A 47856-nucleotide genomic window follows, 5' to 3' on the forward strand; every position below is an offset into this window, starting at 1 on the left:
TCGCCAGCGCGATCTCGACGGCGGCGGGGAGGATCTCTGCGCGCGGATGGAGGTCGCGGGTCGCCTCGAGCGCGGCGCGGATCGCGCCCGCGGCGCCCCGGCGGTCGCCGCACGCGAGGCGGAGCAGCGCGCGACCGGGCTGCGGGTCCCGCCCGTGATCGCTCGCCCGGCGGTAGGACTCCTCGGCGCCGGTCTCGTCGCCGCGCAGCCGCCGGATCTCGCCGTCGAGGTACCAGGCCTCCCCGGCGGCGCCGCGGTTGCCCGCGCGCAGGCTGCGCTCGACCGCGCGTCCCGCCTCGTCGAGAGCGTCGTCCCAGCCGCCGCGCGTGCGCAGCAGCTCCGCGCGATGCAGCAGGCAGCGCCCGGTGAAGGCGACCATGTCGGGCTGCGCCTCGCACCAGGTCGTGAGCGCCGCGGTCCACTCCTGCGCGCGCCGGAGGTCGTGGGCCTCCTGGCAGGCGAGGATGACGCCGCAGTAGACGATCCCGGTGACGATCGGCGACAGCTCGCCCGCGGTCGCCGAGACCATCGCCTCGTCGAGGAGGACGAGACCCTCACGGACCTCGCCGAGCCGCACGAGCACGTGCCCGCGCTCGTGGGCGGCGAGAGCGGCGAGGTCCGGATCGCCGAGGCGGCGGCCGATCTCCGCCGCCTCGGCCGCGATGTCGGCCGCCTCGCGCCACTCGCCCGCCGCCTCGTGCCCGAAGATGCGCGGCAGCAGGAGGTAGCCGCCCTCGACGGTCTCCTCGGCGAGCTCGTCGAGGGCCCTGCTCGCGCGAGCGAACCAGCCGCTCGCGCCGCTCGTCCTGCCGCTGCGAGCGAGGTCGACGCCCGCCCAGAACGCGCATCGGGCGGCGCGGCGCACGTCACCGACGCCGAGGTGCGCGCGGTACGCGCGCGCGAGCGCGTCGAGTCGCGCCTCGTCGTCGCCGAGCATGTACGCGGTCGTCGCGAGCCTCTCGAGGTCCTCGCCCGACAGCGCGGCTTCCGCATCCGCGCTCGCGAGCGCCGCGCGAGCGTCCGCCCACTCGCGCCGGTCGACGAGCTCGCGACCGCGAGCGAGATCGGCCTGCGCATCGGCCACCTGCCGATTATCGCCTTCTTGGCCGACGTCGCGCTCAACTTCATGGTCCGCGGAGCCGATCAGGAGGGTGACCGTCGTCCCATCGAGGAGAGTTCGACATGGCCCTCTGCTCCCGCTGTCGCGAGGCGTTCGTGCAGTGCAAGTGCAGCACCGCCGTGCCGGCGCCGTCCGCCCGCGCGCCGCGCAAGCCCTGACCCCCTCGTGGGTGGCCCGCTGCGGCGGGCTGCCCACGACCGGTTCTCCCGTGCGCGCCTCCAGCGCGCAATACTCCCTCCTCATGACGGGGAGGTCATGATGGCGACGCTCGCACGACGTCAGCGCCGGCAGCCGCGCGCGCGGCCGCTGGGCTCCGAGTGGACCGGGCTCATCGAGCGAAGCCGGGGCCTGCTCGACGAAGCGGCGACGCTCATCGACGACGAGGCGATCGCCGCGGACGCGGAGACCGTCGACTTCGACGCGATCGTCGCCTCGCTCGAGGCGGCGGTCGAGGCGCTCTTCGAGCACATCGCCGAGATGCCCGACGAGAGCCCGCGCGACGACGTCCGCGCGGCGTGCGACATCGTCGCGCGGATCTACGCCGCCCAGCGGGACCTGCGGGACCACGGCACCCGCCGGCGGCTCGACGGGCTCGCGCGCGTCCAGGAGGCCCTCACCCGCCTTCACGCCGCCCCGACGATGGAGCGGCTCCTCGAGATGGTCCCGGCCGAGCTCTGCCGCGCCTGCGGCTTCGACCGCAGCGTCGTCTTCGGCGTCGAGGGCTCGGAGCTCGTGCCGATCGGCGTCCACGTCGAGGGCGACCCCGGCTCCGCGGCCGAGCTGCTCGAGGTGACGAACGCCAAGCGCGTGCCCCTGCGCTCGATGGTCATCGAGACCGAGATGCTCCGCCGCCGGGCGCCCGCGATCGTCCACGACGCGCCGAACGACGAGCGCACCTTCAAGCCGCTCGTCGAGGCCTACGGGGTGAGGTCCTACGTCGCCGCACCGGTCATCTTCGAGGGCCGGGTCATCGGCTTCGCCCACGGCGACTGCATCTTCACGCAGCGCCCCATGGACACGATCGACCGCGACCTCCTGTGGGCGTTCTCGGAGGGGTTCGCGTGGGCGGTCGAGCGCGCGACGCTCACCGAGCGCATCGCCGCGCAGCGCGACCACGTGCGGGGCATGCTCCACTCGACCGAGGCGGTGCTCGACGAGATCTCCGACGGAGGGGTCGCGATCATCAGCGGCGGGGAGCGCTCGGGGACGGCCGCCGTCCAGACGGCGGCGCGGATGGTCGCGCCCGATCCCGAGCTCGACGCGCTCCTCACGCGACGCGAGCGCGAGGTGCTCGCCCTGCTCGGCACCGGGGCGACGAACGCGCAGATCGCGACGCAGCTCGTCATCGCCGAGGGGACCGTGAAGTCCCACGTCAAGCACGTCCTGCGCAAGCTCCGCGTGTCGAACCGCGCCGAGGCGGTCTCCCGCTACCTCACGCTCATGAACGGCGAGGGCGAGTCGGGTCCCTGACCCGCCCCGCGGTCCGCGCGTCCTCAGGCGGCAGCGGGGACGAGAGCGTTGATCCCCGTCGCCGCGCGGCCGATGATGAGCTTCTGGATCTGCGACGTGCCCTCGTAGAGCGTCGTCACCCGTGCGTCGCGGTAGTAGCGCTCGACGGGGTGGTCGTCGACGTAGCCGGAGCCGCCGTGGACCTGGATCGCGGCGTCCGCGCACCACACCGACGCCTCGGTCGCGAAGAGCTTCGCGATCGACGTCTCGGTCGTGCTCGGCTCCCCGGCGTCCTTGAGGTAGCCGGCGCGCCAGACGAGCATCCGCGCGGCCTCGGTCTTCACGACCATGTCGGCGATGAGAGCCTGGACGAGCTGGAACGAGGCGATCGGCCGGCCGAACTGCTCGCGCTCCTGGGCGTAGGCGACCGACGCGTCGACGCAGCCCTGGCACACGCCCACCGATCCCGCGGCGACCGAGTAGCGGCCGGAGTCGAGCGTCGTCATGGCGATCTTGAACCCCTCCCCGATCTCCCCGAGGACGCGGCCGTCCGGCACGAAGACCTCGTCGAGCGAGAGCGCCGCGGTGTCCGAGGCGTGCAGGCCCATCTTCCCCTCGATCTTCTGCGTGCTGAACCCTGGGTCCTCGGCGTCGACGAGGAAGGCCCCGAGCCCGCGGCCGCCGAGGCTCGGGTCGGTCTGCGCGAACACGAGGGCGAGCCGCGCGTGCGAGCCCATGGAGATGAACATCTTCTGGCCGCTGATCGACCACCCGCCGTCGACGCGGGTCGCCCGCGTCCGCTGGTTCGCCGCGTCGGACCCGGTGTCGGGCTCGGTGAGGCCGAAGCACCCCAGCCACTCGCCCGAGCACAGCTTGGGGAGCGTCTCGTGCTTCTGCTCCTCGGTGCCCCACCGCAGGATCGCGCTGCAGACGAGCGAGGTCTGGACCGAGATCGCGGTCCGCATCGACGAGCACCCGATGCTCACCTCCTCGAGGATGAGCCCGTAGGAGAGGTAGTCGAGGCCGGGGCCGCCGTACTCCTTCGGCACGATGGCCCCGAGGTAGCCCTGCTCCGCCATCTGCTGGACGAGCTCGAGATCGAAGTGGTGGTTGCGGCTGTTCTCGCGGGCCCGCGGCACGATCTCGTTCGTCGTGAAGTCACGGACCGACTGCCGGATGAGCTGCTGCTCGTCGGTGAGGGCGAGGTGCATGGGCGCGGCCTTTCTCGTCGAGGTCGGCGCGCACCGTAGACGCCCGGTCGCCCCGGGTGCAGCGAATCACCCCCGTCGGGGCACGAACTCGCTCCGGCAGAGTGATGGCGTGCCCGTGCGTGGCGCATAGGCTCGCAGCGGGATGCGAGAGAACTGCCGGATCGGGGCGGGCTCGGGCTTCTGGGGCGACATGGTCGACCCCGCCGCCGAGCTCGCCGACAAGGGGAACATCGACTATCTCTGCTTCGACCTCCTGGCGGAGCTCACGATGTCGATCCTCCAGCGCACGAAGCTGCGCAAGCCGGAGGCGGGGCACATCCCTGACCTCACGCCGATCCTCGAGGAGGTCCTGCCGCCCGCGCGGCGGAGCGGCGTGAAGATCATCACGAACGGCGGCGGCGCGAACCCGCCGGCGGGTGGGCTCGCCGCGGCGGAGGTCGCCCGCGCGCAGGGTCACGACGACCTCCGGGTCGGCGTCATCGAGGGGGACGACCTCACCGACCGCATCGAGGAGATCCGCGCCGCCGGCTGGAGCTTCGCGAACCTCGACACGGGCGAGGAGGACGTCGGCCGCATCGCCGACCGCATCGTCGCCGCGCACGCGTACACGGGGTCCGACGGGATCGTCGAGGCGCTCGGCGACGGCGCGGACGTCGTCGTCGGCGGCCGGCTCGCGGACTCCGCCCTCTACTGCGGCGCGCTCATGCACCACTTCGGGTGGAGCTTCGACGGCGGCGACTGGGAGCGCATCGGCGCGGCCCTCACGATCGGGCACGTGCTCGAGTGCGCCGGGCTGTGCTCGGGCGGCATGTCGTCGCAGTGGCGACTGGCGAAGGACGTCTGGAAGCTCGGCTTCCCGCTGGCCGACGTCAGCGCCGACGGCACGGCGGTCATCGAGAAGGTCGAGGGGTCCGGCGGGATCATCAACCAGTGGACCGTCAAGGAGCACCTCCTCTACGAGGTCCACGACCCCGGCGAGTACCTCCTCCCCGACGCGGTCGTCGACCTCTACGGCGTCGAGGTGGAGGAGGTCGGGAAGGACCGCGTCCGCCTCACCGGCATGACGGGCCGGCCGCGGCCGGACACCCTCAAGGTCCAGATCGGCTACGAGGACGGCTTCATCGCCGAGAGCCGCGCGCTCATCTCGTGGCCCGACACGCTGGAGAAGGCCGACTGGTGCGAGGAGCTCGTGCGCAAGCGGCTCGAGTACATCGGGGTGACCCCGGTCGAGCAGCGCTACGACCGCCTCGGCGTCGACGCCCTCGCCGGCCCCGTCGGCCCGCGCCCGCAGCAGGACCCCAACGAGATCGACTTCCGGATGGTCGTGAAGACGCGCACGCGCGCCGAGGCGGAAGCGGCCCGCCGGGCGCTCCTGCTTCCGGCGACCGCGGGGCCGGTCGGGACGGCCTTCAGCGCGCCGGCGCCCGTGCGCAAGGTGATCGCGCTGTGGCCGACGCTCGTGCCGCGCGACGCCATCACCGAGAAGGTCACCGTGTCGACCGCGAAGGAGCTCGCGCATGCACTTGCATGACCTGTCCTACGTCCGGTCGGGCGACAAGGGCGACGTGTCGAACGTCGTCGTCCTCGCCCGCGATGCCGACGCCTACGAGGTCATCGAGCGCCACCTCGTCCCCGAGGCGATCCAGCAGCACATGGAGGGCCTCGTCGAGGGGCCGGTCGCCGTGTACCCGCTGCCGAAGATCCACGCCTTCCAGGTCGTCCTCCACGGGGCCCTCGGCGGTGGCGCGACCCGCACGCTGCGCTTCGACGGGACGGGCAAGTCGATGTGCACGATCCTCTCGCGCATGGAGCTGCCGGAGGCCGGGGCGTGAGCGATGCCGAGGCGGTCCGCTACGAGGTCACCGGTGCGGTCGCCTGGCTGACCATCGACCGCGCGGAGGCGCACAACGCCCTGAGCGAGCCGGTGCGCGACGGTCTGCGCGCCGGGTTCGAGCGCTGCGCCGGCGACGACGACGCGAAGGTGCTCGTCCTCACCGGTGCGGGCGAGAAGGCGTTCTGCGCGGGCGGCGATCTCAAGGAGATGTCCGCGACGGGCCTCAAGGTCCCGCCGCCCGACTACATGCCCTACCTCGGGCGCAACGTCCATCTCGACAAGCCCGTCATCGCGGCGGTCAACGGCATCGCGTACGGCGGCGGGTTCCTCCTCGCGCAGATGTGCGACCTCTGCCTCGCCGCCGACCACGCGCGCTTCGGGATCACCGAGGCGCGGTGGGGGAGGGGCGCGCCGTGGGCGGCCCCGCTCCCGTGGCTCATCCCGCCGCGCATCGCGATGGAGCTCCTCGTCACCGCCGAGCCGGTCTCCGCCCAGCGCGCCTACGAGGTGGGCCTCGTCAACCGCGTCGTCCCGGCCGCCGACCTCGCCGCCGAGACCCAGGCGCTCGCCGAGAAGATCGCGGCGAACGCGCCGCTGAGCGTGCGCGCCGGCAAGGCCCTCGTCTACGGGTCGGCCGAGCACGGGTGGCGCGAAGGCCTCGAGATGGGAGATCGTCTCTACGAGCCGGTCTATCTCAGCGAGGATGCGCAGGAGGGGCCGCGCGCGTTCCAGGAGGGGCGACCGCCCCGGTGGCAGGCGCGCTAGGCCCGGCGGGCGACGAACGACTGACGGAGGAGACGACGGTGTCCACGGAGGCAGGGATGGAGACGGAGCAGGGGACGGCGGACGGCCTCGAGGCCGAGCTCGCGCGGCGCGCGGAGGTCGCGCGTGCCGGCGGCTCGGAGCGCGCCAGAGAGGCGGTCGCCGCCCAGGGCAAGCTGCCGGTGCGCCGCCGGCTCGAGCTGCTCCTCGACGAGGGCTCGTTCGTCGAGGACGGCCTGCTCGCCCGCACGATGGACGACGGCCTCGCCGCCGACGCGGTCGTCACCGGCATGGGCCGCATCGACGGCAGGCCGGTGTGCGTCATCGCGAACGACCCGACCGTGAAGGCCGGGGCGTGGGGCCGAGAGACGATCCGCAAGTACCACCGGGTGCAGGAGGAGGCGCTGCGCTCGCGCTGCCCGCTCTTCTTCCTCGTCGACTCCGCGGGCGCGCGGCTCGACGAGCAGTTCGACCTCTTCGTCGACCGCGGCCACGCGGGCAAGATCTTCCACACCCAGTGCCAGACCTCGGGACACGTCCCGCAGATCTGCATCCTCTTCGGCCCCTCGCCCGCCGGCGCGGCCTACATCCCCGCGTTCTGCGACGCGACGATCCTCGTCGACGGCAACGCGAGCGCGTTCCTCGGCTCGCCGCGGATGGTGAAGATGGCGACGGGCGAGGAGGTGACCGCCGAGGAGATGGGCGGTGCGCGCATGCACTGCCAGGTGAGCGGTCTCGGCGACCACCTCGCGAAGGACGACGAGGAGGCGATCGCGCTCGCCCGCCGCTGCCTCTCGTACCTGCCGCAGCACTGGGAGGACGAGCCTCCGATCGCGCCGCCGCGCCCGCCGGCGGCCGGCCGCTCGATCTCGGAGATCGTCCCCGAGGAGGAGAAGAAGCCGTTCGACATGCGCGAGCTGCTCGCGTCGCTCTTCGACGAGGACACCGTCTTCGAGCACAAGCCCCGGTTCGCGAAGGAGCTCATCACGGCCTTCGCGCGGCTCGACGGCAAGCCGGTCGGCGTCGTCGCGAGCCAGCCGAAGTTCCGCGGCGCGATCCTCACGTCCGACAGCTCGGACAAGGGCGCGCAGTTCGTGCAGCTCTGCGACGCCTACGGGATCCCGCTGCTCTTCCTCGCCGACACGCCCGGCTTCATGGTCGGCAAGGAGGTCGAGAAGGGCGGGATCATCCGCCACGGCGCGAAGTACCTCTCCGCGATCGCCGGGTGCACCGTCCCGCGGATCTGCGTCGTCGTGCGCAAGGCCTACGGGGCGGCGTACCTCGCGATGTCGGGGGCGACGTTCGACCCCGACGCGATCATCGCCCTGCCGACGGCGCGGATGGCGATCATGGGCCCGGAGCCCGCGGTGAACGCGATCTACGCGAACAAGATCGAGGCGATCGAGGACGAGGCGGAGCGCGAGGCGTTCGTGCAGGCCAAGCGCGCCGAGTACGAGTCCAACCTCGACGTCTTCCGGATCGCGTCGGCGAACTACGTCGACTCGGTGATCCCCGGGGACGAGCTGCGCCGAGAGCTCATCGTGCGCTTCGGGCACTACGCCGCGAAGAGCCGGCAGGACCGGCTCGCGCGCCGTCACGCGGTCATCCGCGGCTGACGCCGCGCGCGGCGTACGACGATCCGGCGACGCTCCGCGTCGCCGGATCTCCACACGTGCGCGCCGTCCGCGACGTGTGGCGTTCCGGCGACGCTCCGCGTCGCCGGAACGCCACACGCCCGCGACGCGCGGGGCCGGGTCAGGCGACCTGGCCCGCCCGCGATCCGACCATGTCGATGAGCGAGAAGAGGTTCTCCTCGACGCGCTCGTGGCTGATCGTGTGCGTCGGCGAGTAGATGATCGCGTGGTCGAGGACGCCGTCGTAGCGCTCGAGGCCCTTGCGGACGTCCTCCGCCGTCCCCGTCACGGCGAGCGTGTCGACCATCTCGTCGGTGATCGCCCGGCGCATGCCGTCCATGTCGCGGTTGCGGAACGCCTCCTGGACGGCGCGGGCCTCCTTCTCGAAGCCGTCGACGGCGAACGCGGTCTCGTAGCTCTTCACCGAGGCGTAGAAGGAGATCTGCCGCGCCGCCTCGTCGCGGGCCTTGTCGGCGTCGTCGTGGATGACGCTGATGACCATGCTCGAGATGGCGATGTCCTTCGGGTCGCGGCCGGTCTTGGCCGCGCCCTTCTCGACGTTCGGCCGCACGACCTCGTCGAGGTACTTCGGGGAGAGGATCGGGTGGCCGATGATGCCGTCGGCGACGCGGCCGGCGGTCTCGACCATGCGCGGGTTGACGCCCGCGGTCCAGACCGGCAGGCGCGGGCTCACCGGCGGCGGGGTGCCGTCGATCGGGCGGAACTTCAGCCGGTAGAAGCGCCCCTCGTGGTCGACCGGCGTCTCGTGCACGTTCCAGAGGCGGCGGACGAGGTCGACGAGCTCCTCCATGCGCACCGCCGGCGCCTCGGGGTCGAGCCCGTGCCAGTCGGAGATCATCCTCTTCGTCCCGTTGCCGAGGCCGAGGATGAACCGCCCGCCGGTGAGCTCGTCGAGGTCGCGCGCCTCGGCGGTGAGGGTGAGGGGCGTGCGCCCGACGCCGTAGGCGATCGCCGAGCCGAGCTTCGCCCGCTCGGTCGCGCCGGCCATCGCGGCGAGCGCGATCGTGGCCGTGCGGTTGAAGAGCTCGCTCGTCCAGATCGTGTCGAAGCCCGCGCGATCCGCGGCCGCGGCGATCCGCACCGTCCCCGCGATGTCGGGTGCGAACGCCGAGATGCCGAGCGTCGCGCGCTCTGCTGCAGCCATGGGTCTCCTCCGTCGTGTAGGTGGCCACTCAGAGGTTATTCGCGCTTTACTTCATGCGCAAGGAACCCGTAATATCGGGCCTGATGAACGCCGAGAGCGCAGTTAGCGAGGCATTGCAGAGCGGAGGCGTCACTCCGCTTCGCGAGACGGACGAGGAACTCGCGATCCGGGCCGCCGTCGGTGGCATCGCGCGCGCCTACGGACGCGAGCGGTTCCTCGAGGCGACGCGCCGCGGCGAGTCCGCGGACGAGCTCTGGGACGAGCTCGCGGCCGCCGGCTACCTCGGGATCAACATCCCGCAGTCCCATGGGGGCGGTGGCCTCGGGCTCCGTCACCTCTGCATGGTGAGCGAGGAGCTCTCGGCGGCCGGCTGCCCGCTCCTGCTGCTGCTCGTCTCGCCGGCGATCGCCGGGACGATCCTCTCGCGGCACGGCTCCGAGGCGCAGCGCGACCGCTGGCTGCCCGGCATCGGCGACGGGACCTCGAAGCTCGCGTTCGCGATCACCGAGCCCGATGCCGGCTCCAACAGCCACGAGATCGCGACCGTCGCCCGTCGCGACGGCGAGGACTGGGTCCTCCGCGGGACGAAGACCTACATCTCGGGCGTCGACGAGGCGGACGCCATCCTCCTCGTCGCCCGGACCGGCGTCGACGAGGCGAGCGGCCGCGGCCGCCTCTCGCTCTTCCTCGTCGACGCGGACGCTCCCGGGCTGGACCGCCAGGTCATCCCCACCGCGATCACGGCGCCCGAGCGCCAGTTCACCCTCTTCCTCGACGACGTCCGCGTCCCGGCCGAGCGCCTCGTGGGGCCGGAGGGGGACGGCCTGAGGATCGGCTTCGACGGCCTCAACCCCGAGCGGCTCATCGCCGCCTCGATCTGCACGGGGATCGGGCGTCTCGCGCTCGAGGAGGCGGCTCGCTACGCGAACGAGCGCGCGGTCTGGTCGACGCCGATCGGCGCCCACCAGGGCATCGCGCACCCGCTCGCCGAGGCGAAGATCCAGCTCGAGCTCGCTCGCCTCATGCTCGAGCGCGGCGCGGCCCTCCACGACGCGGGCCTCCCCGCGGGCGAGGCGTCGAACATGGCGAAGTTCGCGGCGGCGGAGGCGGGGATCCGCTGCGTCGACCAGGCGATCCAGACGCACGGCGGCAACGGCCTCGCCACCGAGTACGGCCTCACCGACCTCTGGTGGACGGTCCGCCTCATGCGGATCGCGCCGGTCTCGCGGGAGATGCTCCTCAACTACGTCGCGGAGCACAGCCTCGGGCTGCCGCGCTCCTACTCGACGTCGTGAGCGGGGGCGGTCTCGCCGATCGGCGGCTCGACGGGCACCTCGTCGAGCGCCGCGATCGCCGAGCGGAGCATCGAGATGAGGAGATCGCGCAGGCCCGGGGTCTCGCGGGCCTCCTGCGGCCACTGAGCGACCGACAGGGTCATCCCGATGCAGGCGTGCGCGGCGCTGTGGATCTCGCCCTCCGTCCGCTGCGGGTGGCACGCGCCGAGCGCCGATCGCCAGCGGTCGACGTGCTCGCGATGCCGTCGCCGCACCTGGCGCCGCCACGGATCGGAGAGGGAGCGCCCCTCGCGTGCGTAGACGCTCACGAGCCGGCGATCCGCGAGAGCGAAGTCGACCTGGGCGCGGACGAGCGCGTCGAGGACCGCGCGCGGGTCGGACCGGTCCGGATCCTCGACCGCGACGAGGAGGAGGAGATGATCCATCGCCTGGTCGAAGAGCGTGACGAGGATCTCCTCCTTGTTCGCGAAGTGGCGGTAGATCGCAGGTCCCGTGATGCCGACGCGCTCGCCGATGTCGTCGAGCCGGACGTTGTGGAAGCCTCGCTCGAGGAAGAGGTCCGCTGCGGCCTCGAGGATCGCCTGGTCGCGACGCATACCCGAAGACTACGAGCACACCCGACGACACCCACGCCCCGAGGAGAAGGCCGATGACAGCAGACACGGAGAGCGACGCGGTCCGCGTCGAGACGCCGGCGGACGGCATCGCCCTCGTCCGGCTCGACCGCCCGAAGGTGAACGCGCTCGACATCCCGCTCCTCGAGGCGCTCGAGGCGGCGATCGAGGGGGCGGCCGCCGACGGGCGCGCGATCGTGCTCACGGGGGAGGGGTCCTGCTTCTCCGCCGGCATCGACACGCGCCTCGTCGGCGAGTACGGGCCGGACGAGCGGCGCGCGATGGTCGACGGCCTCAACCGCGTCGTCCACGCGCTCTACTCGGCGCCGGTGCCGACGATCGCCGCGGTGAACGGCCACGCGCTCGCCGGCGGCCTCATCCTCGCGCTCGCCTGCGACCTGCGGCTCGTCGCCGACGGCGAGTCCCGCCTCGGGCTGCCCGAGGTGCAGGCCGGGGTCCCGTACCCGGCGGTGCCGCTCGCGGTCGTCCAGGCGGAGCTGCGCCCGGGCGTCGCCCGGCGGCTCGGTCTCACGGGCCGCCCGCTGTCGCCGCGCGAAGCGGTCGACGCGGAGGTCGCCGACGAGGTCGTCGCCGCGGACGCGCTCGTCGAGACGGCGGTCGAACGGGCGGCCGCGCTCGCGGCGCTCCCGGTCTACGCGAAGGTGAAGTCCCAGCTCAAGGGCGCGGTCGCCGCGCGCACGGCGGCGATCGTCGCCGAAGAATCCGACCCGATGCGAGAGGAGTGGATCTGATGATCCGAATCGAAGCCCACATCACCGGCACCGTCTGGAAGATCCTCGTCAAGGAGGGTGACGCCGTCGCGGAGGGCGACGAGGTCGCGATCCTCGAGTCCATGAAGATGGAGATGCCGCTCGAGATCGAGGACGGCGGCACCGTGTCGAAGGTGTGCTGCGAGGAGGGTCAGGCCGTCGAGGCGGGGCAGATCCTCTTCGAGCTCGGCTGACGCCGCGCCCGCGAGGCGCAGGATCGCGCTCCCCGGCGGGCGCTTCCTGCGTCTCGCGCCGCCGCCCGCCCCTCAGCCGCGCGAGCGCGCGATCGCGCACATCGCGGCGACGGCACCCGACGTGATCATCGCGAGGATCGCGGTCGGGCGCGGGATCGAGCGCGTGCGGAACGCGTGGAGGAAGATGAGCTGGTCGGGGGCCTGGAGGGCGAGCGTCGTGTCGCGTGCGACCTGGCTGCCGCGGAGCGCGGCGCCCCCGATGAGGATGTTGCGGGCGGCGAAGAGGCGCCATCCGAACGCGCTCGTCCCGGTCATCTCCTCCGGATCCATGCCGTAGAGCCGGACGAGCTGCTTCGGCGCGATGAGCGCGCCGACCCCGATGAGGAACGCGATCGCCGCCGCGCCCCGGTAGAGGGTCTCGCCGTCCGGCCCGCCGCTCGAAGTCCCCATGCGCCGACCCTATACCGCGTCGGCGGGCACCGGCGAGGGGAGCCCCTCGGATCCGGGCGCGTGCGCGCGGACGGTCCCCGCGACGACGGCGAGGCGGACGCGGTCCGCCGAGCGGTGCGCGCCGAGCGCCGAGAGGACGGCGTGCGAGCCGTCGCCGAGCCGCACCTCGAGGCCGACCTCGGGCGCGGCGCCCGGCGTGCGTGCGTCGGGGAGATGGACCGCGACGACGCGACCGAGCGGGACGCCGTCGGCGTCCTCGGCGTGGAAGCCGATCCAGCTGGGGATCTCGCCGATGGTGGTCATGCGGTGGAGTACGACGCGCGGTGCGGGGTCCCTGCCCGGCAGGCCGGAGACCGGACGACGGTACGCTCGAGGTCGGATGCCCCGCCGTCCCGGACCGCCGTTCCTCCTCGCCCTCGCCTGCCTCGCGGGCTTCGCCCTCACGGGCGTCCTGGCGCTTCTCGCCCCGTCGTTCGGCGCGCGCGACGGCCAGGCCCTGCAGGGCTTCGTCGAGCTGCAGCGCCCCGATCTCACGCCGCTCGTCGCGGACGTCGCCCATCTCGCCGACCCCGCACCCTACGCGCTCGCAGGGCTCCTCCTCATCATCGTCGCGATCGTGCGCGGGCGGCTGCGGCTCGCCGCCGCGATCCCCGTCGTGCTCGTCGCCGCGGGCACGACGACGACGCTCCTCAAGCCGCTGCTCGCGACCCCGCGACCGGACGGGTGGCTCGGCGCCGCGGCGATCGGCGACGCCTCGTGGCCGAGCGGTCACGCCAGCGCGGCGATGACGATCGGCCTCCTCGCCGTCCTCGCGTTCCCCGCCCGCGCGCGTCCGGCCGCCGCCGCGGTCGGCGGCGGCTACGCGATCGCCGTCGGCTACGCGATCCTCGTCCTCGGCTGGCACTGGCCGTCGGACGTCGTCGGCGGCTACCTCAACGCCGCCGTCTGGGTGCTCCTGGCCGCCGCCGCGCTCGCGGCGCTCGAGCGACGCCGGCCGGAGCGGACGCCGCGCTGGGGCGCGTGGATCGCCGACCGGCCGGCGCGGCCGGTCGAGCGCCTCGCCCCGATGGCCGTCGGGACGGGCGCGGCGGCCGCCGTCGCGGTCGTCGCGCTGTCGCGGCGCGACGAGGTCGCCGAGCATCTCCTCACCCGGCCGACCTGGACGGCGGGCGCCATCGGGATCGCGGCGCTGGCCGCCCTCCTCGCCGTCGCGCTCGCGCGCCTCCTCGCGCGCGCATCGTCGCGCACGGCGGGACCGCCCCCGCCGCCCGGGCTTCAGCGGTAGCGGCCGGGCTCCCAGAGCGGCTCCTCGGATCCGTTCTCGGCCCGGGCGAGGATGAAGAGGAGGTCGCTGAGGCGGTTGAGGTACTTCACGACCTCGGGGTTGCCGTCCTCGACGAGGATCGCGCGCCGCTCCGCGCGGCGGCAGACGGTCCGGCAGACCTGGAGGTGCGCGGCCGGCGGCGTCCCGCCGGGGAGCACGAAGCTCTTGAGCGGCTTGAGCGTCGCGTTCACCTTGTCGCAGATCTCCTCGAGCCAGGCGGTCTGCGCAGCGTCGACGCGGAGCCGCTCCTTGTCGCCCTCGTGCGGGACCGAGAGGTCGGCGCCGAGGTCGAAGAGGTCGTTCTGGATGCGGCCGAGCCAGCCGTCGACCTCGGCCGAGAACGTCACGCTCGCGCGCGCGAGCCCGAGGTGCGAGTTGAGCTCGTCGATCTCGCCGTAGGCCTCGATCCGCGGGTGGTTCTTCGGGACGCGGCTCATGTCCCCGAGGTGCGTCTCGCCGGAGTCGCCGAGCTTCGTGTAGATGCGGGTGAGGTTGACGGTCATGTGACCTACCTTCCCAGATGCGGCGCTGCCATCCCGGGCGCCGCAGCGCTACACTGCGCGCGTCATCACGGTCGGTGGCGTAGGGAAGCCGGTGCGAATCCGGCGCGGACCCGCCACTGTGACCGGGGAGGCCCGTCCGCAGGCGCATGGAGCGCCGGCCACTGGTCCGCACAGGGACTGGGAAGGCGCGGAGGGGTGGGCCCGGGAGCCAGGAGACCTGCCTCCGACCGCTCAAGCCCATACGCCCTCGTGGAAAGGGGTGGCCCTCTTGCCTCGCAGCACCCGTCGTCTCCTCATCGGAGGTCTCGCCGCGGCCGCAGCTCTCGCCGTGCCGTCCGCCGCATCCGCCGCAGCGCCGGCGACCGTCACCGTCGAAGCCGTCGGGAACGGCGGCGCGCTCCTGCCGCAGGTCCCCGTCACCACGACGACCCGCCCCGTCTACAAGGACGCCGACCCGTCGCACGCCTGCACCGGCACCTCGGGCGCGGGCGCCCTGGAGGTCGCGACCGGCGGCCAGTGGGCCGGCACCTGGTTCGACGGCCTCGGCTTCGGCGTCGACGCGATCAAGGGCGAGACGCACACGTTCGACACCGGGCGCTACTGGGCCTTCTACCTCAACGGCAAGGCCGCGAGCACCGGCCTGTGCGGCGTCGAGGTCGCGAACGGCGACCGGGTGCAGCTCTACCCGGCCTGCGCGGGCGCGACCTCCGGCTGCTTCGCCGGCGAGCCGATGCAGCTCACCGCGCCCCGCACCGTCGCGCCGAACACGCCGTTCACGGTCGCGGTCACCGAGTCCTCGACGACGTTCGGCGGGCCGCCCGACTTCGCGAGCACGACGGCCGTCGAGCCGGCGAGCGGCGCCTCGGTCAACGGCACGCCGACGAACGCGCAAGGCCGGGCGACGCTCTCGCTCTCGAACGGCGGGCCGTTCCTGCTCGTCGCGTCGAAGGGCGACCGACCCCCCGCGACGCAGCTCATCTGCGTGACGACGGGCTCCGACGGCCTCTGCGGCACGAGCGTCCCCCAGGCGGCGGCGCCGTGCGTCACCGACGGCGACGACGGCCGCTGCGGAACCCCCGACAAGACGGCCGGTCGCGGCGACATCACCTCCGTGAAGGAGAAGCAGCGGTTCGACCGCGGCGAGGGCCCGCGGGTCTTCGAGGGCGAGGTCGACGAGGAGTTCGGCGGCATCGCGAAGATCGAGCTGAGGATCACGCGCACGCGCGAGAAGAAGAGCGGCGGGAAGAGCTGCACGACCTTCGACGCCGACCGTGAGCGCTTCGTGAAGATGTCCCGCTGCGGCGCCTCCCGCGGCGAGTGGTTCGAGATCGGCGACCGGACGCCGTGGAGCTACCAGATGCCCGAGCGCGCCGGCTTCGGCCGCTACGTCCTCGACGTCCGCGTCACCGACGCCGCGGGCAACGTCGACGACACGCTGCAGCGGACGCGGAACCGCGTCGTGTTCGAGGTGGAGCGCTAGACGATGCCCGCCCCCGCTCCGATGCGCCGCGCCGCCGCGGCCTGTCTCGCGCTCCTCGCGAGCGCGACCCTCGTGGCCTGCGGGCTCGGGGCGGGGACGCCGGCCACCGACACCCGCCTCACCGTCACGCAGGACTTCGGGCAGCGTCTCATCGAGCGCATCGACGAGACCGAGGCGCCCGGGACCGACACGGCGATGAGGCTCCTGCAGCGCAACGCCGACGTCGAGACCCGGTACGGCGGCGGCTTCGTCCAGTCGATCGACGGCATCTCCGGGGGCGAGGAGGACGGCCGCCCCGTCGACTGGTTCTACTTCGTCAACGGCGTCGCCGCGGAGGAGGGCGCCGCCTCCTACGAGCTGCGCGAGGGCGACCGCGTCTGGTGGGACCACCACGACTGGGGCGTGACGTCCACGATTCCCGCCGTCGTCGGCGCGTTCCCCGACCCCTTCGTCCGCGGGTTCGAGGGCCGGCGGCTTCCCGTGCGCGTCGAGTGCCCGGTCACGGAGAGCCCCGAGTGCGGCGCCGTGCGCGACCGGCTCGTCGAGGTCGGCATCGCCCCCGGCAGCGGGGGCCTGCGGACGTCGCTCGCCCGCGAGACCCTGCGCGTCCTCGTCGGGCCCTGGGAGGCCGTGCGGGCCGACGGAGTCGCGCGCCGTCTCGAGAGCGGCCCGGAGGAGAGCGGCGTCTTCGCGCGGATCGCCGCCGACGGCCGCACGATCGAGGCGCTCGATCCGCGAGGACGGGTGACGCGCACGCTCGGCCCCGGCACCGGCCTCATCGCGGCGACCCGGATCGAGGACGAGGCGCCCGTCTGGGTCGTCACCGGGACGGACGCCGCCGGCCTGCGTGCGGCGACGAGCGCGCTCAGCGAGGCGCGTCTCGACCGGGCGTTCGCGCTCGCCGTCACGCCCGGCGGCGACGTGCCGCTCCCCGAGGTCGAAGCCGCCGACGACGCCGAGGGGACGGCGACGACGCCATGACCTACCGCCGGATCGCGAGCCCTCTGCACGCGACCCGCGCCTCGGTCGCTGCGCCGTTCTGCCTCGTCCTCGCGCTCGCGGGCCTCGTCGAGAACCCGATCGTCCTCGCGGGCGTCGCCGCGGCGGTCGTGCTCGTCGCCGCGGGCGCCGGCGTGCTCGACGCCGTGCGCCGGGCCGCGCTCCTCGCGGTGCCGCTCGCGCTCCTCTTCGCGCTCGTCAACGCCATCGTCGTCCGCGAGGGGCTCACCGTCGTCGCGCGGCTCGGCGAGCTGCCGCCCCTCGGCCGGATCGACGTCACCCTCGAGGCGCTCGTCTACGGCCTCGTCCTCGGCGCCCGCGTCGCCGTCGTGATCCTCGCCTGCGCGGTGCTCGCCGCGGCCGTCGACCCCGACGAGCTGCTGCGGATCTTCCGTCGCGTCTCGCTGCGCAGCGGGCTCACGGCCGCGCTCGCGACCCGGACCGTCCCCGTCCTCGCCCGCGACGCGCGCCGGCTCGACCTCGCCCGCCGCTGCCGGCCGGACGGGGGAGGGACCGGGACGCGCGCCCGTGTCGCGGTGCTGCGCGCCGTCACCTCGGGGGCGCTCGACCGCGCGATCGACGTCGCGGCGACGCTCGAGGTGCGGGGCTACGGCACCCCGGCGGCGCGGCGGGCCGGGGCCGGGCCCCCGCGGCCCTGGTCGCGCCACGACCTCGCCTACGCGGTCTGCGGGGCGGCGATCGCGGCGCTCCTCGTCGGCGGACGCCTCGCGGGCGTCGGCGACTTCACCGCGTACCCCGAGCTCGACGCTCCGGCCGGGGCTCCCGAGATCGCGCTCGCGATGACGGTCGCCCTCGTCGCCGCCCTGCCGGGACTCGACCGCCGGGGGATCGAGCGATGAGCGCCGTGCTCCGTGCCGAGGGCGTCAGCTACCGCTATCCCGACGCCGAGCGGCCCGCGCTCGACGACGTCACGCTCACCGTCGGGCCGGGGGAGTTCGTCGTCCTCGCCGGCGACTCCGCGAGCGGCAAGTCGACCCTGCTGCGCGCCGCGGGCGGGCTCGTGCCGCACTTCCACGGCGGCGAGTTCGGCGGTCGCCTCGTCGTCGGCGGCCTCGACACCCGTGAGCACGGCGCCGCCGACGTCTCCGCGGTCGCGGGCAGCCTCTTCCAGGACCCGGAGTCCCAGAGCCTCCTCGGCACCGTCCGCGCCGAGCTCGCCTTCCCGCTCGAGAACCGCGGGCACGCGCCCGAGGCCGTCGCCCGGGGCGTGGAGGAGGCCGCGCTCGCCCTCGGCATCGAGTCGCTCCTCGACCGCTCGACCCACGAGCTCTCCGGCGGAGAGCTCCAGCGGGTCGCGCTCGGGGCCGCGCTCGCAGGTCGGCCCCGCGTGGTGCTCCTCGACGAGCCGACCTCCCAGCTCGACCCCGTCGCCGGCGACGAGCTCGTCTGGCTGCTGCGGCGGCTCAACGAGGAGTGGGGGACCGCGATCGTCCTCGCCGAGCACCGGCTCGAGCGCTGCCTCGCCCACGCCGACCGCCTCGTCGTCCTCGACGGCGGGCGGATCGTCTGCGACGCCTCGCCGCCCGAGGCGCTCGCGTGGGCGGCCGAGAACCACCCCGCGCTCCTCACGCCGGGCGCGCGCATGTTCGAGCGGCTCGGGCTGCGTCCGCTGCCCGCGAGCGTCAAGGCCGCCCGGGCGACGCTGCGCGGGCACGGCCTCCTCCCCGACGACGCCGAGGCGCCGGTCGCGCCCGCCGGCCCGCCGTCGAGCGCCGCCCGGCGCTCCCCGCTCGGGCGGCTGCGCGACCGCGTCCTCGCGGGGGCGGAGCGCGGGGCGCCGGCGCTCGAGATCTCCGGGCTCTGGCACGAGCTCGACGGCGGGCGCGCGATCCTCCGCGCCGTCGACCTCGCCGTCGCGCCCGGGGAGCGGGTCGTCCTCATGGGACGCAACGGCGCGGGGAAGTCGACGCTCCTGCGTCACGCCGCCGGGCTCCAGCAGCCGAGCCGCGGGCGGGTCCGCGCCGCGGGCCGCGTCGCTCTCCTCCTCCAGCACCCCGGCGACTACGTCCTCCACGAGCGCGTCGGCGACGAAGCCGCGCCCGAGGCGCTGTCGGCGGTCGGGCTCGGCGGGCTCGAGGACCGTCACCCGCGCGACCTCTCCGGCGGCCAGCGCCAGCGGCTCGCGCTCGCGATCGTCCTCGGCGACGGCCCGCCGCCTCCCGTCGTCCTGCTCGACGAGCCGACGCGCGGCATGGACCGCGCGGCGAAGGGCGCCCTCGCCGAGCGGCTCGCCGGCATCGCCCGCACGGGGAGCGCGGTCGTCGTCGCGACCCACGACGCCGAGTTCGCCGCCGCGTTCGCCGAGCGCGTCGTCCTCCTCGCGGACGGCCGGCCGATCGCCGACGCCGACGTCCGCGACGTCCTCGCGGGCGGCTGGTACTTCGCGACCGAGACCGCCCGCGTGCTCGGCGGCGCCGGCCGCGCGCTGCGGCCCGAGGAAGGCGCGGAGCTGCTCCGCGGCCGCATGACCCCCGTCGAGGTGCGCCCATGAGCGCGCCGACCCTCACGTCCCGCCCCGCCCCGACCCAGGAGGCACCCGCATGACCTGGACCCTCGCCTCGTTCTCGATCCTCGCGCTCGCGCTCCTCGCCGGGTTCACGTGGTACGAGCGCTCGCACCCGTCCTCGAAGGTGCTCGCCCTCGTCGCGACGGTCGCCGCGCTCGCGGCGCTCGGCCGGCTCGCGTTCGCGCCGCTGCCGAACGTGAAGCCGACGACCGACATCATCTTCCTCGCGGGCTACGTCCTCGGCGGCGCCCCCGGATTCGCGATCGGCGCGGTCTCCGCGCTCGCCTCGAACCTCGTCTTCGGGCAAGGACCGTGGACGCCGTGGCAGATGGGGGCCTGGGGCTTCGTCGGCGTCCTCGGCGCCGTGCTCGCCGCGACGTGCGGACGCGACCTCGGGCGCTGGCCCCTCGCGATCGCGTGCATGACCGCGGGCTTCGTCTACGGCGCGATCCTCGACTTCAGCACGTGGGTGACGTTCTCCGGCAGCCACACGCTCGACCAGTTCCTCGCCATCAGCGCGGCCTCGCTGTGGTTCAACGTCGCGCATGCCGCCGGCAACGTCGTCTTCTGCCTCGCGTTCGGCCCGCTCCTCGTTCGCGTCCTGCGCCGGTACCGGGCGCGCTTCGACATCACCTGGCGGCCGCTCCCGGCCCCGGCCGCCGGCCTCGCTGTCGCGCTCGCCGCCCTCGTCGCTGCGCTCGCCGCGACCGGCTCGGTCGGCGCCCCGCAGGCGCACGCCGCCACCGCGCGGGCGAGCGACGCCCCGAGCAAGACGGTGTCCTACCTGCGCCGGGCCCAGAACGACGACGGCGGCTTCGGCTCCTCGCCCTCCGCGCGCAGCTCGCCGCTCTACTCCGGCTGGGCCGTCATGGGCCTCGCCTCCGCGGGGCGCGAGCCGAGCCGCACGCGACGGGACGGCAACTCGGCGACCGCCTACATCGAGCGGCGGGTCTCCTCGGTGCGCTCGACGGGCGATCTCGAGCGGACGATCCTCGCGCTGCGCGCGGCGGGCCGCGGCGTCCGCGACGTCCGCGGCCGCGACCTCGTGAAGGACCTGCTCCGCAAGCGGGACCGCGACCACTCGTTCGACCGCCTCACGAACCTCACGTCGTTCGGGATCCTCGCGCTCCGCGCCGCCGGTCGGTCCAAGAAGAACATGGTGGTCCGCCGGGCGGCCGCGTGGGTCGCCGAGCAGCAGAACCGGGACGGCGGCTGGGGTCACGGTCGCCGGGGCTCGCGCAGCTCGATCGACGACACGGCCGCGGCGGTTCAGGCGCTCGTCGCCGCCGGGCGCAGCACGAGGAAGGGCGCCGTCGCCGACGGCATCCGGTACATCACCCGGCGGCAGCGGTCGGACGGGGGCTTCGGGCTCGGCAGTCGGTCGAACGCGCAGTCGACGGCGTTCGCGATCCAGGCGCTCGTCGCGGCGAAGCGCGACCCGTCGAAGGTGCGCCGGAAGGGATCACGGTCGCCGATCTCGTATCTGCGCACGCTGGTGCAGTCCGACGGCAGCGTCCGCTACTCGCGGACGAGCGAGCAGGATCCCGTCTGGGTGACCGCGCAGGCGGTCGCAGCTCTCGAGCGCAAGGCGCTCCCGATTCGCGCGCCGCGCTGAGACCGGTCTCTCGCCGTCCGGGGGAGGTCGCCTCCCCCGGACGGCCGGGGTGACCGGACGGTGTGTCAGGAGACGATTCGGCTAGCGTGCCGCCCCCTATGCGGCTCGGTGTACCCAAGGAGACCGTCGCGGGGGAGCGCCGAGTGGCGCTCGTCCCCGAGGTCGTCAAGAAGCTCACCGGCAAGGGCCTCGAGGTCGTCGTCGAGTCCGGAGCGGGCGCTGCGGCGCTCCTCCCCGACGAGGTCTTCTCCGAGGCCGGTGCCGAGGTCACGTCGGACGCCACGAAGGTGTGGACGGCCGACGTCGTCGTGAAGGTCGCCCCTCCCACGCCTGAGGAGGTGGGCAAGCTCGGGGACGGCACCGTCCTCGTCGGCTTCCTCGCCCCGCTCACGGCGGCGGACACGGTGAAGGCGCTGCGCGACAAGCGCGTGACGGCGTTCGCCATGGAGGCGATCCCGCGCATCTCACGCGCCCAGTCGATGGACGCGCTCTCGTCGCAGTCGAACGTCGCGGGCTACAAGGCCGCGCTCCTCGGCGCGCACCACATGGGCCGCTTCTACCCGATGCTCATGACCGCGGCGGGGACGATCCCGCCGGCGAAGGTCCTCGTGCTCGGCATCGGCGTCGCGGGCCTCCAGGCGCTCGCGACGGCCCGCCGGCTCGGCGCGAAGACCGCGGGCTACGACGTGCGGCCGGAGACGGCCGAGCAGGTCGAGTCCCTCGGCGCCGACTGGCTCGACCTCGGGATCGAGGCGGCCGGCGAGGGCGGCTACGCCCGCGAGCTCACGGAGGAGGAGCGCGCGCAGCAGCAGCAGGCGCTCACGGACCAGACGAAGGGCTTCGACGTCGTCATCACGACGGCGCTCGTGCCCGGCCGTCCGGCGCCGCGCCTCGTCACCGCGGAGGCGGTCGAGGGCATGAAGCCCGGCAGCGTCATCATCGACCTCGCGGGGGAGACCGGCGGCAACTGCGAGCTCACCGAGCCCGGCGAGGTCGCGGTGAAGCACGACGTGACGATCGTCTCGCCGCTCAACCTCGCCGCCGAGATGCCGCAGCACGCCTCGCAGCTCTACGCCCGCAACATCCAGTCGCTCCTCGAGCTGTTCCTCGGCGAGGAGGGCGAGCTGAGCCTCGACTTCGACGACGAGATCATCGCCGGCGCGTGCATCACCCGGGACGGGGAGATCACGCACGACGGCGCGAAGAAGACCGTGGAGGGATCCGCCTGATGTCGACCCTGCAGTCCATGCTCGCCCTCACCGGCACCGGTGAGGAGGCGGGGAGCCTCGTCCAGAACCTCGCGATCCTCGTGCTCGCCGGGTTCGTCGGCTACGCCGTCATCTCGAAGGTCCCCAACACGCTGCACACGCCGCTCATGTCGGGGACGAACGCGATCCACGGGATCGTCGTGCTCGGCGGCCTCGTCCTCCTCGCGGAGGGCTCGGACCTCGGGAGCGGGACGACGATCATCCTCTTCGTCGCGCTCCTCTTCGGGGTCATCAACGTCATCGGCGGCTTCGTCGTCACGGACAGGATGCTCGAGATGTTCAAGGACAAGCCGAAGCCGACCGCGGACGGGGAGGGCGATCGCTGATGGGTGACGTGCTCGCTGCGCCGCTCGCGTCGTTCCTCACGGACGCGAACTTCAAGGCGGTCCTCTACATCATCAGCTTCGGGCTGTTCATCTACGGCCTCTCGGGCCTCACCGGCCCGAAGACGGCGGTGCGCGGCAACCGCATCGCGGCGGTCGGCATGGCTCTCGCGGTCATCGCGACGCTGCTCGTCGATCCGTTCAACAACACGGCGCTCATCATCATCGGCCTCGTCCTCGGCACCGCGATCGGCGTGCCCGCGGCGCTGAAGGTGAGGATGACCGCGATGCCGCAGATGGTCGCGCTGTTCAACGGCGTGGGCGGCGGCGCGGTCGCGCTCATCGCCTGGGCCGAGTTCCGCGAGACCGCCGCGTTCGAGATCGAGCCGACCTACGTCGCGATCTTCTCGATGTTCTCGGCGATCGTCGGGTCGATCTCCTTCTGGGGGTCGAACGTCGCGTTCGCGAAGCTGCAGGAGCTCGTCGACGGCAAGTCCCGCACGCTCGGCGCCTTCCAGCTGCCGGCCCAGGTGCTCATGCTCGGGATCGCGCTGGCGGCGTCGGTCGCGATCGTCGCCGAGCCGCAGGACGAGATCTTCATCGTCGCCGTGCTCGTGGCGTCGGCGGTGTTCGGCCTGCTGCTCGTGTTCCCGATCGGCGGCGCCGACATGCCGGTCGTCATCTCGCTGCTCAACGCGTTCACCGGCCTCGCCGCGGCGGCGGCGGGCGTCGCGCTCGACAACCAGGCGCTCATCGTCGCCGGCATGATCGTCGGCGCGTCGGGCACGATCCTCACGCAGCAGATGGCGGTCGCGATGAACCGCACGATCACGAGCGTCATCGCCGGCGGCTTCGGCGGCGACTCGGGCGCCGCGGCGGCCGGCCCCGCCGGCGTGGAGGGCGGCACCGTGCGCTCCACGAGCGCGGCGGACGCCGCGATCCAGATGGCGTACGCCCGGCAGGTCGTCGTCGTTCCCGGCTACGGCATGGCCGTCGCCCAGGCCCAGCACGCCGTCCGCGAGATGGCGAAGCTGCTCGAGGAGAAGGGCGTCGAGGTCAAGTACGCGATCCACCCGGTCGCGGGCCGCATGCCCGGCCACATGAACGTCCTCCTCGCCGAGGCCGACGTGCCGTACGACCAGCTCAAGGAGATGGACGACATCAACGGCGAGTTCGCCCGCACGGACGTCTCGCTCGTCATCGGCGCCAACGACGTGACGAACCCGGACGCGCGGTCGAAGCCGGACAGCCCGATCTACGGGATGCCGATCCTCAACGTCGACGAGAGCCACTCGGTCATCGTCCTCAAGCGGTCGATGAGCTCGGGCTACGCGGGCATCGACAACCCGCTCTTCGTCAACCCGAAGACGTCGATGCTGTTCGGCGACGCGAAGGACAGCGTCACCCACGTCACCGAGGAGCTCAAGGCGCTCTAGGCGCCGCCCCCGGGGGGCCGAACCGGATTCCTGCGGCGCCCTGGCGCACCAGGAATCCGGTTCGGCGCTCCCTGGCGGGCTAGGCCGCGGCGGCGGCGGGCTGCGGCTCGCCGCGCTTCGCCGCCTCGACCTGCGCGCGGCTGTCCTTCGAGCTGATGAGGACGCCGACGAGGACGAAGGCGAGGAGGGCGAGCCCGGAGCCGGCGAGGAACGCCGACTGGAAGCCCTCGGTGAGGGCGACCGTCCGCGAGCTCACGCCCTCGTCGAAGACGTCGTTCGTCCGCGCCGTCGCGATCGTCGACAGGACGGCGAGGCCGAGCGCGCCGCCGACCTGCTGGGCGGTGTTGATGAGCCCGGACGCGAGGCCCGCCTCCTCCGGCCGCGTCCCCTGCACGGCGGCGATCGTCACGGACACGAACGACAGCCCGAGGCCGACCGCGGCGAGGAGGGACGGGCCGAGCACGTCGGAGGTGAACGAGCCGCCCGGGGACACCTGCGAGAACCACAGGAGGCCCGCGGCGACGAAGAGCGTGCCGGTCATGAGCGTCGGCTTGAAGCCGATGCGCGTGACGAGCTGCGAGGCGATCCCCGCCGCCGCGATGATCGTCAGCGCGAGCGGGAGGTAGGAGAGACCGGCCTCGAGGGGCTCCTGCCCGAGGACGAGCTGCAGGTACAGGGAGATGAAGAAGAACATCGAGAAGAGCGAGGCGCCGACGAGGAGCCCCGCGACGTTCGCGCCCCGCAGCGTGCGCAGCCGGAAGATCGAGAAGGGGACGAGCGGCCGGTCCTGACGACGCTCGACGACGACGAACGCGGCGAGGAGCGCGACCGCGACCCCGCCGAGGACGAGCGTCTGCGTCGACGCCCAGCCCGCCTGCTCGGCGTCGACGAGCGTGTAGACGAGGAGCGCGAGACCGCCGGTCACCGTCACCGCGCCGAGGACGTCGAAGGTGCGGCGCGCGCGGTCCGGGGCGAACTCCTTCAGGAGCCGGGGCGTCGCGAGCGCGACGGCGATCGCGATCGGGACGTTCACGAAGAGGACCCAGCGCCAGGAGAGGAAGTCGGTGAGGACGCCGCCGAGGAGCACGCCCGCGGCGCCGCCGGAGCCGGCCACCGCGCCCCACACGCCGAGCGCCGTGTTGCGCTCGCGGCCCTCGGCGAACGTGCGCGTCACGATCGAGAGCGCGGCCGGCGAGATGATGGCCGCTCCGAGGCCCTGCAGCGCACGCGCGGCGACGAGCTGGACGTCGGTCTGCGCGAAGCCGCCGGCGAGCGACGCGGCGCCGAAGAGGATCATGCCCCCGAGGAACATGCGACGCGGGCCGAGGAGGTCGGCGAGGCGGCCGCCGAGGAGGAGGAAGCCGCCGAAGACGAGCGTGTAGGAGTTGACGACCCACGAGAGGTCATCGGCTCCGAAGTCGAGCGCCGCGCCGATCGAGGGGAGCGCGACGTTGACGATCGACGCGTCGAGGACGACGACGAACTGCGCCATCGCGAGGAGGGCGAGGGCGAGCCACTTCCTGCGGTCGGTGGTGGCGGAGGCGGTCATGGGCGTCCTGTCGTGAGCGGGCGGGCGGGGAGCGAGGAAGGGGAATCGAGGTTCCGCTTTCGGCGGCAAGATACGGAACTTCTGTTCCGCTTGTCAAGCACGTCGTGCTACGGTCGATCCAGGATGGGCACGCGACCGGTCACGGAGAGCACGCAGACGCCGGATCGGCCGCTGCGCGCCGACGCCCGCCGCAATCGCGAGCGGATCGTCGAGGCGGCACGCGAGGTCCTCGCGGAGTCCGGGGCAGAGGCGCAGATGGATGACATCGCGACGCGAGCCGGCCTCGGGATCGGCACGGTGTACCGGCACTTCAAGGACAAGGACGCGCTCCTCGGCGAGCTCGTCCGTCGCCACTTCGAGGAGCTCTGCGACCGCTCTGCGCGCTGGGCCGGGCGCATCGACGAGGTGGGCGCGTGGGAGGCCTTCACCGGCTTCGTCCGCGAAGCGGCCGACGGGATGGCCTGCGACGTCGCTCAGCAGCGCCTCATGTGGACCGTGACGCCGGAGGGCTTCCAGCTCGCCGTCGACGCCCGCCGTCGCCTCTCCGAGAACGGCACCCTCCTCATCGCGGCGGCGCAGGAGTCCGGTGAGATGCGCGCGGACTTCACCGTCCGCGACATGCCGACGCTCATGTGCGCGCTCGGCAGCGCGATGCAGGTCGTCGACCCGGAGACCGGAGAGCCGCGCGACTGGCGCCGTCTCCTCGGCTTCCTCCTCGACGGGCTCCGCGCGGGCTGAGCGACGCCCACGGAGCCGCGCCGGACCCCGCTCGCTACCGCGCCGGCGTGAGCGCCGGGTCGTCTTCGTGCTCGCGGAAGTACCGGACGACCGTCGCGGCGTACTGCGGGAACCGCGGGCACCTCAGGCCATGGGCGCCGAGGAGCGCAGTCGCCCGCGAGGTGTCGAACGTCACGGGGTGGTTGAGGTAGACGATCGACTCGCGTGGCGTCCCCGCGAGCAGCTTGCGCACGGCGGCGAAACGCAGCGAGCGCTCCATGACCGAGGTCGGGAGCGGGACGCGCGGCGCGCGTCCGGTGAGCTCGGAGGCGAGGATCCGGACGAGCTCCGCGGCGGCGACGGGCTCGGGGTCGACGAGGTGGAGCGTCTCGCCGGTGAGGCGGCCGTCGCGCGCCCCCGTGGCGAGCGCGTCGACGACGAAGTCGACGGGGACGACGTTGAACGTCGCCTCCCGGCTCCCGAACTGGGGGAGCGGCAGGTGGAGCCGGTCGAGGAGCGAGAGGAAGCGCAGGACGTAGTACGGGCCGTCGAACTTCGCCGTCTCGCCGGTCCGCGAGTCGCCGACGACGATCGCGGGGCGGTAGATCGCCGTCGGGACCTCGTCCATCGAGTTGCGCACGACCACCTCGGCCGCGAACTTCGTCGCCTCGTAGTGGTTCTTGAACGTCTGGCCGGCCGCGAGCTCGCTTTCGAGGACGCGCCCGGAGCGGCGGCCGGCGACGTACGCCGTCGACACGTACTCGTGCCGCTCCAGCGACCGGCAGTCGCGGCAGAACGCGACGACGTTCTCGGTGCCGCGCACGTTGACCGACTCCGCGAGAGCGGCGCCGACCGCGAGGTCGTAGACGGCGGCGAGATGCATGACGCGGGTCACGGTGTCCGCGAGACCGCGGTAGCGCGCCTCGGTGAGCCCGAGCCGCGGGACCGTGATGTCCCCCTGCTCGACGACGATCCGCTCGGAGATCGCGCTCGCCTCCGCGCGTGCCCGCCCCGCCATGCGCGGCTCGACGAGAGCGACGACCTGGAGATCGGGGTCGTCGGCGAGGAGCCGGCGGACGAGCCGGGCGCCGATGAAGCCGGGGAAGCCGGTGAGGAGGATCGTCGCGGTCATGGGGCGGGCACCCTACCCCGCCGCGCGCCGTCCTGACCGCTCGGTCAGCGCCGGAGGCGCCGCTTCACCCGCGTCGCCTCCTGGTTCTTCGCCGCGTCGGCGGCGACCACCGCGACGGACATCCGCATGTCGCGCGCGCGGGCGAGCGTCCGGCGGGCGCCCTTCGAGAGCTTGATCGTCACCTTGAGCGACCCGGCCCGCTTGAAGCCCAGCGTCACCGCCGGGACGCGGATGAGCTTGCGCGAGTGGCCCGTCTTGAAGCGCCGCGCGCGGGCCTTGCCCGGCCGGATCGCGCTGCGCAGCGCGACGACCCCCGGCTCGTCGCTGGTGACGAGGAGCTTGAGGCGGCCGTCACGGCCCGTGTTGCGCAGCTTCGTCGTCCTCAGCTTCACCGCCACCTGGGGAGCGCGCGCGTCGACCTCGACGGCCTCGCCCGGTGCGGGCGCCTTCGCGGCGGGGATGCCGAGCGTGACGAGGAGGCTCTCGAGCGCGTCGGCGGGGAGGAGGCCGCCCGCGTCGCCGCCGCCTCCGGCGGTCGGGCCGAGGATCCCCCCGAGGGCGCTGCCGGCGAGGACGTCCTCGAGGACCGCGTCGATCGCCGCCTCGATCCGGTCGGTCGTCTGCGTGAGGATCTGCCCGATCGTCGTCGTGCCGGTGAGGCCGGAGACGACCTGCCCCGCATCGGGGAGCGGCAGCCCGGCGAGGCGCGTCTCGCGCTCCGCGGCCACGGCGCCGGCAGCCGGGACCGCGACCGCGGCCGTCGTGAGCGTGGTGATGGCGAGCGTGCGGGCAGTGCGGCGGCGCAAAGCGGTCTCCCTGCGGTCGTGGGCGCCCCTGCTCACCCATCGGCAGGCGCCTCGGCGATCTTGAGACCGGCCCGTCGCGGCGCCGTTCCGCGGATCCCACCGACTAGACTCGGGCCGGTGATCGCGCGCGCCGACGCCCTCGCCGCCCTCGCCTCCGAGGAGTTCGACGTCGTCGTCGTCGGGGGCGGCATCACGGGGGCGGGCGTCGCCCTCGATGCGGCCGCCCGCGGCTACAGCGTCGCCCTCGTCGAGAAGGCCGACTACGCGTCCGGCACGTCGAGCCGCAGCTCGAAGCTCGTCCACGGCGGCCTTCGCTACCTGCAGAACTTCGATCTGGGGCTCGTCCGCGAGGCGCTGCTCGAGCGCCAGATCAACGTCCGGCTCGCGCCGCACCTCGTGAAGCCGCTGCCCCTCGTCGTCGCGGGCTTCGCGGGCGAGCGCCTCGACCTCAAGGTCGGGGTCGGCCTCAACCTCTACGACGTCATGTCGATCGACAAGCTCCGCGGCCGCCGGGGCCGCCGCGGTCGCGGGGAGGTCGGCGCGGAGGACCTCGACGGGGACGGCATCGCGGACTGGGCGCCGGATCGCCATCGCGTCATCGACGGCGACGAGGTCGTCGAGCGTCTCCCCGCCCTCGCCGGCCGCGAGCCCACCTCCGGCTACCTCTTCTACGACTGCCAGACCGACGACAGCCGCCTCGTGCTCACCGTCCTCGCCGAGGCCGAGCGCTTCGGCGCCGTCTGCGCGAACGGGCTCGAGGTGACATCGCTCCTCGAGGAGGGCGGCAAGGCCCGCGGCGTCGAGGTCCGCGACGTCGCGACCGGCGACACGTTCTCCGTGCGCGCGGAGAACGTCGTCAACGCGACGGGCGTGTGGGCCGACCGGCTGCGTCCCGGCGAGCTGCACGACGAGGCGGAGGTGCCGGTGATCCGGCCGAGCCGCGGCACGCACATCACGCTGTCCTCGCGGGACGTGCCGCTCGTCAGCGGCGCGATCGTGCCCGCGGGGGGCGGCCGGACGATCTTCGCGCTCCCGTGGCTCGGCTCGACGCTCATCGGCACGACGGACAACGACTACGACGGCGACGCCGACCTCGACCACATCCGCCCCGCCGAGCAGGACCTCGAGTACCTCCTCGACGCGACGAACGGCTTCTTCGGGACGTCGCTCGGCGTCGGCGACATCACCGGCGCGTTCGCCGGCGTCCGTCCGCTCATCTCGACCGGGGACAGCGGGAAGTCGGTCGACATCTCGCGCAAGGCCGAGCTCTACGAGACCTCGAGCGGGATGATCACGATCACGGGCGGGAAGCTCACGACGTGGCGGCGGATGGCGAAGATGGCCGTCGACCGCCTCGTCGAGCGCGACGCGCGCGACGCCCCCTGCCGCACGCACGAGATCCCGCTCGGCCTCGCCGTCGGCGCCGACGAGCTCCCGCGCCTCGAGGGCGTCCCCGACGCGGCCTACGAGCAGCTCGCCGGGCGCTACGGCCACGTCGCGCACGACGTCCTGCGCATCGCGGGCGAGCGCGGCGAGCTCGCGCAGCCCGTCGTCGAGGACGGCCCGGCCCATCCGGGCGCGCCGGTCGACCTCCTCGCCGAGGTCGTCCACGCGGCCCGGCGCGAGCAGGCCCGCAGCGTGGCGGACGTCCTCCTGCGGCGGACCCGGCTCGGCCTCACCGCCGCCCGCTCGGTGGCCGAGCCGTCGGGCACGACGGCGCTGCGGGTCGCGAGGGCGATGGCGCCCGAGCTCGGCTGGAGCGACGATCGCGCCGCCGAGGAGGCCCGCCGGTTCCTCGACGAGGCCGCGGCCGAGGGGATCGTCGCGGGCGCGTAATTCCCGGGGCGACAGGCCGTTGTCCGTGCGAACCGGCTCTCTTCGACCGCTGCACATGACAGGGTGACGCAGTTCCTCACACGACGAGACCGCCCGACGGGCGGTCGTGGAGACGCTCTGACGAGAACGATGACGCACCGCACCACCGCCATCACCGCCCTCACCGCTGCCGTCGCCCTCGCCCTCCCGGCGGGCGCGAGCGCCGGGTTCTTCCCCGGCGACCCGGTCGACGGGCCCGCGAACATCGAGGAGATCGAGGGGCTCGACGTCGCCCGCGACGGCACGGGCGCCGTCGTCTACCGCAAGCGCGAGGGCGGCATCGCCCGCACCTACGTCGCGCGGCTCGTGGGCGGGGCGTGGGACGTCCCGATCCCGATGGACGCCGGTCTCCCCGGGGACGCCACCGACGCGACGGTCGCCGTCGCCGACGGCGGGCGCGTCGCCGTCGCGTTCGTCACCGGCGGGACCCTCTACACCCGCGTCCTCGACGTGGACGCGCCGGCGTTCACGCCGGCCGCGCCGATCGCCAGCGGCGCCCGCGACCCCTCGGCGGACATGTCGATCCACGGCGTCGGCTACGTCTCGTTCACCGCGCCCGGCGGCTCGCCGTCCGACGTCCGCGTCGCGCGCCTCGATCGCAAGAGCGTGAGCTTCCGCCTCCTCCCCGACATCCTCGACCTCAACCCGGCGCAGGAGGCCGGTGACGGGACGAAGCGCTCGCGGACGGCGGTCGCCGCCGACGGCTCCGCCCTCGTCATGTGGGGTGAGACGGCGGCCGACGGCCGGTCCCACGTCGTCGCGCGGCGGGTCATCGGCGACCGGCTCTCCTCGTTCCCGCAGGACCTCACCATGCCCTCGCTCGAGGGCCGCCCGGCGCTCGACGCCGACCTCCCCGACGTCGACATCGAGGACGACTCGAGCTACGCGTGGGCGGTCTTCCGCCAGCGGTTCCTCGACGGCGCGATCCCGCGCACCCGCACGATCACCCGCCGGCTCGTCGGCTCGCTCTTCGAGACGCCGTACGCGATCGACGGCCTCGCGTTCCCCACGGCGGAGGGCTCCACCGACCCGCGCGTCGCGCTCAGCGGGCGCGGGGCCGGGTTCGTCGTCTCGGCGCGCACGGGGTCGAACGCGACGATCGTCACGCCGATCTACGACGACGAGCCGGCCGCGCCGCGCCCGGTCGACGGCGGCGCCGGCATCGAGTCCAAGCCGGACGCGGCGTTCCCCGAGACCGGCAAGGGCGTCATCGCCTCGATCGCCGGCGGCCCGGGGGCATCGGTCGTCCGGGCCCGCCAGTGGTTCCTCGATCCGGGGGCGCGCGACGTCGGCTCGCCCGAGGCCGAGGTCCTCCTCTCCCGGCCCGAGCTCGGCCCGGTCGTCGTCGAGGCCGGTCTCGAGGCGGCGAGCAACCGCGCCGGCGACGTCGTGATCCTCACCGTCCAGCAGGCGCCCGACGGGCGGCGGCTCGTGTCGGCGACCTTCGACCGCGAGCCCGGCGACTTCCGCGGGACGACGACGACGAGCTTCCGCCGCTTCCAGCGACCCGAGTTCAACTGGCTCGAGTCCTTCGAGCTGTGGGGGCGCCTCACGTACCAGGTCGAGGTCGACGGCGAGATCGTCGCGACGACCCAGGACACCGAGGTGAAGTCGAGCAAGAAGCTCGACGACGGCCTCCACCGGTGGAGGGTCATCGCGACCGACCGCCGCGGCCAGACCGAGCGGACCGAGCTGCGCAACCTCCGCGTCGACGCGACCGACCCGAAGCTCGAGGTGAAGGTCCTCGGCGAGCGCAAGGCGGGCGCGCGGCTCCGCGTCCGGGTCCGCGCGAGCGACGCCTCCGACGACGGCAAGCGGGCGTCGGGCATGAAGCACGTGCGCGTCCAGTGGGGCGACGGGTCCCGCACCGTGACGAAGCGGGGCGACAACTCGTTCACGCTCGCGCACCGCTACCGCAAGGGCACCCGCACGCTGCGCGTGAGCGCGACGGACGAGGCAGGCAACGCGACGGTCGTGAAGCGACGGCTGCGCATCAAGTAGGCGTCATGGCCCTTGGGACGACATGGCGGCGGAGGTAGCATCCGAGCCATGCCTGGGGGCCCTGACGACGCTGGGCTCGCCCGCGCTGCCGCCGACGGCGACGGCGAGGCGTTCGCGCGCCTCTACGACCGCTACGAGCAGCGCATCTTCACGTTCTGCCATCGCCTCCTCGGCAGCGAGCAGGACGCCCAGGACGCGACGCAGGAGGCGTTCCTCAAGGTCCTGCAGCGCCTCCCGAAGCTCGGCGACCGCGAGCTCAACTTCGGCGCCTACCTGTTCACCGCGGCCCGGAACGCGAGCTACGACGTGATCGGCCGCCGCAAGAAGGTCGACCTCGTCGACGAGATGGGGGAGGGGGGCCCGGTCGCCACGGCGGCCCCCGCCTTCGGCGACGGCGCGCCGCTCGACGTCGACCCGGAGCGCTCGGCGATGCTCGGCTCGGTCCAGGAGTCGGTCCGCGCCGCGAACGCGCGCCTCCCCGACCGCCAGCGCGAGGTCCTCGTCCTCCGCGAGCTCGAGGAGATGAGCTACGACGAGATCGCGGACGTCATGGACATGAACCGCAACTCGGTCGCCCAGCTCATCTCGCGTGCGCGGATCAAGCTGCGCGACGAGCTGCGGGGGAGCGCACTCGCCTCGGTCGCGACGCACTCCGACGACTGCGAGCGCGCGCTGCCGCTCATCGCGATGCGCCAGGACGGCCAGCTCTCCGACGACGCGGACCGCGGCTGGCTCGAGTCGCATCTCGGGGACTGCGACACGTGCCGGGTCTCGGTCGAGGCGATGGAGGAGGCCGGCCTCTCCTACCGCGCCTGGACGCCCGTGCTCCCGGCCGCCTTCCTCTTCCGCGAGACGGTCGCCCGCGCCGGCGAGCTCGTCGGCGCGGACTGGAGCGGGATCGAGCGCCCGGGGCACGGGGGAGGAGCCGACGGCGGGCCCGGGTCGGCGTCCTCGCCCGGGTCGTCCGGGACCTTCGCGCCCGCCCCCGTCGCGCCCGGCGCCGGCGCGGCCGGCGCGCAGGACGACGCCGACGGCGCGCAGGACCACGACGGTGGCGCTGTCCTCGTGGGCGCGGGGGCTGCGACACCGGAGGGCGCCGGCCCCGAGGACGCCGGTCGCCGCCGCCGGACGCTCGTCCTCGGGATGCTGGCGGTCCTCCTCCTGCTCGGCGGGGCGGGCTCGGCGATCGTCATCGGGGGCGACGACCCGCCCGAGGACCCCGCGCCCGCTCAACCGCTCGTCAGGGGCGCCGAGTTCGGGGCGCTGCCCGCCCCGGCGGCGGCGACCGCGGCGACGGCCTCGACGACCGCGCGCTCGACGTCCCGCCGTCGCTCGACCTCGTCCGCCGCCCGCCGCGGCGCGGCGCCGACCGTCGCGCCGACGGTGGCGCCGGCCGCGTCTCCCGCTCCGGCCCCGTTCGCGCCGTCGCGGAGCGCGCCGGTGCGCCGGCCGACGAGCACCGCCCGTCCGGACCGAGGGACGACGCGTCCTCCCGCGACGACGCGGCCCCCGACGACGACGCGGCCGCCGACGACGACGAGCGCGCCGACCCCGCCGCCGGCGCCCGTCCCGACGCCGACCCCTCCGCCCGCGCCGGTCCCGCCGCCCCCGGACCCGAGGCCTCCGGCCCCGGACCCGACGCCTCCGCCGACGGAGCCCGCTCCGCCTCCGCGGGAGCCGACGGCGCCCGGCGGCTCGACGACGACGCAGGGCGGGACGACGCAGACCTGCACGACCGTGACGGCGGCGTGTCCGCGCGGGTGAGCGCCGACGACGACGCCCGCCTCCGACCGCTCGGTGCCGCCGCCTCGGCGCGGACGGCGCGGGAGGTCGTCGCCGCTCTCGGGCTGCGCGAGCGCGCGGACGGCGCCGCTCCGGCCGTCGTCGCGGCGATGATCATGTCGGCGGACGGGCGGGCGCAGGTGACCGACCGGTCCGTCGGGCTGGGGAACCCGGCCGACCGCGACCTGCTGCGCGAGCTGCGCACCGGGGCCGACGCGATCCTCGTCGGCTCGCGGACGCTCGCCGCCGAGCGCTACAGGACGCTGCTCGACCCGGGCCAGCGCACCCACCGCGAGGCGCAGGGACGGTCGCCGCATCCCGTCGTCGTCACGGTCTCGCGGAACCTCGACGGCGGCCTGGAGGACGTCCCGCTCCTCGCCGAGGAGGGCGTCCCCGTCGTCGTCTACACGGAGTCGCGCGGCCGGCTCACCGGCCGCGGGGCCGACGTCGAGGTCCGGCGCCTCGAGGACCTCACCCTCGGCGCAGTGCTCGACGACCTCGCCGCGCGCCGGGGCGTGCGGGGCGTCGCCTGCGAAGGGGGACCGGCCCTCCTGCGGGCGCTCGTCGCCGAGCGGCGGCTCGACGAGATCCTGCTCACGCTCGCGCCGAAGCTCGTCGCCGGGGAGGCGATCACCCTCCTCGAGGGCGACATCCTCGGCGACGCCGGCGTCGACCTCGAGCTGCGGGACGTCCACCGCGCCGGGGACCATCTCTTCCTCCGCTACGTACCCGCACCGTCATGACCGATCGTCACGCCGCCCCGCGCCTGCGACTCCGCGACCGCGTGGTCGAGCCCTCCCCGGGCCGGCCTCTCCTCATGGGGATCGTCAACGCCAACCCCGACTCGTTCTCCGACGCGACGCGGACGACGACGCTCGACGCCCAGGTCGAGCGGGCGCTCGCGCTCGTGCGGGACGGCGCGGACATCATCGACGTCGGCGGGGAGTCCGGGGTCACCTACACCGCGGTGACGGACGCCGAGGTCGAGATCGAGCGCGTCCTCCCGCTCGTGGAGCGCCTCGTCGCCGAGGGCATCACGGTCTCCGTCGACACGTGGAAGGCTCCGGTCGCGCGCGCCGTCCTCGACGCCGGGGCGGCGATGCTCAACGACGTGAGCGGCCTCCGGGACGCGTCGTTCGCCGACATGTGCGCCGAGACCGGCGCCGCCCTCGTCCTCATGCACACGCGTGCCGCGCCGAAGGAGGTGCACTTCGCCGACTACGGAGGCGAGGTCGCGGCCGACGTCGCGTCCTTCCTCGCCGATCGCGTCGAGGTCGCGCGCCGACGGGGCGTCCGCGACGAGCAGCTCGTGCTCGACCCCGGCCCCGACTTCGCGAAGACGCCGGCGGAGACGGTCGCCTCCCTGCGTGACATCGGGACGCTGCGCGCGACGGGGCTCCCGCTCCTCCTCGCCGTGTCCCGGAAGTACTTCATCGGCGCGATCACCGGACGCGCCCCCGACGAGCGTCTCGCCGGCACGCTCGCCGCCGTCGGCTGGAGCGCCGACGCGGGGGCCGCGATCGTCCGCGTCCACGACGTCGCGGCGGCGCGGGACTTCCTCGCGGTGAAGCGGGTGCTCGACGGCGACGACGAGGTCCCGGACGTCGACCGCGACGACGACCGGCTCAAGTGGATCAGGGCCTGACGGCGAGTCCCGGCCGGGCTCCCGGGTACCCTCGGGACATGCGCCTTTTCATCGACACCGGATCCGTCGCCGAGGTGGAGGAGATCGCCTCCTGGGGCGTCCTCTCCGGAGCGACGACGAACCCGAGCCTCCTCGCGAAGGAGGACGGGGATCCCGCCGACATCATCCGCCGGATCTGCGAGCTCGTCGCGGGGCCGGTGAGCGCCGAGGTCGTCGCGAAGGACCCGCGCGGGATGGTCGCCGAGGGGCGCGCGCTGCGCACGCTCCACGAGCAGATCACGGTGAAGGTCCCGTTCTCCGCGGCCGGGCTGGAGGCGACGAAGGAGCTCTCCTCCGACGGGCACCCCGTGAACATGACGCTCGTCTTCTCGCCGACGCAGGCCCTTCTCGCGGCGGAGGCCGGCGCGTCGTTCATCTCCTGCTTCATGGGCCGGCTCGACGACATCTCCGTCGACTCGGGCCAGGTCGTCTCGGAGATCATCGACGTCATGCGGCCCTCCGAGGCCCACGCAGAGGTCCTCGCGGCGTCCATCCGCCATCCCCAGCACGTCACGGTCGCCGCGGCGCTCGGGTGCGAGGTCGCGACGGTGCCGGGCAAGGTCCTGCGCCAGATGCTCGACCATCCGCTCACCGTCGCCGGCATCGAGAAGTTCGACGCCGACTGGCGCTCGCGCCCGGAGTTCGGCGAGTGGCTGCACGGGCTCGTGGAGGGCCAGGCCGTCGGCGCGTGAGGAGGGCCAGGGCCCGTCACCGCGGGCCGGTCCTCTAGTCTCCGGCGTGCACGCGTCGCCGCCGCGCTGACCAACGCGCGGCGGGCGCCGACCGACGACCGAACGAGGAGGAGACTCCAATGCCCGTGCTCACCCGTGACGCCCTCGAGGCGTCGCCTCTCGCCGATCTCCACGCGATCGCGGGCGAGATCGGCCTCGACGGCTTCCGCCGTCTCCGCAAGGCCGATCTCGTCGACGCGATCCTCGAGGCGCGCGGCGAGGGCGACGGCGGCGGCGACGAGGACGAGAAGCCGGCCCGCCGGTCGCGCGGCGGCCGCGGAGGCCGCGGCCGCCGCGGCGCGGCGTCCGACGAGTCCTCCGACGAGGACGAGGCCGAGGAGGAGAAGCCCAAGCGCGGCCGCCGCAAGCCCGCCGCCAAGGCCAAGGAGGAGGACGGCGCGACCGACGAGGACGCCGGCGAGGACTCCGACGAGGAGGACGGCGGCCGCGGCCGCTCCCGTCGCGGGAGCCGCGGGGGCCGTGGCCGCGGCGGCGAGAAGGCCGAGGAGGAGGAGGTCGTCAAGGGGACGGTCGAGATCCTCGGCAACGGCTCCGGCTTCCTGCGCCTCGATCCGCCCGAGCCCTCCGACGACGACGTCTACATCTCGGCGGCGCAGGTGCGCCGCTGCGAGCTCGTCGACGGTGACGACGTCTCCGGTCCGCGGCGCTCGCCGCGGCGCTCCGAGCGCTACCCGTCGCTCGTCCGCATCGACACGATCAACGGGCGCCCCGCCGACGAGGTCGCCGAGGGCACGCCCTTCGACGAGCTGCCGTGCGCCTTCCCGAGCGAGCGCCTCACGCTCGGCGGCGAGGACGCGACGCTGAAGGCGATCGAGTGGCTCACGCCGATCGGGCGCGGCTCGCGCGTCGTCATCACCGGCGCCGCCCACTCCGGGAAGTCCGAGTCGCTCCGCCGCCTCGCCGCGGCGCTCAACGCCCAGGAGGACCTCGAGGTGTCGCTCGTCCTCGCGGGCGTGCGCCCCGAGGAGCTCGCCTCCGGCGGCGAGGAGCTGCCGGAGCCGGTCGCGAAGCTCGCGTTCTCGGCGAGCGCCGAGCAGCGCGGCCAGGCGATCGAGCGCGCGGTCGACACCGCGCGGCGGATCGCGGCGCGCGGCGGCCACGCCGTCGTCCTCGTCGACACGCTCGACGGCATCGACGAGCAGACGGCGCGTCGCTTCATGGCGTCGGCGCGCTCCATCGTCGACGGCGGCTCGCTCACGATCGTCGCGACCGCCAGCGAGCCGATCGGCGGCGAGACGACCGTCATCGCGCTCGACCAGACGCTCACGAGCACCGGGCGCTTCCCGGCGCTCGACCTCGTCGCGAGCGGCACGCTGAAGCCCGAGCTCCTCGTCGGGGAGGCGGGCGCCGAGGCGATCGCCTCGGCTCGCGCGTCCGCGCTCGGCTGAGCCTCACGTCGCGGTCTCGTCGCGCAGCCGCGCGGCGAGGCCGTCGACGTCGTCGACCGTGACGGTGAGCTCCGGGTGCCGGAGGCGCCCGGTCGGATCGACGCCCTTCACCTTCTCGTGGAAGGTGATGAGGACGCCGCGCTCGCCGTTCGTCGCGAACGTGAGACCGAGATCGGTGATCCCGAGCCGCGGAGGTCCGGCCGTCTTGAGGAACCGGAACGGGCCGGTGACCTCGACGTCGGCGACGTTCGACAGCGGCGTCCTCACGCGCCAGCGGCCGAAGCGCGCGTCGAGCATCCCGTCGCCGACGAGCACCACCGCCTCGTCCGGCTTCACGCCGAACGGCTTGGAGGCCTTGCGGTAGCGGGGGTGGACGGCGAAGGGGAAGCGGGCGACGGTCACGACGGGGGACTACCCGTGGAGGTGGTTCGCGGCACCTCTCGCCTTCGTGGTGCGGGCGGGGCCTCGACGAGCGCTCGTGTCGGATCGGGCGCTCGGACATGCCCCTTCGCTCTCGCCTCCGCCTCCGGCTCGGACGCCGCTCAGGGTCACGTCCGATCCCCCGCCCGGTCGGCGTGCGCGGCTGACGCTCCACGTCCGACCTCCGGGCCGTGAGGCGGGCGGCGGACCGGCGCGGGCGCCGATCAGCGTGGGAGGCGACGTCCTCCGGAGCGGCGTCGCAACACGGCCGGAGGCCGGATTGCGGAGCGCAGGAGGATGTCGACTCCCACGCGTACCGGAGCGAGAGCTACTGCGCCACGTACGCCACCCGGCCCCAGGAGGGCTCGGGGGCGAGCTCGACGGGTTCGCCGTCGCGCTCGGGCTGCACGTAGAGGAAGGCGTTGGCCGCAGGGTCGAAGCTCACGTCGAGCTCGCCCTCCTTCACGCGCTGGTCGAGCCAGGCGCTGCGGAAGACGAGCCGGCGCAGCCAGTGGACGAGCGAGCGGTCCGACGGGCCGACGAGCTCCGGCCAGCAGTCGTTGACGTGCTCGCCGAGACCGGACGCGGGGTCCTGGATCTCGCCGTTGACGGCGAGGTTGACGAGATCTTCGAGCTCGGCCTCGTCGAGGCGGCCCGAGACGAACGAGAGCTTGTGCGCCGCCTGCTCGCAGCGCTCCGAGAAGTCTCGTTCGTTGAACGTGAACCGCAGCTCCCCGTACTCGAGGACGAAGTCCTCGCCGGAGTCGTAGTTGCCGCGGCGTGTGGAGGGCTGATGATCCATGAGAGCAAATGGCGAGCGGGGGCATCGGGCCCCCGCGGCGTCGGCATCGTATGGGAGAACCCTCCCCCCTCGGACGGAATGCAAGGCCTCTTGCAGATCGGCGAGGGATAGGGTCGGATCATGCCCTTCGACCTCACCGGGAAGACCGTCGCGATCACGGGGGCGAGCTCCGGGATCGGCGAGGCGACCGCGCTCGCCTGCGCGAACGCGGGCGCCTCCGTCGCGCTCGCCGCGCGCCGCGCCGACCGCATCGAGGCCCTCGCACGCCGCATCTCCGACGACGGCGGCCGGGCCATCGCCCTGCCGACCGACGTCGCGCACGAGCGCGAGGCGCGGGCGTTCGTCGAGCACGCCTACGAGCAGCTCGGGGGGCTCGACGCGCTCGTCAACAACGCCGGCGTGATGCTCCTCGGCCCGCTCATGGGCGCCGACACGAACGCGTGGCGGCGCATGGTCGACGTCAACGTCTACGGCACCCTCTACTGCACCCACGCGGCGCTGCCGGTGATGGCCGACAGCGGAGGCGGGCACATCGTCAACGTGAGCTCGACCGCCGGCCGGCGCGCGAACGCGGGGATGGCGGTCTACAACCTCACGAAGTTCGGCATCACGGGGTTCAGCGAGGCGCTGCGCCAGGAGGCGCTCCACGCCGGCATCCGCGTGACGTGCGTCGAGCCGGGGTTCACGGACACCGAGCTGCAGGGGCACAACGACGACGACCCGGCGGTCGCGCCGGTCGTCGCTCGGCTCCGCGAGGAGATCGGCGAGGTCCTGCGGGCCGAGGACATCGCCGAGGCGATCGTCTACGCGCTCGCCCAGCCCGCGCACGTCAACGTCAACGAGATCCTCGTGCGGCCGACGGGCCAGCGGACCTAGGTCGCCCGGAGACCCCGGGGGCGGCCTGCGGTCGCCCCCGGCGGCGTGCGCGGTCGAGTACGGATGGGTGCGGCGAGCCCCGGCCGTAGCGTCGTCGCCATGTCCGATCACGCCCACGCGGCGACCCGCGGGCCGGCGACCCCCTCCGCGGTCACCTCCCCGCTCATCCGGCTCGACGGCGTCGAGAAGGTCTACCGCTCCGGCCGCCTCGAGTTCCGCGCGCTGCGCGGCGTCGACCTCGTCATCGGCGAGGGGGAGATGGTCGCGATCGTCGGCCCGTCGGCCTCGGGCAAGTCGACGATCATGAACATGATCACGGGCATCGACCGGCCGAGCGCCGGGGCGGTCCACGTCGGCGGCCGGCGCATCGACGAGATGAGCGAGGAGGACCTCGCCTCCTGGCGCGGCGAGCACGTCGGCGTCGTCTTCCAGTTCTTCCAGCTCCTCCCGACGCTCACCGCGCTCGAGAACGCGATGCTCCCCCTCGACTTCGCGCGCCGCGGCACCCCGCGCGAGCGCGGCGACATCGCCCGCCGCAACCTCGGGCTCGTCGGCCTCGCCGAGAAGGGCGAGCACCTGCCGTCCGAGCTCTCCGGCGGCGAGCAGCAGCGGGTCGCGATCGCCCGCGCGCTCGCCAACGATCCCGAGCTCCTCATCGGCGACGAGCCGACAGGCAACCTCGACACCCGGACCGCGGGCGACATGTTCGAGCTGCTGCGCTCGCTCAACGCGGACGGCAAGACGGTCGTCTACGTCACGCACGACCCGGAGCTCGCCGCGCGCGCCGACCGCATCGTCACCATCCGCGACGGTCTCGTCGTCTCGCCGGAGGCGCCGTGACCTCCGCGGTCCTCCGGAAGTCGATCACGGACCTCACCCGGCGGCGGGCCCGCGCCGCCTTCACGGTCCTCACGCTCGCCCTCGCCGTCGCGAGCGTCGGCATCTTCGCCGTCCCCGGGCTCATGGAGCGGGCGATGGACGGCGAGGTCGAGGCGAACCGGCTCCCGGACGTCACCGTCTCGATGCCCCCGCTGCGTCTCGACGACGCCGACCTCGCGGCGCTCCGCGCGCTGCCGAACGTGGCGGAGGTCGAGCCGCGTGACGTCTTCCCGACGCGGATCCTCGTCGGCGAGCGACGCGACGAGGCGCTCCTCGTCGGCGTGCCGGACCTGTCGCGTCAGCAGGTCGACGTCGTCGCCCTCGACTCGGGGTCGGCCCCCGGTCGCGGGGAGGTCCTCACCGACCGCAACAACGGGGACGGCAACCGGTTCGACGCCGGGGCGGGCGGGGTCGCCCGCCTCCTGGGCGGCGACGGCTCGCTGCGCGAGCTCCCGGTGACCGGGGTCGGCCGCAACCTCACGGGCGCCGACCGCGTCGCCGGCGGCGCGGTCGTGCTCTACGCCTCGGCGGAGACCGTCGCCCGGCTGCGCGGGGAGCCCGGCGTCACCCGCCTCGCGTTCCGCCTCGAGGACCCGAGCCGGCCGGCTGCGCGGGAGACCGTCGGCGCGATCCGCGACCAGCTCCGGGCGACGACCGCGTTCACGGCGTTCGACGACCTCCCGGTCGTCCGCGAACCCGGCTCCTATCCCGGCAAGGACGACTTCGAGCAGATCGCGAGCCTCCTCTCGATCTTCACGGTCCTCGCGCTCCTCTCGGCGCTCGTGCTGCTGTCGAGCACGATGACGACGCTCGTCGCCGAGCAGACGGGCGAGATCGCCGCGATGAAGGCGATCGGGGCCCGGCGTCGCGACATCCGACGTGTCTATCTCCGCACGTCGCTCCTCTTCGGCGCGATCGGCGCGCTCGTCGGCGCCGCACTCGGCGTCGTGCTCGCGAACCTCCTCGTCGGCGCCTTCGCCTCGATGTTCTTCGGCATCGACGCCGGGTTCGCCGTCTCGCTGCCCGTGCTCGCCGCATGCCTCCTCGTCGGCCTCGCGGGGCCGCCGCTCGCGGCTGCGCCGGCCGTCCGGCGCGCATCGCGGCTCCCCGTCCGCGAGGCGCTCGAGGCCTCCGGCGCGCCCCTCGGCGCCCCGGGCCGACTCGACGTGGTCCTGCGCCGCGTCCGGCGGCTGCCGCGCAACGCGCAGATCGGCGTGCGCGGGCTCGCCCGCCGCCGGCGCCGCAGCCTCGCGACCGTCGGCCAGATCGCGATCGCGGTCGGCATCCTCGTCGGCCTCCTCTCGCTCGGCACCGCGGTCGGTGACACGACGCGCGCCTGGTTCGCCGACAACCGCTACGACGTCTGGATCCAGTCGCCCGGCAACGCCGCGCTCCCCGACGACGCGAGCGCGACGGTGCGCAGCGTCGACGGCGTGGCCTCCGTCCAGGAGTGGCTGCGCAACGACATCCGCGTCGACGGACGGGATGCGCAGGCGTGGGGGCTGCCGGCCCGCCCGCTCATCCGGACCCGCATCAGCGACGGTCGCTGGTACACGCCCGAGGAGGAGGCCGCCGGCGCGCCGGTCGCGGTGCTCGGCCCGACGCTCGCCCAGCGGATCGGCGCGGGAATCGGCGACGAGCTGCGCCTCGAGACCGCCGGCGGGCCGCTCGCCGTCGAGATCGTCGGGGTCTCCGACAACCAGGCGTCGCGCTCGGCGGAGGCCGGTCACAACGGCAGCGTCGCGTTCCTCCCGCTCACGACGCTGCGCGCGGCGATCGACGCCCCCGGGGCGGTGAACGGCCTCTGGGTGAGCACCGAGTCGCGCGACCACACCGCGATCGACCGGGCGACGACCGCGATCGAGGACGCGCTCGCGGCGCGCGGCGAGCAGGTCGCGACGATCGTCAACCACGAGCTCCAGGAGAGCCAGGAGGAGGCGAACACGAGCCTCACCACGATCATCACGTTCCTCGGGCTCCTCATCGTCGCGATCAGCATGGTCGGGCTCGCAGGAGCGGTGACGATGTCGGTGCTCGAGCGCACGCGGGAGATCGGGATGCTGAGGAGCATCGGCGCGCACGCCCGTGACGTGCGGGTGATCTTCGCGACGGAGGGCCTCGTCATCGCGCTCGCGGGGTGGCTCGCCGGGATCCCGGTCGGCTGGGTCATCGCCCGCGGCCTCGGCTGGGCGGCCGGGGAGGCCGTGGGGGCCGACTTCGTCTTCGTCTTCCCGGTGCAGCACGTCCTCGTCGCGCTCGCGGGCACGCTCGTCGTCGCGGTGCTCGTCATGCTCGCGCCGTTGCGGCGCGCGGTCGGCCTGCGGCCCGGGGACGCGCTCCGGCACGCCTAGCGACGCCGCCGAACGTGACGCGCGTGCGCAGAGCCGCGCAGAAGGGGGGAGAACCTCGCACGCCGCGCCCTCATGGGGGGCGTGATGACCGACATCTCCCTCCACACCACGCGCCCCGCGCCGGCGGACGTCCCGGGGCCGACCGTCCTCGTCGTCGAGGACGACGACGCGACGAGGACCTTCCTCGCCGACAACCTCGCCTCGGACGGCTACGAGCCGCTCGTCGCCGCGAGCGCCCGCGACGCCCTCCGGCTCGCGGCCCAGCACGCCCCCGACGTCGTCGTCCTCGACGTCGGGCTCCCCGATGCGACGGGCCTACGCGTCCTCGATCGCATCCGCGGCGCCGAGGGCGGCGCGTCGCTCCTCGATCCGGCCGTCCCCGTCATCGTCGTCTCGGGGCGCGGCGCGGAGGTCGACCGCGTCCGCGGGCTCGACCGCGGTGCCGACGACTACGTGTGCAAGCCGTCGTTGTAGGTCACCGGGAGCGGCAGCCGCTTGAACACCGAGCGGCCGTCCTCACCGACGAGGTAGACGGGCTGGCCGTCCTTGACGATGGCCTGTAGCGCGTCCTCGCGGGGCGTGGGGAGGACAACGACGCGATCCGAGGGCCACAGTCCCTCAGTCAGCGGGTCGTCGGTCGGCGGGAGCTCGCGGAAGCCCAACGCCTCCTCCATCGCGGCCTCCTCGGTCCAGAACTGGCGCTCTGCGTCCGCGAGGCTTCGCCCCGTCGCGGCCTCTAGTTCCTCCCCGCGCCGTTGAAGGGCCGCGCGGGCCGCTGGGTCGCCCACGATGGCCTCCTCGGGCAGGTCCGACACCTCGCCTACCATGAACTCCGAGAACAGGGACTCGACCGCCGCGCGCACCGCGTCCGTCTCGCCCGCCGACATGGCGGAGCGGATGAGGGTGAGGGCGTTCGCGACGGCCGGGACGATGACCTCTGCGGAGTCGCCCTCAGCGGCCTGCGCCTCCAACCGCTCAACGCGCGCACAAGCGGCCTTGCGCTCCGTCTCCAAGTCAGCGCGGAACTCCTGCCAGTCGTCGGCCGTGATCTTGCCGTCCATGTAGTCATGGCGAACGCGCTGGAACGCGGCGTCCGCTTTTCCTGCCTCGCGCCGCGCGGACTCCAACTCGACCTCTGCCGCCTCGCGGCGGCTCGCGCCGGCCTTCTGGACAAGACGCAGCGACTCGTCTACGTCGATCCCAACGTCTGCGAGGTAGGACGTGATCGCGTTGTCCACGTCTGCCATGTCCACGCGGAAGCCCTCGCACAAGCCCGCCTTGCGCCCGGAACACTCGTAGCGCCCGGAGATCGTGCCGTCCTTCTTCGGGTCGAGCGACACGGGCGTCATCGCATGGCCGCACACGGCGTGACGGAGCATCCGGCCAGGGAGGAGGTGTCCGGCCTTCGGGCGCGGCCCTCCGTTGTGACCCTTCGTCGCGGCGGCGGCCTCGCGCGCGCGGTCGGCCGTCTCCCAGAGGTCGGCCGAGACGATGGCCTCGTGGGCGGCGGGCACCCACTCGCCGTTGTCGTCCTTGATCTCTCCGAGGTACGTGCGGCGGCGCAGGATCGCGGAGAGCGACCCCTGCAACCACTCCTTCCCACGCAGCGGCTTGAAGCCCTCGCGGTTGAGGATGCGGGCAGTCTCGGCCTGCGACTTCCCGGACGCGATGAGGCGGAAGATGCGCTCCACCGTGGCGGCCTGTCCAGGATTCGGCTTCAAGCCTCGCTCAGGGTCGCGGTCGTAGCCGAAGATCGCACCGCCCGTATGCATGCGCTTAGCGCGGCGGCGGCTCATGCCCCTGCGGACGTTGGCGGCCTTGATCTTGGACTCCTCGTAGGCCATCTGGCCCATGACGGCCGCAAGGATCGGGTTCGAGAACGTCGAGTCGTCCTGTACGGAGTGAAGCTCGACGTTCGCCCGGTTGGCCCAGAACAGGTACTCGACCAAGTGCCGCGAGGCGTCCGGCGAGTCCGCGCCGCCGCGTGCGATCCGGTTGGAGTGCCAAGCGATGAGGCCCGCGCGGCCGTGCCGCTTGGCGAGGTCCGCTGCGCGGTCCATCGCGGCCTGAAGCCCCGGACCACGGTTGCCGCTGTAGGCGGAGGCAGCCTCGTCGGACTCCGGGCGGCCGTCCACAGTCCAGCCCTGGGCCGACGCGAACTCCTCGCATGCCTTGATCTGGTCCGGGATCGACCCCATGCGGTCGGTCGTGGACTTCGCGGCGTAGATAACGACACGAAGCGCGCCGCTCACGGCTGCGACCTCGCGTCTGGGTCGGCGTACTTCCGCTGGGCGTTCTGCCGCGCCATGCCGACGGCCGCGCCGACCTCTGCCCACGACGCGCCAGCCTCCCGGGCCGCGCGCACGCACGCGGCCTCGTACTGCTCGACCGCGCCGCGGAACAGCCGGAGCATGTCGAGCATGGACAGCGGATCCGCCTCGCGGCCATGGCCGCGCAGGGCATCAAGGTACGGGTCCAGCGCGGTCGGCGCGGGGGCTTTCGCGGTAAAGTTCATCGGCACGGCGTCATCACGGTGATGACGGTAGCGTGTCATCCCAGTGATGACAAGGGTTGTTGCCGGCAACAACCCTCGATGGCCCCTCCACAGCGCGCGCAGACGGCTGTGACGAGGTTCTAGGGCTACTCAGGCGGCTTCGCCGCGCCTGGAAGGATCGCGCCCCCAGCGTCCCTCTCGATCCATCCTTGCTTCTCCCCGGCGGCTAGGACGCCACGCATGGACGACGACTCGGGATCGAGTCCGACGACCCGTGCGCTGTCAGCGCGGCGGACGGTGGTTCCGACGCGGTGGAGCCAGCGGGCCAGGTGCTCCGCCCTCTCGGCAGCCGGGACGGTCTTGCGGTCGCCAGCGTCGAACACGTCGGCGGGGTCGATGTGTCGTCGGGGTGGCCTTGCGCTCCGCGACGGTGCCCCGCCGATGCGCGCAGGGCGTGCCGGCGCATGGCGGTCTGCGATGGCGCGGATGACGGCGCGGTGCTCGTCGCACAGTCCTGGTCGGGGAAGCAGGCGACTGCACCCATCGCCCCAACCGCAGCGCCTCATGTTCGGTACACGGCCCGCGTCGTGCCGGTGATGTCGCCCCGGCCGTCGCGGCTGACGGTGTGCTCCTCGATGGCGTCCGGCTTCACGACGACCGGACGCGCGGTGTAGTTGACCTCGGGGGCGAGGCTGCCGCCCAGCGGCACGGTCACGTCGACCGGGTATGCGCGCCCACCGACGTTCAGCGTGAGGCCGATGGTGGCCTCTACCTCGTCGTACCCGCGCCAGAGGCGGCGCGGCGCGTCGATGTCGACGGCCTGCTCGTGAACGCGCAGGACGCGCCCGGATGCGGTCGTGAGCGGCACCCGGACGTTGATGCGATGGTGGCTCACGAGCGGATGTCCTCGATGCGGCAGGATAGAACGGCGGCGAGCCTGCGCCACGTCGCGAGACTCACGCGCTCGTCCCCCCGCTCAGCACGGCTGATGGCGTCGCGCGAGACGCCGGCGAGCATCCCCAGCGTCCGCTGCGAGGCGTTCATCTCGAGCCGCTTGCGTCGCAGGGGCGACGGATCGTCGGCAAGCTGCCGGTCGCGCTCCTGCTTCGTCCGGGCGACCGCGACGCGCAGGCGATGGGCCTCCGACCCGGCGGCTGCCCTGCGCGGCTGCGCGGGCGGCTGAGCGGCCTCCAGACGCCGCTGGAGGTCATCGAGCATCGTCATCGCCCCGCAGCACCGTCACGTCGTCGGAGTCGTGCCACTCGCCCCCGCGACGCTGCCGCGCCAGCAACGCCGCAAGTTCGCGCGCGACCTCCGCCGGAAGCTCAAGAAGCCCGCAGTCCCAGGCGGCGAGGGTCGCCGGGTCAGACGCCACGTCACGGGCGAGGTCGGCGGCGCGGTTCACCGGTGCCCCAGCCGCTTGGCGTCGGCGGCGCTGACCCGCACAAACTCGTCCTCCGGGCTCGGGCGGTCGTCGGTCGCGCCCCTCGCGAGGGCGGTCGCGGCCGCCCGGTTCGACGCTTCAAGCGCCCGCCACCCGTCCGCAGGGTCGGGCTGCGTCGGGGCGTCCGGCTCGTCCACGTCGAATCGGGACGCGAGGGACGCCACGGACTGCGGGCTGCCGAACTCCACACGGACGACGACCCAGCAGCCGCCATCCTGCCCGACAACGGTGTACTCCTCGCCCGTCTCGCGCTCGATGATGCGTGCGCCGATCATGCCCGCGCCTCAAGTTCGCGAAGCCGCGCGCTCAGCCGCTCGGCCGGGTTGTCGTCCGTGCCCTCCCGCCGATACGCCGCCCCGAACGATTCCGGCGACGCGGTGACGACGGGCTCGCCCGTGAACTCGACGGTGCGCAGACACAACTCAAAGCCCCCGTGATCCGCGCCGTTGTCATGGACGCCCACGACCTCGACGCGGTCCCAAGCGTCGCCCAGCGGCTCCTTACGCTGCCACCGGCTCCCCAGGAGGGTCGGCCGACCCTCGTCGGGGTCGATGACGAGCGGATGCGGCGTCCGCCATGCCATCACGACCGCCCGCCAGAGAAGTCGGTCCCGCGCTCGACGCCCGCGAGGCGGGTGTCCAGATCGGCGCGGGCGTTCTCGCGCTGCCGCGACGCCAGGGTCGCGAGGGCTGCGATGCCCTCGCGGCGCGCGCGACCCTCTGCGACGTGGGCGTCTTCAGGGAGCGTCCCCGGCGGATCGACGGCCGGTCCCCACCCGCCGCGGGCGTTCGGCGGCGGGGTCTGCTCGGGCGGGTGAAGGTCGGTGATTCGGCGGCTGGTCAAGCCGCGAACTCGGTCGGTGAAGGACATACACACGGTGGATTCAACTGGTCGTCGCAACACTCGACGTGAGGAGTGGCGATGGGCAGGC

Annotated in this window: 49 protein-coding genes and 1 riboswitch (1 of these 50 cut by a window edge); of the genes, 29 read left to right on the forward strand and 20 right to left on the reverse strand. The window is 73.8% G+C overall.

The genetic code is table 11. The features are described from left to right. Nucleotides 1-1084, reverse strand: the 5' portion of a protein-coding gene (locus ACME2J_RS04680) for a LuxR C-terminal-related transcriptional regulator (protein ID WP_495543712.1). Its footprint begins 557 nt before the window's first position; only the first 1084 of its 1641 coding nucleotides appear in the window; it begins with the start codon at nucleotides 1082-1084; the stop codon falls past the left edge of the window. Nucleotides 1085-1378: 294 nt separating this feature from the next. Here ACME2J_RS04680 and ACME2J_RS04685 point away from each other — a divergent pair, with 294 nt between their 5' ends. Beyond that, entirely contained in the window at nucleotides 1379-2590 is a 1212-nt protein-coding gene (locus tag ACME2J_RS04685) for a LuxR C-terminal-related transcriptional regulator (RefSeq protein WP_495543713.1), read from the forward strand. A gap of 23 nt (nucleotides 2591-2613) precedes the next feature. Here the strand turns inward: ACME2J_RS04685 and ACME2J_RS04690 are convergent, their stop codons facing one another. After that, nucleotides 2614-3780 carry an acyl-CoA dehydrogenase family protein gene (locus ACME2J_RS04690; protein WP_495543714.1) on the reverse strand — a complete coding sequence of 389 codons (1167 nt, stop codon included), beginning with the start codon at nucleotides 3778-3780 and terminating at the stop codon, nucleotides 2614-2616. Between the two features lie 142 nt (nucleotides 3781-3922). On the opposite strand from ACME2J_RS04690, the gene ACME2J_RS04695 reads away from it, so the two are divergent. From ACME2J_RS04695 to ACME2J_RS04710, 4 genes are read left to right on the forward strand one after another with little or no spacing between them, the layout of a single operon-like run. Then, nucleotides 3923-5311, forward strand: coding sequence for an acyclic terpene utilization AtuA family protein (locus ACME2J_RS04695; protein ID WP_495543715.1), 1389 nt, complete (start codon nucleotides 3923-3925; stop codon nucleotides 5309-5311). Continuing rightward, nucleotides 5298-5612 (forward strand): AtuA-related protein, encoded by a 315-nt coding sequence (locus ACME2J_RS04700; protein WP_495543716.1) that lies wholly within the window; start codon nucleotides 5298-5300, stop codon nucleotides 5610-5612. The genes ACME2J_RS04695 and ACME2J_RS04700 overlap by 14 nt, the downstream gene beginning before the upstream one ends. After that, nucleotides 5609-6379 (forward strand): enoyl-CoA hydratase/isomerase family protein, encoded by a 771-nt coding sequence (locus tag ACME2J_RS04705; protein WP_495543717.1) that lies wholly within the window; start codon nucleotides 5609-5611, stop codon nucleotides 6377-6379. Before ACME2J_RS04700 ends, ACME2J_RS04705 begins: the two co-directional genes overlap by 4 nt. A 38-nt stretch (nucleotides 6380-6417) precedes the next feature. Continuing rightward, nucleotides 6418-7992 carry an acyl-CoA carboxylase subunit beta gene (locus ACME2J_RS04710; protein ID WP_495543718.1) on the forward strand — a complete coding sequence of 525 codons (1575 nt, stop codon included), beginning with the start codon at nucleotides 6418-6420 and terminating at the stop codon, nucleotides 7990-7992. Nucleotides 7993-8131: 139 nt separating this feature from the next. On the opposite strand, the gene ACME2J_RS04715 is transcribed toward ACME2J_RS04710, so the two are convergent. Further along, nucleotides 8132-9175: an LLM class flavin-dependent oxidoreductase gene (locus ACME2J_RS04715; RefSeq protein ID WP_495543719.1), complete on the reverse strand. Its 1044-nt coding sequence runs from the start codon at nucleotides 9173-9175 to the stop codon at nucleotides 8132-8134. An 83-nt stretch (nucleotides 9176-9258) separates the two neighbouring features. Here ACME2J_RS04715 and ACME2J_RS04720 point away from each other — a divergent pair, with 83 nt between their 5' ends. Then, nucleotides 9259-10470 (forward strand): acyl-CoA dehydrogenase family protein, encoded by a 1212-nt coding sequence (locus ACME2J_RS04720; RefSeq protein WP_495543720.1) that lies wholly within the window; start codon nucleotides 9259-9261, stop codon nucleotides 10468-10470. Here ACME2J_RS04720 and ACME2J_RS04725 read toward each other — a convergent pair. After that, the gene (locus ACME2J_RS04725) at nucleotides 10455-11066 is read right to left on the reverse strand and encodes a TetR/AcrR family transcriptional regulator (RefSeq protein ID WP_495543721.1); all 612 of its coding nucleotides are present in this window, start codon (nucleotides 11064-11066) and stop codon (nucleotides 10455-10457) included. The two genes, ACME2J_RS04720 and ACME2J_RS04725, sit on opposite strands and share 16 nt — an antisense overlap. Before the next feature lie 53 nt (nucleotides 11067-11119). On the opposite strand from ACME2J_RS04725, the gene ACME2J_RS04730 reads away from it, so the two are divergent. Both ACME2J_RS04730 and ACME2J_RS04735 read left to right on the forward strand, forming a co-directional pair. Further along, nucleotides 11120-11836 (forward strand): enoyl-CoA hydratase/isomerase family protein, encoded by a 717-nt coding sequence (locus ACME2J_RS04730; RefSeq protein WP_495543722.1) that lies wholly within the window; start codon nucleotides 11120-11122, stop codon nucleotides 11834-11836. Beyond that, a complete protein-coding gene (locus ACME2J_RS04735; protein ID WP_495543723.1) occupies nucleotides 11836-12048 on the forward strand; it encodes an acyl-CoA carboxylase biotin carboxyl carrier protein subunit in 213 nt (70 codons plus the stop codon). The genes ACME2J_RS04730 and ACME2J_RS04735 overlap by 1 nt, the downstream gene beginning before the upstream one ends. A gap of 72 nt (nucleotides 12049-12120) precedes the next feature. On the opposite strand, the gene ACME2J_RS04740 is transcribed toward ACME2J_RS04735, so the two are convergent. Further along, nucleotides 12121-12498, reverse strand: coding sequence for a hypothetical protein (locus ACME2J_RS04740; protein ID WP_495543724.1), 378 nt, complete (start codon nucleotides 12496-12498; stop codon nucleotides 12121-12123). Nucleotides 12499-12507: 9 nt separating this feature from the next. Further along, nucleotides 12508-12801, reverse strand: a complete 294-nt coding sequence (locus tag ACME2J_RS04745; RefSeq protein ID WP_495543725.1) for a hypothetical protein — start codon at nucleotides 12799-12801, stop codon at nucleotides 12508-12510. Between the two features lie 76 nt (nucleotides 12802-12877). Between ACME2J_RS04745 and ACME2J_RS04750 the strand changes: the two genes are divergently transcribed. After that, nucleotides 12878-13783, forward strand: a complete 906-nt coding sequence (locus ACME2J_RS04750) for a phosphatase PAP2 family protein (protein ID WP_495543726.1) — start codon at nucleotides 12878-12880, stop codon at nucleotides 13781-13783. On the opposite strand, the gene ACME2J_RS04755 is transcribed toward ACME2J_RS04750, so the two are convergent. Next, nucleotides 13774-14325: a cob(I)yrinic acid a,c-diamide adenosyltransferase gene (locus ACME2J_RS04755; protein WP_495543727.1), complete on the reverse strand. Its 552-nt coding sequence runs from the start codon at nucleotides 14323-14325 to the stop codon at nucleotides 13774-13776. The two genes, ACME2J_RS04750 and ACME2J_RS04755, sit on opposite strands and share 10 nt — an antisense overlap. 58 nt (nucleotides 14326-14383) lie before the next feature. Continuing rightward, nucleotides 14384-14564, forward strand: a riboswitch (cobalamin riboswitch). A gap of 29 nt (nucleotides 14565-14593) precedes the next feature. Here ACME2J_RS04755 and ACME2J_RS04760 point away from each other — a divergent pair. The 8 genes from ACME2J_RS04760 to ACME2J_RS04795 all read left to right on the forward strand — a co-directional run bounded on the left by ACME2J_RS04760 (nucleotide 14594) and on the right by ACME2J_RS04795 (nucleotide 23973). Beyond that, nucleotides 14594-15805: a DUF4430 domain-containing protein gene (locus ACME2J_RS04760; RefSeq protein ID WP_495543728.1), complete on the forward strand. Its 1212-nt coding sequence runs from the start codon at nucleotides 14594-14596 to the stop codon at nucleotides 15803-15805. 3 nt (nucleotides 15806-15808) lie between these two features. Beyond that, entirely contained in the window at nucleotides 15809-16786 is a 978-nt protein-coding gene (locus tag ACME2J_RS04765) for a DUF4430 domain-containing protein (protein ID WP_495543729.1), read from the forward strand. Further along, nucleotides 16783-17664: an energy-coupling factor transporter transmembrane component T family protein gene (locus ACME2J_RS04770; RefSeq protein ID WP_495543730.1), complete on the forward strand. Its 882-nt coding sequence runs from the start codon at nucleotides 16783-16785 to the stop codon at nucleotides 17662-17664. Before ACME2J_RS04765 ends, ACME2J_RS04770 begins: the two co-directional genes overlap by 4 nt. After that, nucleotides 17661-19316: an ABC transporter ATP-binding protein gene (locus ACME2J_RS04775; protein ID WP_495543731.1), complete on the forward strand. Its 1656-nt coding sequence runs from the start codon at nucleotides 17661-17663 to the stop codon at nucleotides 19314-19316. The genes ACME2J_RS04770 and ACME2J_RS04775 overlap by 4 nt, the downstream gene beginning before the upstream one ends. 49 nt (nucleotides 19317-19365) lie before the next feature. Then, a complete protein-coding gene (locus ACME2J_RS04780; protein WP_495543732.1) occupies nucleotides 19366-20946 on the forward strand; it encodes a prenyltransferase/squalene oxidase repeat-containing protein in 1581 nt (526 codons plus the stop codon). Nucleotides 20947-21044: 98 nt separating this feature from the next. Further along, the gene (locus ACME2J_RS04785; protein ID WP_495543733.1) at nucleotides 21045-22175 is read left to right on the forward strand and encodes a Re/Si-specific NAD(P)(+) transhydrogenase subunit alpha; all 1131 of its coding nucleotides are present in this window, start codon (nucleotides 21045-21047) and stop codon (nucleotides 22173-22175) included. Continuing rightward, nucleotides 22175-22540, forward strand: coding sequence for an NAD(P) transhydrogenase subunit alpha part 2 (locus ACME2J_RS04790; RefSeq protein WP_495543734.1), 366 nt, complete (start codon nucleotides 22175-22177; stop codon nucleotides 22538-22540). Before ACME2J_RS04785 ends, ACME2J_RS04790 begins: the two co-directional genes overlap by 1 nt. Continuing rightward, a complete protein-coding gene (locus ACME2J_RS04795) occupies nucleotides 22540-23973 on the forward strand; it encodes an NAD(P)(+) transhydrogenase (Re/Si-specific) subunit beta (RefSeq protein WP_495543735.1) in 1434 nt (477 codons plus the stop codon). Before ACME2J_RS04790 ends, ACME2J_RS04795 begins: the two co-directional genes overlap by 1 nt. A gap of 79 nt (nucleotides 23974-24052) precedes the next feature. Here ACME2J_RS04795 and ACME2J_RS04800 read toward each other — a convergent pair whose 3' ends face one another. Beyond that, entirely contained in the window at nucleotides 24053-25522 is a 1470-nt protein-coding gene (locus tag ACME2J_RS04800; protein ID WP_495543736.1) for an MFS transporter, read from the reverse strand. Between the two features lie 123 nt (nucleotides 25523-25645). Here ACME2J_RS04800 and ACME2J_RS04805 point away from each other — a divergent pair, with 123 nt between their 5' ends. Beyond that, the gene (locus tag ACME2J_RS04805) at nucleotides 25646-26260 is read left to right on the forward strand and encodes a TetR/AcrR family transcriptional regulator (RefSeq protein ID WP_495543737.1); all 615 of its coding nucleotides are present in this window, start codon (nucleotides 25646-25648) and stop codon (nucleotides 26258-26260) included. A 34-nt stretch (nucleotides 26261-26294) separates the two neighbouring features. Here the strand turns inward: ACME2J_RS04805 and ACME2J_RS04810 are convergent, their stop codons facing one another. Continuing rightward, nucleotides 26295-27371, reverse strand: coding sequence for an SDR family oxidoreductase (locus ACME2J_RS04810; protein WP_495543738.1), 1077 nt, complete (start codon nucleotides 27369-27371; stop codon nucleotides 26295-26297). Between the two features lie 44 nt (nucleotides 27372-27415). Next, on the reverse strand, nucleotides 27416-28213 hold the full coding sequence (locus tag ACME2J_RS04815; RefSeq protein WP_495543739.1) for a hypothetical protein: 798 nt from the start codon (nucleotides 28211-28213) through the stop codon (nucleotides 27416-27418). Nucleotides 28214-28294: 81 nt separating this feature from the next. Between ACME2J_RS04815 and ACME2J_RS04820 the strand changes: the two genes are divergently transcribed. The 7 genes from ACME2J_RS04820 to ACME2J_RS04850 all read left to right on the forward strand — a co-directional run bounded on the left by ACME2J_RS04820 (nucleotide 28295) and on the right by ACME2J_RS04850 (nucleotide 37659). Next, the gene (locus ACME2J_RS04820) at nucleotides 28295-30013 is read left to right on the forward strand and encodes a glycerol-3-phosphate dehydrogenase/oxidase (protein ID WP_495543740.1); all 1719 of its coding nucleotides are present in this window, start codon (nucleotides 28295-28297) and stop codon (nucleotides 30011-30013) included. 129 nt (nucleotides 30014-30142) lie between these two features. After that, a complete protein-coding gene (locus tag ACME2J_RS04825) occupies nucleotides 30143-32053 on the forward strand; it encodes a hypothetical protein (RefSeq protein ID WP_495543741.1) in 1911 nt (636 codons plus the stop codon). Nucleotides 32054-32101: 48 nt separating this feature from the next. After that, nucleotides 32102-33817 (forward strand): RNA polymerase sigma factor, encoded by a 1716-nt coding sequence (locus tag ACME2J_RS04830; RefSeq protein WP_495543742.1) that lies wholly within the window; start codon nucleotides 32102-32104, stop codon nucleotides 33815-33817. After that, nucleotides 33802-34578, forward strand: a complete 777-nt coding sequence (locus ACME2J_RS04835; RefSeq protein ID WP_495543743.1) for a RibD family protein — start codon at nucleotides 33802-33804, stop codon at nucleotides 34576-34578. Before ACME2J_RS04830 ends, ACME2J_RS04835 begins: the two co-directional genes overlap by 16 nt. Next, entirely contained in the window at nucleotides 34575-35480 is a 906-nt protein-coding gene (gene folP, locus ACME2J_RS04840; protein ID WP_495543744.1) for a dihydropteroate synthase, read from the forward strand. The genes ACME2J_RS04835 and folP overlap by 4 nt, the downstream gene beginning before the upstream one ends. Nucleotides 35481-35518: 38 nt before the next feature. Further along, complete coding sequence (locus ACME2J_RS04845; protein WP_495543745.1) at nucleotides 35519-36211, forward strand: transaldolase family protein; 693 nt, start codon at nucleotides 35519-35521, stop codon at nucleotides 36209-36211. Nucleotides 36212-36330: 119 nt separating this feature from the next. Beyond that, complete coding sequence (locus ACME2J_RS04850) at nucleotides 36331-37659, forward strand: Rho termination factor N-terminal domain-containing protein (protein ID WP_495543746.1); 1329 nt, start codon at nucleotides 36331-36333, stop codon at nucleotides 37657-37659. Nucleotides 37660-37662: 3 nt separating this feature from the next. Here ACME2J_RS04850 and ACME2J_RS04855 read toward each other — a convergent pair whose 3' ends face one another. Continuing rightward, nucleotides 37663-38061: a hypothetical protein gene (locus ACME2J_RS04855; protein ID WP_495543747.1), complete on the reverse strand. Its 399-nt coding sequence runs from the start codon at nucleotides 38059-38061 to the stop codon at nucleotides 37663-37665. Between the two features lie 346 nt (nucleotides 38062-38407). After that, nucleotides 38408-38881: a hypothetical protein gene (locus ACME2J_RS04860; protein WP_495543748.1), complete on the reverse strand. Its 474-nt coding sequence runs from the start codon at nucleotides 38879-38881 to the stop codon at nucleotides 38408-38410. Between the two features lie 120 nt (nucleotides 38882-39001). Here ACME2J_RS04860 and ACME2J_RS04865 point away from each other — a divergent pair, with 120 nt between their 5' ends. The 4 genes from ACME2J_RS04865 (at nucleotide 39002) to ACME2J_RS04880 (ending at nucleotide 43461) form a co-directional block, all read left to right on the forward strand. Beyond that, on the forward strand, nucleotides 39002-39757 hold the full coding sequence (locus tag ACME2J_RS04865) for an SDR family oxidoreductase (RefSeq protein ID WP_495543749.1): 756 nt from the start codon (nucleotides 39002-39004) through the stop codon (nucleotides 39755-39757). Between the two features lie 99 nt (nucleotides 39758-39856). Beyond that, nucleotides 39857-40597, forward strand: a complete 741-nt coding sequence (locus ACME2J_RS04870; RefSeq protein WP_495543750.1) for an ABC transporter ATP-binding protein — start codon at nucleotides 39857-39859, stop codon at nucleotides 40595-40597. After that, nucleotides 40594-42987 carry an ABC transporter permease gene (locus ACME2J_RS04875; protein WP_495543751.1) on the forward strand — a complete coding sequence of 798 codons (2394 nt, stop codon included), beginning with the start codon at nucleotides 40594-40596 and terminating at the stop codon, nucleotides 42985-42987. The genes ACME2J_RS04870 and ACME2J_RS04875 overlap by 4 nt, the downstream gene beginning before the upstream one ends. An 84-nt stretch (nucleotides 42988-43071) precedes the next feature. Beyond that, complete coding sequence (locus ACME2J_RS04880; protein ID WP_495543752.1) at nucleotides 43072-43461, forward strand: response regulator transcription factor; 390 nt, start codon at nucleotides 43072-43074, stop codon at nucleotides 43459-43461. Here ACME2J_RS04880 and ACME2J_RS04885 read toward each other — a convergent pair. The 8 genes from ACME2J_RS04885 to ACME2J_RS04920 form a co-directional block, all read right to left on the reverse strand. Further along, nucleotides 43437-45239, reverse strand: coding sequence for a recombinase family protein (locus ACME2J_RS04885; RefSeq protein ID WP_495543753.1), 1803 nt, complete (start codon nucleotides 45237-45239; stop codon nucleotides 43437-43439). The two genes, ACME2J_RS04880 and ACME2J_RS04885, sit on opposite strands and share 25 nt — an antisense overlap. Beyond that, complete coding sequence (locus ACME2J_RS04890; RefSeq protein WP_495543754.1) at nucleotides 45236-45541, reverse strand: hypothetical protein; 306 nt, start codon at nucleotides 45539-45541, stop codon at nucleotides 45236-45238. Before ACME2J_RS04890 ends, ACME2J_RS04885 begins: the two co-directional genes overlap by 4 nt. A 502-nt stretch (nucleotides 45542-46043) precedes the next feature. Further along, nucleotides 46044-46349 carry a hypothetical protein gene (locus tag ACME2J_RS04895; RefSeq protein WP_495543755.1) on the reverse strand — a complete coding sequence of 102 codons (306 nt, stop codon included), beginning with the start codon at nucleotides 46347-46349 and terminating at the stop codon, nucleotides 46044-46046. Nucleotides 46350-46372: 23 nt separating this feature from the next. Then, nucleotides 46373-46705 carry a helix-turn-helix transcriptional regulator gene (locus tag ACME2J_RS04900; protein ID WP_495543756.1) on the reverse strand — a complete coding sequence of 111 codons (333 nt, stop codon included), beginning with the start codon at nucleotides 46703-46705 and terminating at the stop codon, nucleotides 46373-46375. Next, complete coding sequence (locus tag ACME2J_RS04905) at nucleotides 46689-46886, reverse strand: hypothetical protein (protein ID WP_495543757.1); 198 nt, start codon at nucleotides 46884-46886, stop codon at nucleotides 46689-46691. Before ACME2J_RS04905 ends, ACME2J_RS04900 begins: the two co-directional genes overlap by 17 nt. Continuing rightward, complete coding sequence (locus ACME2J_RS04910) at nucleotides 46883-47200, reverse strand: hypothetical protein (protein ID WP_495543758.1); 318 nt, start codon at nucleotides 47198-47200, stop codon at nucleotides 46883-46885. Before ACME2J_RS04910 ends, ACME2J_RS04905 begins: the two co-directional genes overlap by 4 nt. Then, a complete protein-coding gene (locus ACME2J_RS04915) occupies nucleotides 47197-47508 on the reverse strand; it encodes a hypothetical protein (protein WP_495543759.1) in 312 nt (103 codons plus the stop codon). Before ACME2J_RS04915 ends, ACME2J_RS04910 begins: the two co-directional genes overlap by 4 nt. Then, complete coding sequence (locus ACME2J_RS04920; RefSeq protein ID WP_495543760.1) at nucleotides 47508-47768, reverse strand: hypothetical protein; 261 nt, start codon at nucleotides 47766-47768, stop codon at nucleotides 47508-47510. Before ACME2J_RS04920 ends, ACME2J_RS04915 begins: the two co-directional genes overlap by 1 nt. Between the last annotated feature and the right edge of the window lie 88 nt (nucleotides 47769-47856).

This window comes from Paraconexibacter sp. (genome assembly GCF_059438195.1).

What these genes read in the sequence shown, in the direction of transcription:
- ACME2J_RS04685 (WP_495543713.1), top strand. Translation starts at nt 1,379, where the DNA reads ATGGCGACGCTCGCACGACGTCAGCGCCGGCAGCCGCGCGCGCGGCCG.
- ACME2J_RS04690 (WP_495543714.1), bottom strand. Translation starts at nt 3,780, where the DNA reads ATGCACCTCGCCCTCACCGACGAGCAGCAGCTCATCCGGCAGTCGGTC.
- ACME2J_RS04695 (WP_495543715.1), top strand. Translation starts at nt 3,923, where the DNA reads ATGCGAGAGAACTGCCGGATCGGGGCGGGCTCGGGCTTCTGGGGCGAC.
- ACME2J_RS04700 (WP_495543716.1), top strand. Translation starts at nt 5,298, where the DNA reads ATGCACTTGCATGACCTGTCCTACGTCCGGTCGGGCGACAAGGGCGAC.
- ACME2J_RS04715 (WP_495543719.1), bottom strand. Translation starts at nt 9,175, where the DNA reads ATGGCTGCAGCAGAGCGCGCGACGCTCGGCATCTCGGCGTTCGCACCC.
- ACME2J_RS04720 (WP_495543720.1), top strand. Translation starts at nt 9,259, where the DNA reads ATGAACGCCGAGAGCGCAGTTAGCGAGGCATTGCAGAGCGGAGGCGTC.
- ACME2J_RS04725 (WP_495543721.1), bottom strand. Translation starts at nt 11,066, where the DNA reads ATGCGTCGCGACCAGGCGATCCTCGAGGCCGCAGCGGACCTCTTCCTC.
- ACME2J_RS04730 (WP_495543722.1), top strand. Translation starts at nt 11,120, where the DNA reads ATGACAGCAGACACGGAGAGCGACGCGGTCCGCGTCGAGACGCCGGCG.
- ACME2J_RS04735 (WP_495543723.1), top strand. Translation starts at nt 11,836, where the DNA reads ATGATCCGAATCGAAGCCCACATCACCGGCACCGTCTGGAAGATCCTC.
- ACME2J_RS04740 (WP_495543724.1), bottom strand. Translation starts at nt 12,498, where the DNA reads ATGGGGACTTCGAGCGGCGGGCCGGACGGCGAGACCCTCTACCGGGGC.
- ACME2J_RS04745 (WP_495543725.1), bottom strand. Translation starts at nt 12,801, where the DNA reads ATGACCACCATCGGCGAGATCCCCAGCTGGATCGGCTTCCACGCCGAG.
- ACME2J_RS04750 (WP_495543726.1), top strand. Translation starts at nt 12,878, where the DNA reads ATGCCCCGCCGTCCCGGACCGCCGTTCCTCCTCGCCCTCGCCTGCCTC.
- ACME2J_RS04755 (WP_495543727.1), bottom strand. Translation starts at nt 14,325, where the DNA reads ATGACCGTCAACCTCACCCGCATCTACACGAAGCTCGGCGACTCCGGC.
- ACME2J_RS04765 (WP_495543729.1), top strand. Translation starts at nt 15,809, where the DNA reads ATGCCCGCCCCCGCTCCGATGCGCCGCGCCGCCGCGGCCTGTCTCGCG.
- ACME2J_RS04770 (WP_495543730.1), top strand. Translation starts at nt 16,783, where the DNA reads ATGACCTACCGCCGGATCGCGAGCCCTCTGCACGCGACCCGCGCCTCG.
- ACME2J_RS04775 (WP_495543731.1), top strand. Translation starts at nt 17,661, where the DNA reads ATGAGCGCCGTGCTCCGTGCCGAGGGCGTCAGCTACCGCTATCCCGAC.
- ACME2J_RS04780 (WP_495543732.1), top strand. Translation starts at nt 19,366, where the DNA reads ATGACCTGGACCCTCGCCTCGTTCTCGATCCTCGCGCTCGCGCTCCTC.
- ACME2J_RS04785 (WP_495543733.1), top strand. Translation starts at nt 21,045, where the DNA reads ATGCGGCTCGGTGTACCCAAGGAGACCGTCGCGGGGGAGCGCCGAGTG.
- ACME2J_RS04790 (WP_495543734.1), top strand. Translation starts at nt 22,175, where the DNA reads ATGTCGACCCTGCAGTCCATGCTCGCCCTCACCGGCACCGGTGAGGAG.
- ACME2J_RS04795 (WP_495543735.1), top strand. Translation starts at nt 22,540, where the DNA reads ATGGGTGACGTGCTCGCTGCGCCGCTCGCGTCGTTCCTCACGGACGCG.
- ACME2J_RS04800 (WP_495543736.1), bottom strand. Translation starts at nt 25,522, where the DNA reads ATGACCGCCTCCGCCACCACCGACCGCAGGAAGTGGCTCGCCCTCGCC.
- ACME2J_RS04805 (WP_495543737.1), top strand. Translation starts at nt 25,646, where the DNA reads ATGGGCACGCGACCGGTCACGGAGAGCACGCAGACGCCGGATCGGCCG.
- ACME2J_RS04810 (WP_495543738.1), bottom strand. Translation starts at nt 27,371, where the DNA reads ATGACCGCGACGATCCTCCTCACCGGCTTCCCCGGCTTCATCGGCGCC.
- ACME2J_RS04825 (WP_495543741.1), top strand. Translation starts at nt 30,143, where the DNA reads ATGACGCACCGCACCACCGCCATCACCGCCCTCACCGCTGCCGTCGCC.
- ACME2J_RS04830 (WP_495543742.1), top strand. Translation starts at nt 32,102, where the DNA reads ATGCCTGGGGGCCCTGACGACGCTGGGCTCGCCCGCGCTGCCGCCGAC.
- folP (WP_495543744.1), top strand. Translation starts at nt 34,575, where the DNA reads ATGACCGATCGTCACGCCGCCCCGCGCCTGCGACTCCGCGACCGCGTG.
- ACME2J_RS04845 (WP_495543745.1), top strand. Translation starts at nt 35,519, where the DNA reads ATGCGCCTTTTCATCGACACCGGATCCGTCGCCGAGGTGGAGGAGATC.
- ACME2J_RS04850 (WP_495543746.1), top strand. Translation starts at nt 36,331, where the DNA reads ATGCCCGTGCTCACCCGTGACGCCCTCGAGGCGTCGCCTCTCGCCGAT.
- ACME2J_RS04860 (WP_495543748.1), bottom strand. Translation starts at nt 38,881, where the DNA reads ATGGATCATCAGCCCTCCACACGCCGCGGCAACTACGACTCCGGCGAG.
- ACME2J_RS04865 (WP_495543749.1), top strand. Translation starts at nt 39,002, where the DNA reads ATGCCCTTCGACCTCACCGGGAAGACCGTCGCGATCACGGGGGCGAGC.
- ACME2J_RS04870 (WP_495543750.1), top strand. Translation starts at nt 39,857, where the DNA reads ATGTCCGATCACGCCCACGCGGCGACCCGCGGGCCGGCGACCCCCTCC.
- ACME2J_RS04880 (WP_495543752.1), top strand. Translation starts at nt 43,072, where the DNA reads ATGACCGACATCTCCCTCCACACCACGCGCCCCGCGCCGGCGGACGTC.
- ACME2J_RS04890 (WP_495543754.1), bottom strand. Translation starts at nt 45,541, where the DNA reads ATGACACGCTACCGTCATCACCGTGATGACGCCGTGCCGATGAACTTT.
- ACME2J_RS04900 (WP_495543756.1), bottom strand. Translation starts at nt 46,705, where the DNA reads ATGACGATGCTCGATGACCTCCAGCGGCGTCTGGAGGCCGCTCAGCCG.
- ACME2J_RS04910 (WP_495543758.1), bottom strand. Translation starts at nt 47,200, where the DNA reads ATGATCGGCGCACGCATCATCGAGCGCGAGACGGGCGAGGAGTACACC.
- ACME2J_RS04915 (WP_495543759.1), bottom strand. Translation starts at nt 47,508, where the DNA reads ATGGCATGGCGGACGCCGCATCCGCTCGTCATCGACCCCGACGAGGGT.